The sequence below is a fragment of the Phragmitibacter flavus genome, assembly GCF_005780165.1.
Lineage (GTDB): Bacteria > Verrucomicrobiota > Verrucomicrobiia > Verrucomicrobiales > Verrucomicrobiaceae > Phragmitibacter > Phragmitibacter flavus.
In genome coordinates, this window is sequence record NZ_VAUV01000016.1 from 57,672 (window position 1) to 115,342 (window position 57,671).

A 57,671-nucleotide genomic window follows, 5' to 3' on the forward strand; every position below is an offset into this window, starting at 1 on the left:
AGGCCGGTGGCGGCGCTCATGTGGGGGCTGAGGGCGATCTGGAGGAAGTCGGCGGGACCGGTCATGGGAGCGCTGCCGCTGCGACCAGAGATGAGCAGGGTTTTGACTTCTTCGCGGACGGGGATGACGAGGGAGAAGGCGTTGTCTTCGGGGAAGGCGTCGCCTTCAAGTCGGAGGGTGAGGGCGTGGTCGCCGGGGGTGTCGAAGGTGTGGGTGAGGGTGAAGGTGGCTTCGGCTTGCGGGGCGATGGTGACGCGGGTGCTACGGATGCGGACGCCGTCGGCTTCGAGGTGGACGGGGATGTCCTGGTAGTCGCGCTGGCCGTGGTTTTGGATGCGGGCGCGCAGGGCGAGGGGCTGGTCGCGGGCGATGATGAAGGCGGAGGGGTCGACGTGGGTGAGGGCGAGGTTTTCGCTGAGTTGGCTGTTGCTGCGGTAGAGGGTGAGGGCGGGGGCGGGTTCGATTTTTTTGATGGGGTCGAGTTCCGGGAGGGAGCCTCCGTCGAGGACGGTTTGCCAGTCGGTTTGCTGGAAGTCGGAAAGGATGAGGAGTTCGCGGGCGGGGGTTTGGGTGCGTTTCAGTTCGGTAGTGGCGAGCTGGAGGGATTCGGCAATGGCGACGGGGCCGGCGAGGCTGGGGGTGGTGTTGAGTTTTTCGAAGATGAGGTCGTGCGAGGTGGTGGGTCCGTCGAGGAGAAGTCGGGGAGGGCTGCCGGCGAGGATGACGCTGACATCGGAGCCGCGCGGGAGCTGGTCGATGATGCGGCGCAGTTCGGCGGTGGCTTTGTCGCGGGTGCTGCCGCCTTCACCGGCGGCGCGCATGGAGGCGGAGTCGTCGAGGAGCACGACGAGTGAGCGTTTGTCCATGCCGGGGAATTGTCGGAGCAGGCTGAAGACGGGTCGCGCGAGGCAGAGGGCGAGAAAGATGGGGATGGCGATGCGGGTGGCGAGGAGCAGTTTTTGCTCAAGCTGGAGGTTGCGACGGCGGAGTTTGAGGGCTTTTTCGAGGAGGTGCATGGCTCCCCATTGGACGGTGTGGATGCGGCGTCGGTTGAGCAGGTGGATGAGCAGCGGGATGGTGAAGGCTGCGGCACCGGCGAGGAGGATGGCGTTTAAGAAAGACACTATGAAAGGATAAAGGCTAAGGGATAAAGGATAAAAGTCTGAAGTGGGAAGTCGGAAGTCGGAAGTCGGAAGTCGGAAGTCGGAGGTGGGCGGGGTTGGAAACGGATTACTGCCTACTGCTCACTGCCTACTGTTTCACCGGGCGCGGAGGGCGAGGTAGGCTTTGACGGCGGCGCTGACGGGTTCGTGGGTGAGGATGGGGACGAGGTCGACTTCGTGTTTGCGGAGGCCTTCGGTGAGGGTGGTGCGGAAGGTGGCGAGGACTTCGAGATATCGCTGCCGGATGGCGGCGGGGTCGAGGAGCTGGTGGTCTTCGGTGTTTTCGAGGTTTTCGAAGCGGGCCCAGCGGGTGAAGGGGAAGTCGAGTTCGTCTTGGTCCCAGAGTTGGAAGACGATGAGTTCGTGGCCTTGGCGGCGGAGGATGCCGATGGCTTGGAGGAGGGCTTCGGGATCGTCGAAGCCGTCCGTGAGGAGCATGAGGAGGCCGCGTTTTTTGAGGTTGTTGGCAATCGAGCGGAGGACGGTGGCAAGGGAGGTGTCGGCGCCGGGTTTGGTTTTTTGAAGGGTGTCGAGGATGTGGTGGAGGTGACTGGTTTTGGTGCGGCAGGGGATGTGTTCGCGCACTTTGCTGTCGAAGGTGACGAGGCCGACGGCGTCCTGCTGGCCGGTAAGGACATAAGCGAGGGCGGCGGCGAGTTTGCGGGCTTGGTCGAATTTGATATGGCCTTTGGTGCCGCGGTAGTTCATGGAACCGCTGGCGTCGACGAGGATGGTGGCGCGGAGGTTGGTTTCTTCGTCGAATTCGCGGATGAAGAAGCGGTCGCTGCGACCGAAGATTTTCCAGTCGAGGCGTTTGATTTCGTCGCCTTGAACGTAGGGGCGATGCTGGCGGAATTCGACGGAGAAACCTTTGTGGGGGGAGGCGTGCATGCCGGTGCTGAACCCTTCCATGACGCTGCGGGCAAACAGCGGGAGGCCGTTGAGCTGGGCGAGGTCTTCGGGTGTGAGGAGATCAGAAAGGCGGGCCATATCGAAAGGCTAAAGGATAAGGGCTAAAGGATAAAGATGAATAGCAGAGCGAGGATGGCGGGCGAACTTGATGGTTACGCAGGGGCGGGGCGGGGTTTCTCATGGGATGAGGGGAATATTGAGAATGACAGGCACAAAAATGCCCATCCCGCGCGGATTGGCGGGATGGGCAGTGAAGGGAAGGGGGTTTTGGAAGATGGTTCAATCGGTGCCGTCGTTGATTTTGACGCGGAAGAAGCGGAATTCGGGATCGACAGGGATGGACCATTCAACGGGTGGTCCGGCGTTTTGCCAGGACTCGGGCTGGAGGTTGGGGCTCTGTTTCAGTTGAAGGTTCAGCTCGACCATGTCGTCTTCGACTTTGATGAGGAGGCCGCCGGGGCGGAGTTCGCCGATTTCGTCTTCGGTGTAGAGGCCGAATTGTTCGCGGTTGTTGCGGACGAGATCGATGTAGGCTCGCTCGTTGGAGAGGGGGTTGCTGCCGGCGGTGGATTCGAAGAGGTCGCTGAGGCCGTCTGCGTCGGTGTCGGCAGTGCTGGAGGAGGTGCCGTGGATGACAAATTCGTTGAAGTTGTCGAGGCCGTCGAGGTCGTCGTCGAAATCGGCATCGAAGTAGTCGAGGATGCCGTCATTGTCCTGATCGGCGGCACCGAGGGGGAGGTCGAAGCTGAAGTCCTGATCGGTGGTGAGCAGGTAGTTGTTGAGGATGGGGGAGTAGGATTTGACGACGACGGTTTGTCCATCGGGTTGGAACTCGAGGGTGCGCAGGTAGCCTTCGCCGCCGAGGTTGCGGAACTGGTAGTTGATAAGCATTTGGTGGACGGGATTTCCAGCGTCGTTGTTGTCGACGCGATAGCCGGTGCCGTCGCCGAGCACATGGCCATTGACGGTGAGGACGAAGTTGTGTTTGCGGACGAGTTTTTGCCAGAGTTCCTCGCCGTCGTTGACGCCGCCGGGGGTGGTGTAGTTGTGTGGGTTGTAGGCTTGGGGTCGGGTGGAGTCGCTGATGTCGTAGCGGAAATCGTTGTTGTTCATGTAGGCGTGGGTCACGAGGATCGCCTTGTGCTGGGGGTATTGCTGAAGGATGCCATCGGCCCAGGCGATGGTGCTGTCGCGTGGGCCCCATTCGAAGCACATGACGATGAAGTTAACGCCGCCGGCGTTGAAGAAGTGGTAGCTGTTGTCCATCTTGCCGGTTTCCATGACGCCACCGAAAGCGGGGGTGAGGCGGTAGAGTTCTTCCTTGAAGTAGTCGTTCATAAAGGTGTCCCGCGTGGCGGCGTTGCCTCCCGGGCCGTAGTCGTGGTTGCCGGGGACGAAGGCATAGGGCACCTGGTTGTCGAGAATGCGGAAGGCACGGCGGGCGTTCTCCCATTCGGGACGGGAGTTGACGTTGACGATGTCGCCGAGGTGCAGGACGAAGCGGATGTTGCGGGCGCGGCGGTTGTGATAGATCCAGGAGGTTTGGGCTTCGAAGACGCCGGGGTAGTTTTGCGAATAGATCTGGGTGTCGGGAAGCAGGACGAGGGTCCATGCACCGTCTTCGATGAGGGAATCGCCGGGTTGGGGGGTGATGTTGATGGGCGGGGTTTGACGGTCACGCACGAGGGCGGTGTAGTCGTAGAGGTTGGTGAAGAAGGGTGTGTTGAAGGCGGCCTGACTTGTGGTGGATACATCGGCTCCGGTGGAGGCGTTGAGGATTTTATCGACCGCGAGGGAGGAGACGAAGAAGCGGCCCTGACCGTAGGCACCTTCCATGAGGGCGGGGAAACGGGCTTTGGGATCGCCGGAAAGGATGACTTCGAAGCCAGAGAACTGGTCGAAGGTTTCCCAGGAGGTGTTGGTGCGGTAGAAAACGCTGTCGTCGCTGAGGGTGAAGGAGAGGGATTTGCCGTCGGCTGCGGTAGGCACGTTGGCGAGGAGGGAGTGGTCGGGAACGAGGATGAAGGTGGAATCGAAGTCGGTGTCGACCCGGCTGGCTGCCTGGGTGTCGGGAAGGAAAGGAGGCGAGGGTTCGTGTTGATCAGCCTGTGAGAATTGGATCAGCAATCCTGCGCGATCGATGAAGTCGTCGAGGTCATCAGCGTAGGTCGCCATGTAGGCTTGATATTCGGGATTTTCAGAAGCGAAGGAGCCGATGGCGATGAGGTCGACGTCGGTTTCGGGATCGGAACCGGGGACATACGGTGGCTGATTGAGGGGCAGCGGCATGACGTGGAATCCGGCGCGGCGGAGGAGTTCGCCGAGGCCAAGCTTGCTGGTGAAGCTGTCAGGGGATTCATAGACGTAAGCGCGCAGCCCTTCGGGGTTGGCGGTGCTGACGGTGGAAGGAGGATTGGGGGTTTGACCGACGGCGGCATACCGGTTGGGTTGCGGATCGGGGGTGATGGGGTCGGTGGGCGCGCGGGCGATCAATTCCAGCACGCTAATGGCTCCGTAGGTGGTGGAGTTGGCGGCGAGTTCAACGCGCACGGTGATTTGTCCAGAGGCATTGGGGATGATGCCGGGAATGCTGGCGACGTTGGAAATGTTGTCGATGGCCTCAAGGGTGGCAGAGGCTGAGTTCGCTCCGGTGGCGGTGTAGAGGGTGTTGAAAACTTCGGGAGCGCTGCGATTGGAAGAGACGAAAGCTTTGATGTCGTAAACGGTGTTGCCGCTGGGATCGAGTCCGTCGATGCGGATCGCGCCGACAGCATTGTCAGCTTTTTGCACAAACCAGAAGTCCGATGTCGCAGCGGAGTTGTAGATCAGTTCACCGCCGTTGTTGTTGGTGGAGATGGTGCGGAAGGCGTCGGTGATGGTGAGGCTGACGCCGGTCCATGGGGAGCCGTCGACGCGGGTGGCGGGGTTGATGGGCGATTGGTTCAGTGCAGAGAAGAGGTTCCAATGGCGATTGAAGAGGTCCGGAGAAGGGGATTGTTCGGTGGCGTTGCCGAAGTCGATCAGAAGGCGGTCAGCGGCGAGGGTGGAAGTGGCGCAGAGGAAAAAGGCGAGGCCGTGAAGAGCGAGTGATTTCATGACGTTCAGACGATGAGGCATGAACGTTGGTCGATTCGAAGTGGTTGGCCATCATGCGGTTGTGACAGTCTTGTCAGTCACGGGGACGCTGCCCAATCCTTGGCTTGGTAGGGACATCATTGTGAACGCAATTGTAAGAACCTGCGGAGATGGGGACAATCCGAACACGATGAAGAGAAAGATATCTTGGGCGGGCGTTTTGTTCTTGTTGATGGGAACATTGGCAGGGTGCGTGTCAGTGAAGAAATTCGGGGAGGAAAGAAGTCGTGATTCCAATAAGACGCGGGCGGACTATGCGGGCAGGTATGAGGTGAATGATGCCAATGCTTATGGGTTGAGGTCGTTGATGGATTTGGACGGGGTTCATCGAGGAACAGGGAAGCGTTTGATGACGCTGCAATGGGTGGGAGCAAGCTTAAGGGGGGAATATTTTGAGAATGGCGAACGGGTTTCGTCAGCGATGATTACGGAGAGTAGGGATTTTTCGATGGAGAATGGGCGATTGGTGAGGAAGCGGAGTTTTGGTCGAGGGGAGGACAATCCCTACACGGTGGAGGTGGGAATTCATGAGGGGCGATCCATCGAGTGGTATCTGGATGGATATGGAGATCTGGTATATCGATCGACGGTTTCGGGCAGTGAATTGTTGTTTGGCGTTGCTCCTGTTTATGGGAAGCAGACGAGTTATCTGGTGTTCAAGCGGCTGAAGTAAGTTCGGGGAGGAGCCTGACCGGGTCATGGGGGCGGGACCATAGCGAGGAAGACATCCGAACCCTTCCTGCTATGAATACAAAAAAATCTCTAATTGCAGGAATCGGTGCCGCAGTATTGCTCGCGGCAGGTAGTGTGTCGGCTGAGCCGATGAAATCAGGTGGGGTCGTCTACCGCGAAGGCAAAGCCTATGTGGTGGTTGACGGCAAAACCACTCCCATCAATGAAACCACGGTGCCTGATGGCAAAATGATGACGTTCAGTGGTGAAATGGTGGATGCCCCAGAAGCCGTGTCGGGCACGCGTGAAGGTGGTCGTGCTTCAGAAGCGCAGAAGACCGAAAATAAAGCGGAACAGAAGTCGGGAACGGACGCTTCGAGTTCCACCAATAATCCATCAACGACCAGTGGTCGGGGTGCGGATGTGGTGACGCCTGATACGAAAAAGAACTAAGTTTGATGACTTAAGCCAGTTATCAATTTTTAAACAAAAACAGGCTGGTGGAACTTTCCACCAGCCTGTTTGTTTTGTTGGAGGGTGGATATTGTTGTCCACCTATCTTGGGCTAACAGCGGACAGGAATGTCCGTGCTCCCTTTACTAATCTTTCTTTTTGCGACGCTCGTCGTCTTCACCGCCTTTGCGCTCGGGTTTGTTCCCGGAACTTTTGGGGCGTTCCTGAGGTTGGCGTTGTTCGGGTTTAGGGGCCTCGGCTTTTTTACGCTCTGGTTCGCGACGTTCAGCTTGAGCTTGGGGTTTGGGCGATTCTTTACGGGAAGGTTCGGCGGACCGGGGACGTTCCTGACGTGCTTCAGATTTGTTCTCTTTGCGGGGCGTTGGGGTAGGTGTCGGTGGACGCTCACGAACCTTCTCCTGCGCGGGTTTTTCGCTGCGCTGCGTTGGCGGGGCAGAGGGACGAGGTTGTTCTCTGCGGGGTTGGGGTGCACGCTCTTCCATTTTGCGGGGCTCAGGGCGTTTGGGTTCGTTTTGGCTATTGCCGGGTCCAGCTCCTGGTGCTCTTCGGTTTTGTGGAGGAGCAACGGCTTCGGGTTTGTTGCGCGGTTCGTCCGGCTTGCGGTCGGGACGGGGCATGTTGGCGGGGGGAGTGCTACGTTGTGACGACTCCTCCGGTTTGGGCATCACGCGACCTGGGGGCAGCTGGTCTTCGGGTTTGCGGTCGGGACGGTTTCCTGGCGTTGGCATATCGCGACGACGTTGTTCGGCGTCTTCTTTTTCGCGGCCTTCTCTCGGCATGGTGGGGTTGGAGTCGGAACCTGGATTGCGGTCGGGGCCAGGGCGGGGCATGCGGGGATCGCGGTCGGCACTTTCGCGGTCGCGCTGACCAGGCATGGCACCGTCGGGTCCTTTGCGATCATTGTTATTGTCACCGCGGTCACCTCTAGGGCCTTTGTTTTCACCATCGCGGTCGCGATCACGTTGTCCGGGCATGTTTGGGATGGGGATGGCGCGATCAGGACCTTTATTGTCGCGATCATTGTTGTCTCTATTTCCACGTTCGCCGCGGGGACCATTGCCATCACGCTCTGGACGTTTTTCTTCGGCAATGCGTTGACGTAGCTGGCTGGCCTGTTCTTGGGCGACGCCACGCCAGCCGCGGTCGATTTTGTCGCGGTTGGTTTTCATTTTGACTTCGCGAGGAGCAATGTTGCGGTTTTCTTTGCGGGTGATCGAAGGAGCGAAGACGGAGAAGCGGTCGTTTTCGACGCGACTGCGGTGGTGCTGTCGATCGTTGCCACGGTCGCGATGCTGAATGAGTTTAAGACGGCGAATGTTTTGTTCGCTGCGGCGGCTGAGGTCATCGTAGCGCGGTCCGCCGATGTGGATGCGATTGAGGCGGATGTCGGACTGGTGATAGCTGATGCTGGTGATGTTGGTCGTTTCGCGAATGATGGTGATGTTGCGATCACGACCGATCAAGTGCGGGCGGTAGTTGGTGGCACCGAAGTGAATGATCGGGATGAAGTTGTAGTAGCGGGGTCCGATGTCGTAGACGACGTCGACGGAGGAGTCGAATCCGCGGTCATTGCTCCATTGAGCTTCGGGTGGGAGGGGTGCCCAGCCGACGTAATCGCCGCCAGTGCGCCAGCTGACCCAGGCGGGGGCCCATTCATACCCTGGAACCCAGGCCCAGAAGGTGTCGATGAAGACCCAGCGGCCGTAGTGGTAAGTGGCCCAGCCGAATTCTTCCTCGGAGACCCAGGTCCAGCCGCCTTCAGTTTCGGCCCATGAGCCTTCGGTGTAAGGTTGCCAGTCGGGATTTTCAGAAGCGACGAAGGGGCGGAAGCAATAGCCGTAACCTTCGACTTCGATCCAGTCGCCGTAGGAGGCAAGATTGTCGTAGAAGTAGTCGAAGTCGACGGGGTCGTCCTGCGCGTGGGTGGGTGGGGCGCTCGCGATCAGCAGGAAGCAGATGCTGGCGAGCAGGGTGGCTAAGGTGTTTTTCATGGCGGGTTGTCTGGGGTGATTTTTGATTTGATGATGAACGATCCGGGGGTAGTGGCTTGGACCACATGCGGACCGGGTCTATTCATGTGCTGATTCGTGAGGGCGGGGAATTTGGCCTTGGCAGGGTGTCAATTGGGGTGGTTTGTTGCGAGGTGGCGTTCGCAGGAAATTATTTTGAGGTGTGAGTTGTGTCATCAGGGAGGATCATGTTTGGTTTTTGCGAAGATGCCCATGGATGAACCGTTTCCTGCAGTGAAGGAGCCGTGTCGGACGACAGCGGAGGATTCGTTGACGGTTTCAGAGGAAGAGGTTTTTCTCAGGGCGATCAGCCTTCACGGAAAAGACCGGGATCGCTGGCTGGAGGCAGCTTGTGCGGGTGATCCGGAATGTCGGGAACGGGTGGAGGCGTTGCTGGCCGCCCATGATGAAACCGGTTTCATGATGCAGATGGCTACGGACAGTGTGGTGCAGCCTGCGGGGTCTGAAAGTCGGGAAGAGGAGGAGCGGGAGGGGGCGCGATACGGGGCTTATGAACTGGTTTCGCTGATTGGAGCTGGAGGATTTGGGACGGTGTGGAGGGCGCGGGAGATGGGTTCTGATGGGAAGATGGTGGCATTGAAGATCTTGAAGCTGGGCATGGACACCAGGGAGGTGGTGTCACGGTTCAATCGTGAGCAACAACTGCTGGCGAGGATGGATCATCCCAACATTGCACGGGTTTATGGAGGTGGGGCGACTCATGGCGGGCGTCTTTTTATTGCGATGGAATTGGTGGATGGTGTGAATCTTTCGGCGTATTGCGAGAGCCACCGGTTGTCGCTACTTCGAAGGCTCCATCTGTTTTTGCAACTGTGTGAGGCAATCAAACATGCGCATCAGAAGGGGATCATTCACCGGGATTTGAAGCCGTCGAATTTGCTGGTCAGTTTTGAGGATGGTCGGGCGGTTTTGAAGGTGATCGACTTTGGGGTGGCGAAGGCGGTTTATGCGGATCCCGAGGAGCATTCGCTGCACACGAGGATGGGGCAGGTGATGGGCACTTTGGTTTACATGAGTCCGGAACAGGCGGGACTGGTGGAGGCGGATGTGGATACACGGACGGACATCTATTCGATGGGGATCATCCTCTATGAGTTGCTGACCTCCATGACGCCGATGTCGACCCTGAATGGTTCGATGACCAGCCATGAGGAAGTGCGCCGTCGCATTCGTGATGTTACTCCGCCGCTGCCGTCGCAAATGATCCGGGGATTGGCGGTGGAAAAAGCGACGTTGATTGCCTTGGCGAGGATGACGGATGCCCATCGCCTTTCTTCCGTGCTCAAGGGAGATCTGGACTGGATTGTGATGCGCTGCATCGAGAAACAACCGTCTGCCCGCTACGAGTCGGCAGGGGAGTTGGGGGATGACGTATTAAGTTATCTTTGTGACAAGCCGGTGCGGGCGCGGGCACCCAGCAGGTGGTTGTTGTTGCGCAAGGCGGTCAGGCGCAACCCGGGCGTGTTTGCGGCTTCGGCGGCTGCGGTGGTTTGCCTGCTGGCGGGAACGGCGGTCAGTCTCTCATGGGCCTACCGATCCAATATTGCCGAGGAGGAGCAGCGGCGTCTGGCGGATGAAGCGGAAAGGCGGAGGGTTGAGGCGATGCATCTGGCGTATGAAGCGGACATGAGTGCGGCATCGCTTTTGTTGGCGAAGGGGAATACCGGTCAGGTGCGGCAGTTTTTGGAGCGGCAGGTGCCTCGCGATGGTGCTCCTGATTTTCGTGGATTCGAATGGCGCTATTTGAACCAGGAGGTTCGGGATGGCCATGTGGCGTTGTTGCGGGGGCATCGAATGGGTGTGGGGGCGGTTGCTTTTTCGAGAGATGGCAACCTGTTTGCCAGTGGCGACATGGGGGGGCGGGTGAATGTGTGGGAATTGGGGAAGATCCAGCTGCTCAAGACGATCGACGATGCGACCTCAAGGATCATCGGGGTTTCGTTTTCTCACGATGGCCGCTATTTTGCGGCGGGGGGTGAAACGCATTTGCGGGTCTGGACGGGGCCCGATTTCCGGCTGGGGCGCAAGCTGGCGCTGGACAAGGTCCGCCCGGGTTATTCGCCGACGGGACCGGTGCTGGCACTGGGGGTTGGCGATGCCCGTTGGAATGGGAATGCGGGGGAGACAAGGTTGTGGAGTTGGGATCGTGATCTGGAGGGCAAGGAAATGCGGGTTCTTCCCAATGCGGGGACGAGGATGGCGTTTACGGCGGATGGCGGGCTGCTGGCGACGGGCGCGGGGTTGAACCAGATTTACGTGTGGGACGTCGTCAGCGGCGAGCGCAGGGCCAGGTTCAACCAGCCGACGGCGATGGACATGGCGATCGCGCATGATGGGGCCTGGCTGGCGGCGACGACGCGTGTCCGTCGGAACAGTCCTTCCATCTGGTCGCTTCCTGGTGCCGGTCCGGTGGGGCCGCTCGAAGGCGTGGTGGAAGGTGCTTATGCACTGGCGGCTTCACCGGTGGCCAATGTTCTGGCCGCAGGTTCTGCCAATCATCGCGTCAGTCTTTGGGACATGAACACGTTCCGGGAATTGGAGAGCTTCATTGGTCACCGGCAGGAGGTGCAGGCTTTGGCTTTTTCGTCGGATGGCAAACGGCTGGCATCGGGAGGTGGCGACCGGACGGCACGCATTTGGAAGATCGGCGCGCGTCGAATGAAGGACGAGGTGACCTCCATGCATGCCGCACTGGGGATGGGCGGAGTGCGGATATCGCCGGATGGACGTTTGCTGGCGGCACAGTCTGCCGATCGTGTGCTCAAGCTGTTTCATGGAAGAGATATGTCCGAGGCGATGGTGATTGGATACCAGCGGTCGCCTTTGGGTTTCTCTTCAGATGGTCAACGGCTGGCCACTTTCAATTCGAAAGGATTGCTTGAATGGTGGGACACAAAGGACGGTGAATGCCTTGGTGGTCGCGATTTGAAACATCGGCCTCATCTGGAGGGTGCGACGGCGCTTTCGCCGGATGGCGCGATCCTCTCGATGGGGGTGGATGGCGATGTGCATTTTTATGACACGCAATCGGGAGACTGCCTGTTGTCGGCTGCAAAGGAACACCAGCAATCCATCGGGGCCGTGGCTTTTTCGCCTGATGGGAAGCTGCATGCGACGGTGGCACTGGACGGGACGGTGGTGCTGCGTTCGGTTCCTGACGGGATCAAGCGGTTGGATTTTAGGGGCCACAACATCGGGGCTAGGGGGCTTGCTTTTTCTCCAGACAGTCAATGGCTGGCGACTGGCGGTTACGACCATCTCATCAAGATTTGGGATGTGTCATCTGGTGATCAGGTGGCGGAGTTGAGAGGTCACAGTCGCCCGGTGTTGTTTCTGGCGTTCACCTCAGACGGCAAAACTTTGTTGTCATCGGGAGACGGGGATCAACTGTTTCTCTGGCGCACGGGGGTGTGGCGGTTTCTTGGTCAGCACCTGATCCCTGCGCCCGTGAGGTCGATGGCGTTGTCCAATGATAGCAGTTTGCTGGGGCTGATCGCTTTGCCAGGCGTGCTCAAGGTGATGCGGGCACCGGCGAGTTCACCCGAGCAACCGCTTCCTGCGTCGTTGTTGCCGGAGTTTGATTGGGATTTGAGGGAGCTTCCTCCGGTTGCATGGCCTGTGGTTGAGGATTTGCCACCTCGCGGTGAGGGTGTTCCGACCGCCTGCCTCGATCTGAGCGCTCATTACAACGCCCCGCTGGATGAATCGTGGACGACTGCGGCCGGGGCTACTCTGGGAGATCTTGAGCCGGGTGTTCATCGTTTCAACGGTGTGGACTGGGATGTGCGGGGAATCATGCAGGTGTATCCGCGGAAGATGGGATTTCAGCCGCCGGTGCCGGCTTTTCCTGACAAGGTGACCGGCATTAAGGTGCATCAAAAGGCCGCCAGTCTGAACTTCCTTGGCGCGGTGACCTGGGGCAAGGACTGGAAGACCGGGTATGAGGCGGGCCGGTTGGTGATTCGATATGAGGATGGTGTTTCTGTGGAACATAGGCTGAAGATGGGGAGGGACGTGCTCGGCTGGTTGCAGAATTCTCCGCCTCTTGGCGAGGGGAACTTTTCGGTCAGGGTTGCGTGGTCCGGGCCATCTCAGCGAGGTTCCAGCGATGCTGAAGGTGTTCGCTTGTTTCACTTTGTGTGGCATAATCCTCGCTTGAACGTTGCCATTCGGGAGATTGATTTTGTCGCGACCGAAGGCTGCCCATTCATCACTGCCATTACCGCCGTTCCATGAAGGTTGATATTTCCTTGCTACTTGAACGACTACAGACCGGGGAGGTGGATGCGGAGATGGAATTGATGAACTGCGTCTATTTTGAATTGAAGAAGATTGCGGCCAAGGCGCTGGCGGGTGAACAGCGCGAGGTTTCGCTGATGACCACGGATCTGGTGCATGAGGCATGGGTCCGGTTGCTGGATCAGGAGGGTCGGGTGCGGTTCAAGAACAACCTGCATTTTTTCGGAGCAGCGGCGGAAGCCATGCGGCGGATTTTGGTGGATCGTGCGCGTCGTCGGTCGCGGGAAAAACACGGAGGGAAGCTGGTGCGGATCGGGCTGGATGATGTGGAGATCGAGGAGCCGGCGGCCGCTTCGGAGATTCTCGACATCAATGATGCGCTGGAAAAGTTGGATGGGATTGACTCCCGCAAGGCGGGGATCGTCAGGTTGCGATACTTTGCCGGACTGGGTTTTGAGGAGATCGCGGCGGTGACGCAATATTCGCTGGCCACCGTTCAGAGGGATTGGGCGTATGCTCGTGCCTGGTTGAAAGTGGAGATTGATCGATCAAGAAAATGATAGGGAAATGGCGTGGCATTAATAAATCGGATCTCCCTTCGCAAACTAAATGACATGATTGAGCGCGCCAAGTCGCATGGATGAGGATGCGTCTACTTCTCGCCCTCTTTTTTATCAGCGCTGGCATGGCTTCAGGTGCGTTGAGGGATCAGGAAATCACGTTGGAGCCGGGATGGAATGCGGTGTGGTTGGAGGTTGAACCGCAAAAGGCGGATGGCACGCCGCAGAGTCCGGCTGAGGTTTTCCAGGGTGTTCCAGAAGTGGCCATTGTTGCCCGATACCTTCCGGCCAACGCGCGATTTGAGTTCATCGAAGACGTGTCGGTCGACTCGCTGGGAAATGATTTCTGGCTGAAATGGCGTCGCGATACCCAAGTCGGAGGCAATACCCTAGGCGGCATGGAGGGCAACACCGCGTATCTGATTTTCAATCGTTCGGAGGCAGCGGTGGAAATGACGCTCAACGGGGCGGTATCGTTTCATCGTTATGACTGGCAGCCGAACAGCTTTAATTTTGTTGGCGTCTCCGTTGGCACCCTTGCTCCGACATTCAGCGAGTATTTTTCTCCGTCAGGCACGCATCCGCTCAATCAAATTTACAAACTCGCGGCGGGGAAATGGGTGGCGGTCGCAGCGGGTGAGCGGATGCGCAAGAACACGGCCTACTGGACTTACTGCGGTGGAAGTTCTTCTTATCAAGGTCCGGTGCCGGTGCTGTTGCCGGATCTGACGGAGGGCGTTTTGGATCTGGGGGAGACGGTGAAGTTCACCAATGTCACGGCTGGCAACCTGGCACCGTCCGCCTCTGGATTGACGTTGCTTCGTTTAGTAAATGATGGCATCGTGGTGCGGGATGCGACCGGCGGCAGTGGCATTGTCGACTTCGACATCACCACGGACGGCACGGGTGCCGGGACGCTGGCTTCGCGCAGTTCGGCGACGGTGCGTTTGGAGATTGAGCGTGGATGGACCACGGCTCCACCGATGCGCGAGAATTTGTATCTGGTTCAGGCAAGTATCGCGGGAGGCAGCAGTTATCAGCAGTATCTGCCGCTTCGTGCGCGCAGCGATCTCGCCATGGTGGCTGCGGCGGGAGCGCCGTTGCCGGGTCTGTGGGTGGGGGATGTGGTGATGACGCATGCGACAAGCCTGGTGGCAGGAAAAGCCGGCAGCGGTCCGAGGTTGGAGTCGGTGCGGCGTCCGATGCGGTATCGGGTTATACTGCATGGCGATGCGGGCGGGCAGACCCGGTTGTTGGAGCATGCGACCTTGATGAAAAAGCAGCAGGCATCCGACCAGTTGCCGGATGAGTTTGTGGTGGTGGTGGACGACACCAAGATTCCCGATTTTATCGGCATCGAACAGCGTGGTGGAAAGCTGGTGGGCAAGCGTTTTGACACGGCGGGTTATGACCTTCCAAGAAGCGTGCTGCCGACGGTGCAGGACGAGGCCAATCCGAACTTCGCACCGGCCACGTTGAGCACGGAGTATCTGCTCAGTCTGCCGCTCAACGGGGCTCTTGCTCCGGGTGGCGTGATCACCACCCAGCCCAACTCGCTGGTGCTGGATGCCTGGCATCGCACGCATCCTTACCGGCATGTCTTCAACCCGGAACATGCCAAAGGATTTCGTATCATCCGCGAGATGCGTTTTGAGATGGATGCGGCGGGAAGTCCTGAAGCCGACCGCACTCCCGGGTTCGGTGCCAGCGCGTTGAGCGGCGTGTTCGAGGAGAGCGTTTATGGCTTGACCAAACCCGGCGACGTCCACCGCAGCCGTGGGCGCTTCGTCATCCAGCGCGTGTCGGAGGTAAGCAGCCTGCAATGAAACTTTTCCGTTCCCCTATTCTGATGAAGACTCCGTTGCGCCTTTTTCCTGCCTTCCTTTTACTGGCTTTTCTCGCCTTTCTGGGGTGGGTGCCAACCGATGCGACGGGGCAGATCCCGACGGTCGAAAGCACTTTTCGGGTTTTCCAGACGAAGGTGAACGAAAACGTCGGCATCATGTGGCCGGCGTCGAGCGGTCCATTCTTCAAATCCGATGACGGTCAATCTTACTCCATGGGTTTCTGGTTCAGGCGCACTGGCGACAATGGATCCGGCACGGAATCGACCATCGTCAGCGTCGGCAGAAGCTACATCATCGGGAACCTGACCTTTACGCGAAACTATGCGCTTAATATTCAAAACGGGATTACAGGCGGGCAGGCCCAGCTAAAGCTCACGGCATCACGGAGAAACACCGGCGACCCGACTGCGATCAGACAGGAGTTTTCCGCGAACATCAACAGTTCCATCGACAGCTGGCATTACGTGTTCCTGACTCACAATCAGAGCACTGGGGCCTTTAATTTGTGGGTGGATGGCAACCTTCGGATGAATGTCGGCCTTTTCGGAGGTGTCGATGGTCTCCCTGGCATCCCGAGCGATGCTCCAGTCTTTGTGATGCTGGGTGGGTTTGAATCTTCTGCGACGGCCAGCACCAACAATCTGGTGGCCAACTTCAACGGCGAGTTTCATACCTTCACCCTGTGGAAGGGCATCAACCAGATCGTGACCAACTTCAACAATGACAACGTCCGCAGGCAAGGGGCGCAGGCGTTGTTGAATGTCCTGGAAAATCGCAGTGAGGATGACAACATCACGCTGATCAACGCGTTGGATCATTACATCAGCTTTGATGGTGATCTGCGTTCCGACTATCCCGTCCCTCCCAACGAAAACTACTTTCTCTGGCAGAGTCGCATCGGCAATTTCCTTGCGGACCGGCCACCGGAATTTCCATTGCGGAAGCAGCTTTTCGAAGGGTCTCCTGTCGGGTTGGAAATTTTGGTTCAGCCGCTGGAGGCACTTCCCTTTGTGCGACCGCTCCTTCAGCCAAACATTGAAACCGTGGAGGTTCCCAAGGGAAAACGCGTCTCGTTCAAATCGCCGGAATACATCTATGTCGATCGCCACGGCAACACGCTCATTCCCGCGAATGGAGCCGAAGTGCCATCGCCTGATGTGATCCAGAATCATGCGGTGACCCGATGGAAAACGTTGGGCTACACAGTCGCCGGCACCAGCATTTCAGGCACTGAACGCGCGGTCGAACTGGTGGCGACTGAGGCCATCAAATTCGAATGGCAGTTTCAAAAAGAGGTGGCGCTCGTCATTGATTCTGCGGTGCCGACCGCGCTGCGCTCGCCGGCATCGGGCAATCCCAATCCACCGGTGAACAAACACTGGTTTGCCGAGGGCAGCGGTCCGGCTGAATCTCCCCGCATTGAGGGATCGGTTTTTGAGCCCGACAGTGCCAACGATGTTCGTTATCGGATTCGAGGTTATGAGTTGCAGGGTCCGGCGTCGCGACCTTTGGGAACCATCACTCCAGCGACGGATCGATATCTGAAAATGCCGGCAGGCAGCACCTTTAGCGGTAGCGGCAACGCATTGGCCTCAGCAACCGGGATCAGTGCTTCATTCTGGCTGCGAGCGCCGACCCTGAAATCCTTTGCCATTGGCATGGCCGGTTTTTTTAACATGAACGGCGCTGCCAACGGAGGTTTGACGATCAACATCGGCGGAGTCACCCTGTTCGAAACCTCGACGGATGAGGAGTCCCAGATTCTGTCCCGCTCAGATGCCTGGCAGCATTGGGCGGTGACTTACGATTCCGATAGCCAGCAGGGCGTGCTTTACCTAAATGGCGTGCCCATCAGGGTCGCCACGGTAGCCGGAGAGGTCAGCGCCAACTCGGTGTCCTTCAATGCACTTGGAGGTGCCACTGACCTTGATGGGTTGCGAATTTGGAGTCGGCCCCTCGAAGCAAGAGAGATTCAGGAGTCGATGGATAGTCCCACGCTCTCGCCAGCTTTGCTCAATGGCAACCGGATCAATCTGGCCTTTGATGACCCGCCGGGTCACAATGTAGCGAATGCCGCGAACGACTTTGGCCTTTCCTATTTTATCCCCGGAGGCCGGATGTTACTCTACTTCTACCCCGGTTCCGACCAGACCGTGGCAGCGACGGCCCAGCAAGTTTTCCGCGATGAAGCCAATCCTGTAACCGACCGTTTCTTCATTCCTTTGCAGATCGCCAACGATCAGCAGGTGCCGGCATTTGTGTTGAGCCAGCCTGCTGCGATCCGGTGGCACTGGCAAAAGGAATACCGCATCGAGAACCTTACGGTGAATGGACTTTTTGACCCGGCGTTGAGCACTTCAAGCGGCAAGAGCGGCATCTTGAACCGCGCAGGCATCCTATGGGTCAGGGAGGGGGACAGTCTTACCGTGTCGGCCTCGAAGGACACGGCTGGAAACTCCTCCGTGAATGGTTTTGTGGGTCTGCCGTCCGGTCTTTTTGAGAACGTCACCTTTGTCGGAACCAACCTGAGCGTCGCCGCATCGCCGCTGGGACTGACCTCGAACAGCATCGGAGATTTCTACACCATCAGCTCCACCAACGTCAGTCGACCGGGGAGAATCATTTGGAACTATGGCAGCACCATTTATGTGGTGGAGCTGGCGCTTGGCGGATCCGTCAACCCCACCAACATGCCGGTGCTGTCCCCTGGCGGAAATCTTAGCACTCGGGGTCTTTCCACGACCGCAGAGGTTCCCTACACCATCACCCAACTGGTGGGTGACAACCCCACGGATGCCACGGTGTCGAACGTGGCGCGTTGGGATGCGGTGGCGCGCCTGTTGTATCCGGTGCGACCCGGTCAGTTTTTGATGAGCTGGAAAGCGGCGGATGGTGGCAGCGACATCAATGTGCGTGTGATCGCCGGATTCCCTGGTGATACCTACACCTACGACAACGGAACAACACGGACGTTTCCGTCGGTCTCCACGGGTTTTCCGGGCTGGCCGGTTGCCCATTATGAAGTGCTCTACAATGATGATGATGAAGTTGACGTCATTGCGGATCGCTTGACGCCTCCCATTGCGTTGGATGCCGATGATCGGGACCGATGGTTTTTTGATGGCGAGAAGGGTCTGGCATATAGTGAAAGGATCACCCGCGACGACGAGACCAATGCGGCGGAAAATCGCGTCCTGAGTTCCACCAAGGTTGACGAGAACAAGCAGCTGCAAATTTCCGAAAAATGCCGCAATGTTCTCGTTTTCAGTGTTCGCCTTGACCCTGAAGAAGTGGCAACGGGAGACTCGTTGCGCGAGATCATGATGGTGCGGGTGGTGGAGTCCTATCCGATCGACGAAAGGAAAATTAGTCATGATAATGTGAGTATAGGCGATGGGGGGATGGGCCGTTTTGATGGGGGAACCTCATTCCGAGTTAACAACGCACCTTCGCTAACGGGTGGTCCGGTCACGGTTGATCTTTGGGCCAAACGGGAACCGAGCGAGGGTCATGGGGAACAGGTGCTTTTTACCACCGGCAACTCCCAAGTCCTGGGAGGATTTAAGATTGGATTTCGTAGTGCGGCGAGTGGCGGGGCATTCTTTTTCCGGAGTCAAAACACGGTTCGCGAACTGTTTCTGGGATTCACCGACACGCGCTGGCATCATTGGGCGGTGAGCACGGGAAGCGGATCGGTGCGCATTTATCGTGATGGGGTGGAAGTGATGACGTTCAGCCTTCCCGCCTTCAATGGAACGAGCACCTGGACTGTGGGAGCCGATGAGTCGGGAGCCTCGCGGTTTGAAGGGTTGATCGACCAGGTGCGTGTATGGGACACCGTCGTCGAAAGGCAGGAAATGTTTGCCGCCATGACGGTGGAATCACCCGTTGTCATCAGGAACAACCAGTTCGTGGGGCCGAGGGTCAATTTCACCTTCAACACATCCGACTTTAGGGAAAACGAGGAGACCTCAGAAATCACGGTCCTCCATTCTGGCGCGAGCTCGACCACCACTGGAAGCGTTGTCGGCACTGCTGCGGCAGATCCTGTGCCGCTCTTTCTCACTGCTGGTGAGGATTCCCATCCGGAGGTGGCCACCCGCATCACCAGCCGCCTTGATCTGGCAGGGCTGCGCACCGGATTTATCACGCGCCCGGTCTCCAACTATCATGCGGGTCTCTATGATCGCGGCGCAGCGGCGGGTGAGTGGGGGCCGATCTATCCGGTCAATGCCGCCACTACTTCATCGTTTGTGCCCGGCACTTCTTCGCCAGACACCGTTTGGTATCGCAATTCCTCGCATAGGAACTCGGTTGTCGATCCCAACGTTGCATGGCCCTACATTGCCGTGAGTTACAACACAGTCCGTTTTCCGCAAACGGGACCACTTAGAAATCAACGCCTCTACATCGCCAGTCGACTGGGCAGTGAGGGGGTGGATTTCACCGGTGCCGGGCAGCAGATTTTCGAGGCGAACCGTTTCAGCGGTCTGGCCATTTATCAGCAATCGGATCCGGAGGCCGCAGGCTACAATCCGAATGAAGAACACGCCTTGGTGGCACCTTCCGTGAGGCACTTGATCGGTGGTGCGCCAGCCACCAACAATCCGCCGCAAGCCGTGTTCGCGTTGCGCAATGATCTCAACCTCACCGACGCCCGCGGAGATTACACTTCGGAGCCTTGGGTGCTGGCCCAGTATGTCGACACCGAAACCGGCGAGGCAAAAATGTCTGCCTGGAAGGTGGAGAAGACCCGCAATGCCACGGTGGATTTCGGCGTGAACATCGAACGTCGCGGTTCTCTCTATCCGAAGCTTGGTTACGACAAAACGGACTTCGTCAATTTCCTCAAACCGCTCGTCACCCAGCCTGCTAATCCGATTTATGATTTTCACTATCCCACTTTTGCAGGCGATCCATTGGCTTTCCCCTATCCGCTGAATGTCGTGATCGGAGCCAGCGTGCCCGCTGAGACTTCCGTAACTCCATGGGACTTGCGACGGGTTTTCTGGAAGGATCACAAGGGCAATCCTTGGGTCGTTTCGGGTCGCGAACCTTCCGTGGCAGCGGCTCCGGTGTATGAAGCGCGATTCGATGGTCGGTTTTGGTATCCATTACAACCGGGCTTCTGGTTCGATCTCGACAACGACGGCAGCAACGACAGACCGGTTGGATTCAGCATTCCGTGGCTTCCAGAAAACGGGGTGCTGTATCCCGAACACGCCGGTTCCGACGTTCCTCCAGTTCCTCAGGCGGTTCGTTACGAGGCGTTCTGGAAGGACGATTATCCGGTCATCAAAACTGGTGAAACGCTGACCTATGCCGGGGGTGAATACAAAAAGGATCATCCCAAAGCCAACGGCCTTCCCGCCGTGGTGGGCTGGGCGGCGGGGCAGGTGGTGTTCGACACCGCCAATCCGCCGATGTTACCCATTGCGAAAGTTCCCGGTGCCACCGGCGACATCACCAAGAACCTCAGCTCAGCACGCATCATCCGACCGCTCGACCATCGGTCGGTGGCGATCGATGCGGACAATGATCTCCCCAAGGGATTAAATCCGGCCAACAACAACGTCCTAGTGCGCGGCACGCAGTGGTTCTTCACCGGTCTCTCGGCCTCGCTGCAAAAGCGGGTGGTGTATGACACGATCCAGCGCCGACTCACGGTGCGGGGACTGCTCAACGATTTGGATATCAGCGATCCCGCGCTCACCACCACGCCCATTTCGCTCTATGTTCTCGATCCCAATATTTTGAGCGAGAAGGATCGCGATGCCTTGAAGCAACTCGATGATGATGCCGGCACGCCGACGGCAGGATGGGACGCGAAAATCGATGCGTTGTATCAACTGACCCGTAACCCGGAGGCGCTTGATCTGGTGGGTTCTGGCAACGATCCAGACATCTCCAGCGGTCTCTACTACGCCGGGCTCATGCCGAGGATCGAACGCGATGCCAACGGAAATTTCATTTTCGACACCAACGTTCAAACCGGCATCCGCACCCTGCGCAGAAATCAGCAAAGCGCCGAACCTTTGATGTCGCTCGGTGCAGGCAGTGCGCTGGTGGTTTCGCCCCGCATGCTTGATTTCACGGCGGCCGATTTCCAGCGTCCGATCTATGTCACGCTGGCGGAAAACAACCATCCCGATTTGGGGGCGGCTCCCGTCAGCCTGCATGTGGTGCGAATCTCTCCACAACGTTTCCGGGGTGGACTTAAAGAAGTGCTGCCTGCCAATGCATTTGATGAAAAAATCACCTTCCGACACACGGCCGATTTTGGTGGGGCGGTGGAGGATGTGCATTTTGAATGGTATGCCCTCGAAGTGGATGGGGAGATCCCGCAGTCGACTCCGAGCGAAAATGCCGTGCTATGGAGGGCCCCGCTTTCTCAAGGGGGGAATGCGGTGACCACCCCGAGCCTCGACATGATCGGCCTGCCGGAGAGATTGTTGGCGGACCATTGGTTGTATGCTCGTTATCGCAAGGCCGGCGAGGGTGACTTCAAGCCTGAACCTGTGGCACTGCAAGGAGAGGAATCCACCGAAGCATTTTGGATCAAACCATCCATCGCAGAAGCTACTCCCTTCCAATGGGCGGGGGCGAACAACTCACCGCAGATTCAAGCCAACGGGTCGTTGCGCTATGTGCCTGCGCTGGCGACCGGATGGGTCAAGAGGGTGCTTGATCGTATCAATCCTTACGAGTCGCGCATCACTGATTTTTACAACAACACCAGTCCCGCGACTTACACCAGCATGATCCAGCAGGCGGGTGCGCGTCCGCTGGGTCCGGTAGCGTTGAACTCAGATAAAAATGTGGTGGAAAACGTCGGATTGATCGCACTTTACCAGACGGTATTGGATCGCGCATTCAACCTCGCCTCGGCCACCTTGACTGACACCAACGGCGTGCAACAGGCCATGTTGCTTGCTGCCACGCGCATCAGCGATTTTTACATGTTGTTGGGCAATGAGGCATATAGCGATGCGCTTGATCCAACCATCGGGTTGGGAACTGCCAGTATCGAATACGGCAAGTTTGCCCCAACCGTGTGGTCGTTTCAAAATCAGGAGGCCAATCTGCTGCAGGAAGAACTCGCCCTGTTGCGGGGCTCCGATTTTGCCAAGGCGTGGCCGGTGGACAACCGACTGTTCTGGAACTTTGTGAAGGGCGAGGGCGAGGCGGCTTACGTCAACAACTACCTGATCAGTGACAGCAACCATGACGGATTCATCAACGAGTTTGATGCCGCAGAGCTTTTTCCACAGGGACATGGGGACGCGTGGGGTCATTACACCAGTTCCCTGCGCGTTCACTATCGATTGTTGCAATCCACCTTTTTCCGCTGGTTGTCGCGCTCGGAGTTTTACAACCTAGCCGACAACGTGTTGGAGGTGGACTATCTCGATGAACAGAAATTCGCCGAGAAAGCCGCCGCCCGCGCCCGGGCCGGCACGGCCATTGTGCGCAACACTTATCGGGCGGCCTATACCGCCAATCCCGACGGTCAGTGGCAGGGTTACACCGACGTGGATTCCGCCCGCGCCTGGGGGGTTGCTGAATGGGGCAAGCGGGCGGGGCAGGGCGCTTATTTTGATTGGTTGACGGCCAATTCATTATTGCCTGCCGAGGCACCGGATCGCAGCAATGGACAGCCTGCCGAGAACCTTGAGAAACTGGATCGCAGCACCATCACGGCGGTGTCGGAAGTGGCCACCAGCTTTCAGGAAATTCAAACGGTGCTTGACGATGCGGCGTTGGGCGTGACTCCGGTGGGTGTGGGCGAAGATGCGGTGCCGTTTGATATTGACCCGACGTTTTTGGAGGTGGGTTCCGGCGTGCAGGGCGACACCCATTTTGAACAAATTTATCAACGCGCCATCGGCGCTTTGCAGAACGCGATCACGGCCTTCAACCATGCCAATGAAGCGGATCAACGACTGCGTCAGGTGGCGATCAACACCCAGCAACTGTCGGAACAGGCGGTGGACCAGGACATCGCTTATCGCAATGGTCTCAAGAAACTTCTGGGTTCGCCGTATTCGGGCACCATCGGCGCGGGCAAACTCTATCCAGAAGGTTACACCGGACCAGATTTGTTTCTCTTTCCTTATGTGGACCGGATCAATGCGTTTGAGTATCTGCCACCAGAGAGTGGGGCGTATCAGGATATCTTGATTCGTAAAAATCCGCAAGCGACAGGAAAGGACACCGACCCTCCTAATGTGGTAACAGAGGTGCCTGAAGGTTTCATTGAACTCTACAGCATTCCCGAGGCTTCGTATTCGCTGGCGGATTTTTTTAGGACTTATCTTCCTCGAACCTTTACCGATTTCTCTCCTGATGGAAGCAACCCGACCTTGGGGACGACATTTGCTTTGGGGCAAGATTACAATGCACTGTTTGCCAACTACCCGCTGCCTCTTTATGCCAACAGCACCTATGGTCTGCAGGCTCCTCCTGAGTGGGGGACGCGGTCGGTGACGGGTGAGATGCAATCATCCATCAATTCGCTGACGGGTGCTCAACTCGATGTATTGAAGGCGGTTGACGATTATCAAGCTTACCTACGGGAGTTGACCACAGACCTTGATGTGATGTTTCAGAAGCAAGAAATCATGCTTGAGCAAACCGATGCAGGCAATGCCTTGCTGGCGGCGCAGAAGGCGGTCAATGCGGCATTCATCGTGGCAGATGTTGCCAAGGCTGCAGTTGATACGGCCCAAAACACGGTGGAGGGGATTACGACGGCTGCGCTGGAGGCATTTCCCAAAGTGGTCGGGGTTGCCAATGACCTTACCTTCGCTGGGAGAGCGGGAACCATTATTGCAAAAACGGCTTCGGTGGAAGCTTTTGATGGAGCGGAAAAAGGAATCGAAATCGCGAAATCGGTGGCCGCATTCGCCTTTGAGGTGGTTGAGGGTAACTTCGAGATCTATGACGATGTGCTGTCCCGCCGTCAGGATCTTATTGCCAGCACCCAGGCATTGCAGCAGAAGGTCAACAATGAATCCACCCTGCGCTTTGCCATTGGTGCGGCTTTGAACAATCTTGTTGAGAAGGAACAGGAATTCAGCCGTCTCGTGGATGAATCTGCCGCGCTTCTTGAAGAAAGGATGACGGCCAACCAGCGCATCGCCGCCAACGTGCAGCGGGAACGATACAACGACATGACGCTTCGTGTGGCGCACAACGATGCTTTGCAGAAGTATCGCGATGCCTATGAGCTTGCCGCACGCTATGCCTATCTGGCGACCAAGGCTTTCGCTTATGAAACCAATCTGGCGGACAATCATCCGTCCAATCCCACCAGTCTTCTTACTGAGATAGTTGCGGCGCGCCTGCCCGGTCATATGGAAGGGAACGAGCCAACGATCAACGGCGGTGGACTCGCCTCGATTCTTGCCAAACTTTGGGCGAACTTCGGCAACCTGCGCGGTCAGCTCGGCATCAATCAGCCGCAGTTTGAGACCGGAAAGTTTTCGCTGCGGCATGAGCTGTTCCGCGTGAAAAAACCGGGCCTGGAGGATGGAAGTCTGCCTGCGATGGAGAGCGACCAACGCTGGCGTCAGGTGCTCAATGACTATATGGTGCCCAACCTTTGGAACATCCCGGAATTCAGAACCTTCTGTGTCCCGCCTTGGGCGGAATCGGAAGGGGCTCAACCGGGGTTGGTCATTCCGTTTGAATCGCATATTTTTGAAGGCAAAAACTTCTTTGGATGGCCGCTGGCGGCGCGTGACCAAAGTTATGATTCGACCCATTTCTCCACGAAAATCATCGGGGCGGGCATCTGGATGGAAGGTTATGACGGCACCAATCTGGCGGTGGCACCAAGAGTCTGGCTGGTGCCTGCAGGAGATGATGTGATGCGCATTCCGCGCAGCCCAACGCTGCAGAGCCGACGCTGGTCGGTGGTGGATCAGGCCATCCCGGTGCCTTATGTCATCAACCAGTCGAATCTGGTCGATCCACGTTACATTTCGGGGATCTCAAGCCTTACGGAACCAATGGGCGCGATTCGCCGCTACTCACGAATGCGGGCTTATCACGATGATGGCGGGGATGCTTTTGCGGAGGACGAGGTGGTGCCGGACATTCGACTGGTGGGGCGCTCGGTTTGGAACACCAAATGGGTGCTCATCATTCCAGGCAGCACGCTGAGTGCGGATGGGATGACAGGTCTGAGAAAACTGATCGGCAACAACGAGGCACCTGGCATTCGCGACATCCGCCTGATCTTCCACACCTATTCCGCTTCCGGTAATTGAATATGAACCGCTTCACTTACCTCGTTTCGTTCCTTGTTTTCGTGCTGACCACCGCCCGGGTTGCGGCGCAGGGTTTTACGGAACCTTCGCTGTTGCTCTACGGGCGTGTGTTGCAATCGGCGGGCGGTGCACCGCATTTGCTGACGCAGGGGGACATGACGCTGGTGCTGCGCAACGTGGCCAATCCGGCCAACCAGATCACGCTGGAGGTGCCGTTGCAGCCGGTGGGTTCGAGCATGCCTCGCGCTTACTCCTATGCAGTTTCGGTGCCCATGAAACTGGGGGTGGAGTCTTATGAACAGGATGCTTTCATTGAGGTAAAAGGTGTCGGTGCCCAGGTGGAGATTGTCTCGGTGAAAGTCAACGGTGTCCCGGCCTCGGTTGCCAGTCCTGAAGACCAGATCATCAGCGTCACCCAAGACCAGCGGGCCGATGAACGCCGGGTGAACATCTTTGCTTCAGGAACGGTGCTGGACTCAGATGGCGATGGCATCCCGGACTGGTGGGAGCAGCTCCATGGACTTAATGAAAATGACAAAACCGATGCGACGGGCGACCTGGATGATGATCTGATCAACAACCTCAATGAATTTTTGCTGGGCACCAATCCCAACAGCGCCAACAACAGTCCGCTGTTGCTCACGCAATCGGTATCTGTCACGCAAGAAGGCATTGCCGGGATGGCCCTGCGAATCGTGGATGGTAACAGCAGTCCCGCATCCATCCAATTGACCCTGCGGGAACTTTCGCCTGAGTTTGAGCTACAAAAAGATGGCGTCCCCGTGGCATTGAATGGGATTTTTTCGGCGGCGGATTTGGATGCCGGGAGGTTGACGTTGCATCATCTGGCCGCCGCATCCAATGGGGTGATGAGGCTGGAGATTTCTGATGGCAATCACGCTGCGGTCGTGGCGGAGTTGCAGATCGATGTCTTCCAGCCCAGCACCCTGTCAGCGGTGCAGGCGAATCTGTGGTTGGATGCCAATGAGTTGCCGTTGAGTGCTGATCAAAAAATTGCCAGCTGGACTGACCGCTCGGGCAAGCTGGGAAGCAACCAGTTGCCCCGGTCCTTTGTGCAAGGTGATGCGGCGAAGCAGCCTACATTGAAATTGGTTGAGGGACTTCCTGCGGTGGGGTTTGACGGGGTGGATGATCATCTTCTTGGACATGATGCGTCGATGTCGGTGGCCACCCGCGCGGTGTTTGTTTACCAGTCGACGCGTTCACAAGGTCTGGCGGCGCAGACGTCGATGCAGTCGAACAACCTGAATGTGACGTTCAAGGCGTTTGATGGTCCGGTGGGTTATCCGGGTGCGGCGGCGTTTTCGGTGGGGGCGATGGAGGTGCAGGGATTTCGGACACCAGGATTGGCTGCGACCTTGTTTGCGTGGCGGCTGACCGATGATCAAGGCTACGCGATTTCGCAGCGATTGTTTGATGGCAGTGGGTCGACGATTTCCTCCATTAGGCCGACGGTTTTGCCGGCGATGGGTGCGCGGGTGAGGTTGAATCCGCAGATGCCTTCCCAGCGCTTGATTGAAGCGCCGTTTCTTGGAGAGGTCCATGAGGTGCTGATGTATGATCGGGTGTTGACGCCGGAGTTCGCGCGGCGGGTGGAGCATTATCTACTTTCGCGCTGGGAGGGGGCGGTGATCTGGGATCATTCAGAATCACTGGTTGCAATGACCTTGAAGGGTGGTGCGTTGGCGGATGTGCTGGTGGGAGGTTTTGGAGATGACCTCATTCACGGCGGTGACGGAGCGGACATCATCTCCGGCGGATCGGGCAACAACCTGCTGACGGGCGGTCCAGGGGCGGATATTTTCCGCTATCGGGAGCAGGATGATGGAGACGACATCATCACGGATTTTGAGGTGAATGAAGATCGCCTGGATCTGACCGGAAGGTTTCTGGGGAAGAAGGGAAACGCGGAGCAGTTCGTGTCGTTAGAACCGCAGGTGGAGATTGAGGGCACGGACGTGGTGTTGAAGACGCTGGTGAAATTGGACTATGACGGAGACGGCGGCGTGCCGGACCAGGTCATCACGTTGGTGGGCATTGCGTTGGGGAGCGGGGACTTGGGGAGATTGATTGGGGAGGATGTCATCATTGCTGGAGACCTGGTGCTTCCAGAAGTCGTGTCGCTCGCATCGTTGTCGCTTGAGTTGAAGGAGCTGCCGGGTCGCAGTGTTGAGGCGATTGTCAGACGCACGGGAGATTTGGGACATCAGGAGGAGGTGCCCCTGAGTTTTGCTGGCACGGCGGGATATTTGCGGGATTTCACGCTGCAGGGCGTTCTCGGGACGGAGGGACGGCCAACGGCGAGATTTGAACGCGGCTCTGACACAGCGTCGTTTTTCATTCTGCCCGCACTGGATGCCTTGAATGAGGGAGTGGAGAGCATTCAAATGGCGGTGGTTCCACGGTTCAGGCATTATCAAGTGGCGAGCCCTGCGGCACCTCCGATCACGCTGGTTGAATCGACGCAGGTCACCTTGAGTGCGAGCAATCTGTTGCTGGCTCGCGAAGGGGCTTCAACCAGCGTGGTGACGGTCAGTCGGGTCGGAAGTCTGGATCAGTCGCTGCTGGTGCCGATCATGTTTTCGGGGGAAGCGGTGGCCGGGGTGGACTTCCAGGCGTTGCCGACGCAGGTGCAGATTCCTGCTGGAGCCGCCAATATGAGTTTCATCGTTTCGGCATTGCCATCGGGCAACATCGGAGTGCGGCGACTCGATATCAGCGTTGGCCATGGCTCGAATGATTTTGTCAGTGTGGCTCCCTGGTCGGTGTCGCTGTTGATCGTGCCGGGAGACGATGCTGACGCCAGCGGGTTTGCCAGCTGGCGGGCGCAGACTGATCCTTTTGCTGCGGCGGGTGGCAGTCCTTTGTCAGTTTATGGACTGGCGGATCGGAATGATGACGATGTCAGCAATTTCTCCGAGTATCTGGGCGGGTTGAAGAATCTGGCTTTTGACAAAACGACAACGCACAACCGCTTTGAAGTGGAAGTGGGCACGGACCGGCCGGATGTCGCCGTGCGGATTGAGCGTTCCACCGACCTGGTCAACTGGTCGCTGCTTCCCGACGCGAGACGCACCGGCATTCACTTTGAAACGGTGCGCGGATTTGTTCAGTCGTTTCAAAATCTGGCCGCCAATCCGTCGCCGACCCGAGAGTTTTACCGGGCGGTGGCCAAGTATGTTGATCCGCTGACGGGGCTTTCGCCGACGCTTGGGCTTTTTGGTTCGACGCCGTTGCCAATGGCCTCCTACGGGCAGTCAAGATGGATTCCCGCCGGAGAGGGAGATGGCGGGCTGCGCACCTCTGGACTTGCTCCAGGCCAGCGCACGGTGCTGACAACCTCCGTCAACGGGCCGGTGACTTTTGGGTTTGAATGGCGGGTCAGTGGTTCGGGCGGTGACCGGCTTCGGTTGTTGGTTGACGAAAGGGAGGTTCTGACGTTGTCGCCTGGAACGGACTGGCAGCCGGCCAGTGTGGTGTTGGGCGGTGGTGAGCACCGGATCTCATGGATTTATACGAAGGCATCAGGAAGCCCATCTGATGGCAGTTCGGCTGGAGTGCGGCAAATTTCAACCAGCGCTGGCCCATGAAAAAACATTCCCGCGTTTTCATTTTTTTGGTTTTGAGCGGGCTGCTGATGAGCTGTGGGGATGATGCGCCCGATGCGGGCCATGTGGCGGAGGTTGGAGGGCAGCCCATCAGCAAAGCAGAGTTGGAGTGGGAGATGCATCATGTCAGTCCCGGATCGGATCGCAGAGAAAGGGCGCTGAAACAATTGCTGGAGAGGAAGCAGATGGTCGCCAAGGCAAGGGAACGTGGACTTGATGGTGATCCGAAGACGCGGCGTTCACTTGATGGAGTATTGATCCGGCAACTTCAGACGGAGGATCTGCAGCCGAAACTCGATGCGGTGGCGGCGACCGCAGAGCAGATCCAACAGCGTTATGAAACGGCGACGGACCAATGGCAGCAGCCGGAATCGGTGATTCTCGCGGTATTGTTCTTGCCGTCATCACCTGAGGATACGGTCCGGCGGAAAGGCAATCGGCAGTTGCTTGAACAAGCGAAGGAGGAGGCCGGAAAACTGCCGGTCGCCACAGGATTTGGGCGGTTGGCGGTGACGCATTCGCAGCATCAGGAAACGCGTTATCAAGGTGGCATTCTGCCTCCATTCAGTCCGCTGGATCAGGTGGAAGGATGGAGAAAGGAAGTTCTGCAATCGAGCACCGGTTTGGAAGTTGGAGCGTTCACTTCGGTGGTTGAAACGAAGGAAGGGCACTATCTGGCCAGGGTCGTTGAGCGTGCGGAATCGCGACGGAAAAGTTTTGAGGAGGTGCGCCATGAGATCAAGCGCCAGTTGATGGAGGAGGGGCAGCAGGCGGTTCGGGATCAGTATGCGAAGCGGTTGAATGAGGCGTTTCCTTGGGTGGTCAATCAGCAGCAACTGGAGGCTGTCACTGAGCCAAATTCGGTTCCGCGAGAATCGCTGGCGGGTTTGCCTGATCCGGTGAAGTAGCCATTCGACGAGCAGCAGGTGAGGTGTGCCGCCTTTCCTTGGAGGGATGCATTTTGGGTGACAATACCCCGGGTTTCAGGCGTATCTAAACGTGTCCAAGCCCCATTGATTCGCACAAATTCGACCCATCTGTGAAACTGCTTCATTTAACTCCTGGCACCGGCTCGTTTCATTGCGGCAGTTGTTTGCGTGACAATGCGTTGATCAAGGCGCTGAGGGCGCGGGGGCATGAGGCTTTGATGTCGCCTTTGTATTTGCCCATGGTGACGGATGCGGAGGAGGCGGGCGAGGGGCAGCCGGTGCGGGTGGGCGGGATATCGCTTTATTTGCAGCAGAAGATGCCGCGCCTGGCAGGCATGTTGCCGGACGGGGCGAAACGGTGGCTGGATGATGAAAAGCGGTTGCGCTGGGCTTCGAAATTCATGGGAATGACGAGTCCGCATGACTTGGGGGAGATGACGGTGGGGAGTTTGCTGGGGGAGAAGGGGAAGCAGTGGCCGGAGTGGTCGGCATTGGTGGATTGGATGGAAAAGGAGGCGCGGCCGGAGGTGGTGTCGTTGTCGAATTCGTTGTTGATCGGGCTGGCTCCGGCGATCAGGAAACGGCTGGGCGTGCCTGTGGTGGTGTCGTTGCAGGGGGAGGATGCTTTTTTGGATACGCTGCCGGAACCGTGGAAAACGCAGGCCTGGGAGTTGATGCGGGAGAATGCGAAGTCGGTGACCAAGTTCATCGCGCCGAGCCGCTTTTATGCGGAGGAGATGATGCGCCGGTTGGAGGTCGGGACGGACAAAATGGAGGTGGTGTTCAACGGATTAAATTTTGATGGGTATGCGGGATCACGAATGGAGCCGGAGGTGCCGACGATTGGGTATCTGGCGCGCATGATTCATGGCAAGGGTCTGACGACGCTGGTCGATGCGTTTATTGAACTGGCGGGTGAGATTGAGGTGCCGGGGGTGAAGCTGCGTGTGGCGGGGGCAGTGACGAAAGGGGATGAGGCTTATTTGGACGGATTGCGGGCGAAGTTGCGGAACAAAGGATTGTTGGATCGGGTGACGTTCGAGCCAAATTTGTCATTTGAAGACAAGGTGAAGTTTTTGCATGAAATCACCGTGTTCTCGGTGCCGGCCACTTATGGGGAGGCGTTTGGATTGTATGTGGCGGAGGCGCAGGCATGTGGGGTGCCGGTGGTGCAGCCATGTCACGGGGCGTTTCCAGAGATTTTGCAGATGACGCAGGGCGGGGTGCTGTGTGAGCCGGACGATGTGGAGTCGCTGAGGCGTGGTTTGGTGCAGGTGTTGACGGATGCTTCGTTGCGCAGGCGTTTGAGCGAGGCGGGGAGTGCCGGAGCGAGGTTGCATTTTTCCTCGGGTCGGATGGCGGAGATGTTTGAGAAGGTTTGGGCGTAGCGGGAGAAGTTTTTCTTGCCACTTGTGAAGCGGCAAGGTATCACGGGCGGCTATGCACAGACACGGCGCGCTCATTTTGCTTTGGTTGACGATGGTGACGTTGACGGGGGTGCAGGCACGGACGTTTACGGACGCCGGTGGCCGGACGATGGAGGCTGAGCTGATTTCAAAGCAGGGGGATCAGGTGACGATCCGGCGTGCTGACGGAGTTTCATTCACAGTGCCTGCGAACAAGTTTTCGGCAGAAGATCAGGCATTCATCCAGCAGTGGCAGCCAGCCGGTGCGCCAGCTCCTGTCTCTGCTGCCATGGTGCCGACCGGGCCCGGCGATCCAAGGGTGAAGGCGGGTGAGGTGGTGGCGTTGGAGTTCCCTGCGTTGCCGAAAGATCACAATGGCAATGTGGCGACGTGCAATGTGCGCATTCCTGACAACTATGATGCAAAGAAGCCGGTGCCGTTGCTGGTGTGGATGGGTGGAGGGAAGGGCAGCAATTCACCGAACGGAGGATTTCCCTTGGTGGACAAGGCGGAGTATGCCATCGCGGCTTTGCCATTTCCTTCATCGGTGGGAACGCCGAGGGATGCGATGAGAACGGATGAGATGGACGAGATCTGGAAGTATCATCAGGTGATGCTTGCGGAATTGGTGAAGTTGTTGCCAAATCTTGACCCCAAGGTGCGCATCGTCGGTGGATTTAGCAATGGGGCGCATACCATCGGTGTTTATATCTCGAAGGCCGAGAAGGAGTTTGTTGAGTTGTTCAATGCCTTTGTGATCATTGAGGGCGGCTCTCCTGAACCGACGGCGAAGAAACGTTTGCGGAACAAGTATGCGTATCTGGCTTGGGGCGATGATCTGAGCAAACAGGGCGGAAAAAGTTACATGCAATCCATGGTGGCTTGTGCAGAAAATGCGAGGCTGGAGGTTACGGAAAGCAACATGGAGGGTATTGGCCACGCATTTCCTGATGAAGAAAAAGCAGCGGTGAAGAAGTGGATCGAATCCGTCGTCGTTCCGGGTCTGGCGGCGGCGGGGGATTGATGGATGGATGTCTGCTTTGCGGAGGTCGTCAGTCTGCAGGAGATTCGCTGATGCGGACTTTCGAGACGGCGTAGTTGCCGGATTTTTCGTCGCGGGTGAGTTCCATGAGGCCGCGGTCGCGGGCGGCTTCGAGCAGGGTATTGAAGGTGCGGAAGCCGTGGAAACGTTCGTTGAAGCCGGGGTGGCGTCGTTTGAGGGCTTGTTTGATCATTGAACCCCACAGGGTGTCTTCACCGTTGCGCTCTTCGAGCATGGCGTCGGCAGTGTCGAGGATCAGTTGCAGGGCTTTTTCGGGATCGCCGCTGCCTTTGTTTTCATCCCGGGGCTCGGGTTTGGGTTCCTTGATGTCTTTGCCGGCGGCAGCGGCAGGGCGGGCATCATCGGTCTTGGGTTTCGCGGGTGGATTGCGACGAGGGGTGATGACGGTTTTGCGGGTGCGGACGAGATCGTCGTAGAAAATGAACTCGTCGCAGTTGTCGATGAAGAGGTCGGAGGTGGAGTTTTTGACGCCGACGCCGATGACGATTTTGTTGTTTTCGCGGAGTTTGCTGACGAGCGGGGAGAAGTCGGAGTCGCCGCTGACGATGACGAAGATGTCGATGTGTTCCTTGGTGTAACAGAGGTCGAGGGCGTCGACGACCATGCGGATGTCGGCGGAGTTTTTCCCGGAAAGCCGGACGTGGGGGATTTCGATGAGTTCGAAGGCAGCCTCGTGCATGCCTCTTTTGAAGTCGCGGTAACGGTCCCAGTCGCAATAGGCTTTTTTGACGACGATGTGACCTTTGAGGAGAAGGCGTTCGAGAACTTTGGTGATGTCGAATTTGTCGAACTTCGCTTCTTTGGCACCGATGGCGACGTTTTCGAAATCGCAGAAAACGGCCATGATGTGGGTGCGCTCTTTAGGTTCGGGCATGGGGGAATGTAGTGGGGGGAGGGGGTTGGGACAAGGGGGAGTTGCTGGCTAGTAGATGAAGCGGGAGCGGCTCACTTTTTCGGACGTGATTTGCCGCCGATGGGCAGGAGGCCGAAGAGGCAATACATGGGTGAGCGAAGGAAAGCGCCAGTGTCGCGGAAGGCGACGTTGCGGAGGATCGGGGTGATGGCGTCGATGGTGTCGGGATGGCGTCGGAGTTTTCGTTCGAGCCAGGCGAGGGCGCGGTTGCTGGCGTTGAATTCGACGGGAAGGCTCATCACGTTCATGAGCATGATGAGGGCCAGGAGAACGGCGCAAAGGCGCAGGGCGATGCCGGGAGGGAGGCGTTTAAGGGCGATGAAGAGGATGGCGATGAGGCCGATAATGGTGGGGAGGTAACGGGTCATGCGGATGCTGGTGAGGCGCCATTTGAGGGCGGAGGCGGAGTCGCCGACTTGGGTGGCGTGGGCGGCCTCGTGGAGGGTGGCGGCCCAGGAGCCGAGGTCGGTGCCGTTGAGGGTGGTTCGGTTGAGGAACAGGGTGCGGCGGGCGGGATCGAAGTAGTCGGAGATCATGGCGGTGTGTTCGCGGATCTGGACGTCGGAGGCACCGTTTTCGTCGAGAAATTCGCGGGCGGCTTCAGCGGCGGTTTGGGCGCCGGGGACAAGTTTGCGGGAGCCGAGCTTGAGGGCGGTATCATGTTTGCCGGCGGCGAATTTGGCGGCCACAAGGGTGATGACGAGGAGGATGACGAAGAGGCCGAGCATTGAAAGGATAAAGGATAAGGGATAAAGGCGAAAATCCGAGAGGGAATGCGGAAATTCGGAGCTGAGAGTGGATAGCGGACTGATAGAAGGCATCTTTCCTTCGAAAGATGGTGAATCCATTGAAGGCGTGGGCGACTCAAATGATGTCGCATGGGTTGTGCCCAGCGTCTAGCGCTAGCGTTTGCGGCGACGTGGCAGCAGGGTGGCGACGAGTCCGGCGAGGAGGAGCAGGGCGCGGCTTGGTTCGGGGGTGATGGCGACGATGCCGCTGGTCGTGAACTGGCTGACATCCCACTGAAAGCCGCTGGCGCTGATGTCGGGGAGGTCGAAATCGGTGTCATTGTCTTCAGCACCGGTGCGGAGGAGGGGACCGAGGTTGGTGGAAAAGGTGGAGCCAGCGCCGAAAGTGAAGAGCTGGTAGGTCTGCCCGGCAATAGGGACAAAGCCGTTCGGATCGACGATGATTTTAGCGCCGTTGGCCTGGGTGAAGATGCCGGTGACATTGAGTTGGTCGGAGTCGGCTGGGGTGCCGAGATCCAGATAGGTGGATGAGCCGCTGTTGAGGGTGAGTCCGGCGGCGAAGGCGAGGCTTTGGGTGAGGTCGCCACCGACCGTGCCGATGGAAAGGTTGGCACCGCTGGCGATGGTGGTGTTGCCAAGGATCTGGCCGTCGCCTTCGAGGGTTTGGCCGCTGGCGAGGGTGTAACCGCCGGTGACGCTGGCGACGTCGTAGATGGCGGATGTGGCGACGATGATGCGGGGGGAGACGAGGGAGCCGTTGGCACCAAGACGCAGGGTGCCAGCATTGATGAGGGTATTACCGAGGTAGGTGTTGGCGGTGGTGAGGGCGAGGACGCCATTGCCGGTTTTGGTGATGCCGCCTGCGGTGGTGGTGGTGCCATCACCGCTGTCGGTGAGCGTGTTGCTGACGATGGCAAGGTTGCTGGTGGTGGTGCCGCTGATGACGTTGAATTCACGCTGGCCGCCGTTGAGGTTGACTTGGGCGACGCCAAAGGTGTTGCCACCATTGAGGTTGAAGTTGATGTTGCCGGTGCCGGTGTAGTTGCCGTTGAGGACGAGTTCGCTGCCCTTGCCAGCGGGTCCGTTGGGAAGGTTGGCAGCACCTTTGTTGAGGGAGATGTTTTGGTTGTTGTTGAGGATGAGGCCACCCGTTCCGACAATGAAACGGTTGATTAGCGTTCCGCTGTTGCCGTTGAGGGCGATCGCATTGCCAGTGTAGGTGTTGGTGAATTCCGCCGTGTTGGCGCTCCAGACGCCGCCGCTGTTAAGGTTGATGGAACTGCCGCCGGTGACGCGAAGGGTGCCGGTGATGGTGAGCCTGCCGCCGTTGGTGTCATTGTTGTTGTTGACGCTTCCTGCGCTCTGATAGAGGTTGGCGATGGTTTCCGTCAGGTTGTCGAACTTAAGGGAGCCGCCGTTGAGGTTGATGGTGGAGGTGTCGGCGATTTGATTGGCGGCGTCCCAGTCGAGGACGCCCGTGGTGATGGTGATGTCTCCTGCGATGGCGTTGACGCCCGCATTTTTGGAGAGCTTGATGCTGCCGCCGTTGAGGGTGGTCATTCCGGTATAGTTATTGGCGGTGGTGGCGTTGCCGCTGAATTGGAGGGTGCCGTTGCCAGTTTTGGTGAGGCCCGCGCTGCCGGTGCCGGTGATGGTGATGCCGACGTTGGTGGTGCCGGAGTCAATTTGCCAGGTGCGGGTGTCGGTGCCGTGGTGAATTTGGGCGACTCCAATCAAACTGGTGCCGCTTCTATTGAAAGTGTGGGTGCCGTTGGCCACGACGTTGCCATTGAGGTTGATCTGCGACCCCAGGGCGTCGGCAGCGGTGCCGTTGTTGAGGGTGATGGTGCGGGTGTCACTGAGGGAAAGACCGCCCGAGCCGATGGTAAAGCGCGAGAGCGTGGCGGCGCTGTTTCCGGTCATGGACAGGGCGGTGCTGTTGGTGGTGGTGCCGGTGATGACGAGACGATTGGCTGTCCAATTGGCCCCGCTGTTCGTTCCAAGACCGTGGGTGTTGTTGATGGTGAGGGTGTCGGTGACGGTAAAAGTGCCGCCATTGGAAGCGGTTCCTCCGTTGGAGTTGCCGGAATTGAGGGTGAGATTGGCGACGGTTTCTGAGTTGCCGCCGAGCCAGAGGGTGCCGCCATTGAGCGTGATGCTGGCACCATTGGCGATTTGGTTGGCTTTGTTAAGGCGCAGGGTGCCGGTGCCGGTGATGTCGATGTCGCCGTTGATGGCATTGAGCCCTGCGGTTTTATCAAGCAGGAGAATTCCAGCGGAGACGGTGGTGAGTCCGGTGTATTCGTTGGAAACGGTGCCTCCAACAACGAGGGTGCCGGTGCCGGTTTTTTCGAAACCCTGGGTGCCTGCGATGACGGCGGTGATGGTGGGGTTGGACAGGAGGGTGGCGTTTGCGGCGAGGTCGGTGTTGATGATAGGGGTGTCGAGCGCGGAGAGTCCGGAGAGAGTGAGTTTGTTGGTGGCGTTGCCGGTGATGGTGTAAATGGCCGCCCCGCTGTTATTGAAGGTGATGTCGTTGACGGTAATCGCTTCAGTAAGGGTAACGGTTTGGGTGCCGGTGGCTCCGCTGTTGACGCCGAAGATGGCGGAGTCCGGGGTGGCGTTGCTCCAGGTTTGATAGACGGTATCGGTGCTGTTGAACCAACGGTTGGCATCGATCGTGTTCCAATTGCCGCCGCCGTCTTGTTGACCATCCAATCCCGTGTTGCCGTCCCAAGTGAGAGTGGCTCCTTGCGATGACAGGGCGAGGCTCAAAAAGACAAGGATGCCAAGGCAGCATGGGAGGGTAAGCAAGGTCATTGTGAACACATGGTAATTTTTAGAGCGCGAAAAATCGAGCGATTTCGTATGAGCGAGTGAGATTTATGAGTGGCGGGGCGATCCTGGAAGGGGTTGGGATCAGCGCCATTCGTGCTTGGGGTAGCGGCCTTTGAGTTGGGTTTTGACGAGCTGATAGCTGTTCTTCCAAAAGCTGGCGAGGTCGTTGGTGGTTTGGGCGGGACGTCGGTTGGGGGCGAGGATGTTGACGGTGAGGGGGATTTTGCCTCCGGCAATGCGCGGGGTCTCGTGGGTGTCGTAGAGGTGCTGGAGGATGACGCTGATTTGAGGGCTGGCGTTGTCGCGGTATTCGATGGAAACGGTGCGACCGTTGGCGAGTTTGATTTGTTCGGGGGCGTAGCGTTCGAGGAGGTCGCGTTGGGAGGCGGAGAGCCAGGAGCGCAGGGCGGAGTCGGGAGTGCGTTCTTTGATCTGACGGACGGCGGTGCAGCCGAGGCACATTTGTTCGATGAGGAGGCGACGATCGTCGGGGCCGATGGGAGGAAGTTCAAGTTCGGGCATCCATGCGGCGAGGTTGTTGAGCCGGGTGATGTATTGTTCGTGTTTTTCGGTCCAGGTGGGGAGGTCGATGCGGTTGGCGAGGATTTCGTCGGCGAGCAGCGAAGCGGCGAGGCCGGGGTCGGGTTCGCCACGTTCGCGGGACTGGAGGGTGAGGTCGCGGAAGCGGGTTTCTTCGCGGTTGGTGACGCGTTTGTTGACGGGATCGAAGGCGACGCTGTGGGTGGTGGCGAGGTCGTCGGGGAACAGATCGCGCAACCATCCCTCCTCAATACGGGTGGTGAGGTTGAGTTTGACTTGAAGGGCCTTGCCCTGGATCTCGGCGATTTCTGCAGCGACGAGCAGGGGCGGGGGTTTGAGATGGGCGGATTTTTCGAGATGGCCTTTATAGCCGGCGGCGAGGTTATAGACGCGGGAGCCGCTGCCGGTTTCGATGCCGAGGTGATCGGAAAAGGCGGTGAGGAGGCATTGGGCGAGGGCTTCAGGGTTGTCGTTTTCGGTGTCGGGATTGGCGCGGGGAAGGAGGCGGAGGAGTTGTTGAAAGGTGCGGGCGGTTTCTTGCGCGGCGCGGGCGTGAATGGCGTATTGGGAGCAGGCTTGGGGATCGAAATTGAGGGACTGGGCTTTGTAGAAAGCGCGCATCAGCGGTTGGAATTCGGAGAGGTCGTGACGGTTGAGGAATTCTTCCTGTTTGCGTTCAACCTGAGGGGAATGGGGTTTGAGGAGGAGGTCGCGGCCTTGGGCAATGGCGGCGCAGAGGGCGGCGTCGTGGAGACATTGGAGGTCCACGGCGGTGAGCAGCATGCGGGAGAATCGGGGATGGAGGGGGAAAGTCGCCATCTTGCTGCCGATGGCAGTGATTTGTGATTTGAGATCTCGAATTTCAAATGCTCCTAGGGTTTGGAGGAGGGTTTGGGCGCGGGTTTGGGATTCTGGGGTGGGAGGCTCGAACCAGGTGAAGGGGAGGTTTGCCTTGTTGGAGACGGTGGCGAGGGTGAGGAGGGCTTCGCTGAGATCGAGTCGGTGGATTTCGGGCGGATCGTTTTCGGCGCGATGGGCGTGGTCGGATTGCGGCCAAAGTCGGATGGTGTATCCGGGGCCGAGTCGGCCGGCGCGACCGGAACGTTGGTCGGCGCTGGCGCGGCTGATTTTCTGGACGGTGAGGGTGTTGAGTCCGCGGCGTTGGTCGTAGGAGGCGACGCGGGCGAGTCCAGCATCAATGACGGCTCGGACGCCTTCAATAGTGAGGGAGGTTTCGGCGACGTTGGTGCTGACGATGATGCGTCGGCTGCCACCGGGTTGGAGAACTTCATCTTGTTGGGCGGGGGGGAGTTCGCCGTGGAGGGGGAGGATGCGGATGCCTTTGGTAAAGGCGCGTCCTGAGAGGGCGGTGATGGTCTTGCGGATTTCGTGTCCGCCGGGCATGAAGATGAGCAGGTCGCCGTCGATGTTTTGTTTGGTGATGAGGGTTTCGGCGGCGCGGGCGGCCTGGTCCCAGACGGGTTCGAGGTTGGAGGCTTTGTCGCGAAGAGGGGCTTGATAGGCGATGTCGACGGGGAAAGTGCGGCCGGGGGAGTCGAAGATTTCGCAGGGCTCGAGAAAATCCCGGAGAGGGCCGGGGGCGATGGTGGCGGACATGACGACGATGCGCAGGTCGGGCCGGTGATTTTGCTGGATGGCTTTCGCCCAGGCGAGGCAGAGGTCGCCGTCAAGATGGCGCTCGTGGAATTCGTCGATGACGAGGTGGCTGACTTTGGAGAGTTGCGGGTCGCCTAGCAGGTGGCGCAGCATGACACCTTCGGTGACGAAGAGGATGCGGGTGTTGGCCGAGGAGACGTTTTCGAAGCGGACCTGATAGCCAACGAGGTCGCCGAGTTTGGTGTTGAGTTCCTTGGCGACGCGGGCGGCGAGCATGCGGGCGGCAATGCGGCGCGGTTGGAGGACAATGATTTGTTTGGCTGGGGAGCTGTCGGCTTGGAGGGCGAGCAGCATTTGCGGCACCTGGGTGGACTTGCCGGAGCCAGTGGGGGAGCGGACGACGGCGTTGCGGATGCCGGGAGTGGTTGGGTCGAACCAGTGGGTGATGGGGCCGCGCAGGGCTTCGATGGGGAGGAGACTCAAGGAAAGGATGAAGGAATATAATTAAAGGCGAAAGGCGAAAGGATAAAGGCTAGAACTGATCGTCAAGGGGCGAGGCTGATGAGGAATTTGATGAAGAAATACCAGCCGATGATCCAGCCGATGAAGACGATGGCCCAGATGGTCAGGAAGACGGCCATGAAAACGCGGCTGCCACGACGGACGGCGGTGCGTTCGCCGGATTTCCAGCGGTTGAGGAGGGCGAGGTTGCGGACGTTGGATTTATACCAGATGGAGAAGGCGTCGCCGACGATGGGGATGGCACCGATGAGGTTGTTGAGGATGACGTTGGCGCCCATGCGAGTGAGCACGGAAACGGGAAGGCGGTGACGAAGGCCTTCGATGACGAGGACGAGACCGACGCTGGAGGCGAGGATGTCGCCGACGGCAGGAAAGAGTCCGATGATGGGATCGAGTCCAATGCGGATGTTGGTGCCGGGGATGCGGATGATGTCGTCCATCCAACGGGCGATGATGCGGGAGGTTTCGGAGGCGGCTTCAGTGTTGCGCCCGGGGGTGAACTTTTTGCCGTCGGGAGGAAGGATGGAGTCGGGTTCTTTGGGTGCAGGCAAGGGAGGTGGGGAGGGGTAAAGTGGAATTGGAAGACGGTGGTGGAACTAATGGGGTAGTTCTGGGCATTTGACAACCGGGGGTAGCGGTTGTTGGGAATGAGCTTCTATGAGTGTGATTTTGATTACTGGCGGGAATGGTGGTTTGGGGCTCGCGATGGGTCGGGCGTTCCTGACGGCGGATGAAGCAAATGTGGTGTGGTTGGGGGTGAGGTCGAGAAGGGACAAGGCGGAGGGTTTGTCCGGGGAGTTTGTCGGACGTTGTTTTTTGGTGGATTTGGATGTGGTGGACAAGGAGCAGTGGGAGGCGGCGGTGGAACGGGTGGTGAAGGAAAGCGGGAGGCTCGATGTGTTGGTGAACAATGCCGGGCATCATGAGGATGGATTGCTGGCGACGATGACGGATGAGTCGTGGTTTGAGGTGTTGCAGAGCAATTTGACGGGGACGTTTTTGGGATGTCGGGCGGTGGTGAAGGTAATGATGAGTCAGCGTTTTGGACGGATCGTGAACATGGCTTCGCTGAGTGCATTGCTGGCTCCGGCGGGTCAGGCGAACTATGCGGCGGCCAAGGCGGGGGTGGTGGGGCTGACCCAGAGTTTTGCGAAGGAGGCGGCGCGGGCGGGGGTGACGGTGAATGCGGTGTGTCCGGGGTATATCGAAACGGAGGCGCTGGCGGGGATGGATGCGGAGCAGAAGCGGGCGGCGGCGATGCGGGTGCCGATGCGGAGGCTGGGCAGGCCGGAGGAGGTGGCGGCGGTGGTGATGTTTCTGGCGTCGACTGGGGCGTCGTATGTGACGGGTTCGGTGCTGAAGGTGGATGGAGGAACGTTCTAAGTTGCGTTTGCGGGGCTTTGCTGAAAAGTAAATGTCACATTGATAAGCGCAACCACATCAAGCCCGCGAATCAGCAATCACCAGTAGCAGTATCACCAAAAACATGGCCGATTTGGAAAATCTAAAGCGCGAGATCAAGGAAATGATGGTGAGCGAGTTGATGCTGCCGATGTCGGTGGAGGAGATTGGCGATGAGGAGGTGATTTTTAGTCCGGACGGTTTGGGGTTGGACAGTGTGGATGCGTTGCAGCTGGCGGTGGCGGTGGAGAAACAGTTTGGGCTGAAGATTACCGATGCGGCCATGGCGCGTGAAGTGATGCAGACGGTTAACACGGTGGCGGATGCGATTGCGGCGAAGGAAGTGGAGAAGGTTTCTCAAGCGCAACCTAATGTGGTGTAACGTAATGATTTTTTAAATTATGGGAACGGCATGGGATGTGATCATCATTGGCGGAGGACCTGCGGGTTCAACTGCAGCGACGACGCTGGCGAAGGCGGGTCGGCGGGTGCTGGTGCTGGAGAAGGCGAAGTTCCCGAGGTTTCACATCGGCGAATCGTTGCTGACCTATAGCAAGCCGATTTTTGAGGAGCTGGGGGTGCTGGAGAAGGTGGAGTCGGCCGGATTTATGGTGAAGCGCGGGGCGCAGTTCTGGATGGGAGATGCGTCGCGGTTTGTGCAGTTTGTTTTTGCGGATGGGAGTTTTACCGAACATGTGCAGACATTTCAGGTGGAGCGTGCGAAGTTTGACGACATTTTGCTGAAGCATTCCCAGGAATGCGGCGCGGTGGTGCGTGAAGAGTGCACGGTGACGGAGCACGGGGTGGAAGGGGATGCTGCATGGGTGAAGTTCAGGACGGCGACTGGGGAGATGGAGGAGGCGCGCGCGGGCTTCATGATGGATGCGAGCGGGCTGTCGAATTTCACGGGAACGAGGGAGGGGTTGAGGGAGTATTATCCGGGGCACAAGAAGATGACGGTGTTCAGTCACTTCGGGAACGTGCAGATGCCTGATGGGAGCCGGACGGGCGATATTTTGATCATTCGTCGCAAGAATTCGTGGTTTTGGATGATTCCGTTGTCAGCAGAAAAGACGAGTGTGGGGCTGGTGATGGACAAGGATGAGTGGGTGGCGTCCGGGAAAAAGCCGAAGGAGGTTTTTGATGAGGCGGTGGCGTCGACGAAGGCGGTGAGGGATCGAATGATGCAGGCGGAGCCGCTGGAGGCGCTGCATGTATTGACGGATTTTTCATATCGGAATTCGCGGCTGGCGAGTCCGCGTCTGGTGCGGGTGGGCGATGCATCGGGGTTCATTGATCCGATCTTTTCGAGCGGGGTGTTGTTGGCGATGACGAGTGGTCAGCATGCGGCGCGGGAGGTGGACAAGGCATTGGCGAAGGGCAGAGAGATCACCTTCGGGTTGCGCTGGTATGGCTGGAAAACGCGGCGGCGGATCAGCCGGTATTGGGAGTTCATCGAGAATTTTTACAAGGTGCCTTTCAGCCAGTTGTTCTTTCAACCGCAGCCGCATTTCAGGATGGTATGCGCGATCAATTCGGTGCTGGCGGGTCGGGTTTCGATGCCGTTTGCGGCCTGGTGGAGGTTGCGGGCGTTTTTTGCGCTGGTGTGGTTGCAACAGCATGTGCCGGTGGTGCGCAAGATTGCGATTCGTTGAGCAAATTGATTATTACTGAAAAGAGAATTCCATGGACGATACCCAAACGCTAAAACTTGAGATCAAACAGGCCCTGATCGAGGAACTGATGCTGCCGCAAAGTGCGGATGAAATTGCGGATGAGACGCCGTTGTTTGGTCAGGACGGCCTGGGGCTGGACAGCGTCGATGCGTTGCAGTTGACCGTGGCGATTGAGAAACGCTTCGGATTGAAGCTGGCCGATGCCGAGGCGGCGCGCAAGGCGATGGGTTCGGTGAACGACCTCGCGGCGGCGATTGAGGAGTCGAGGTTGGGTTGAGGTGGGGAAATAACAAAACATGAGTGCGGCATTGAAGGGTTCTGGGGTTGAAGCGAAGTTGTTGCAGATGATCGGCAGTGATCTGCTGCAGACGTCAGCGGGGTTTGGTCGGGATACGGACCTGTTTCAAGTGGGGTTGGATTCGATGGCGATCATGCAGCTGCTGCTGCTGGTGGAAGAGGAGTTTGGAGTGGTGATTCCGGTGGAGAGTGTTTCGCGCGAGAATTTTAAGACGACGCGTGCAGTGGCGGCGTTGATTCGCGAGCGTGGTGGGATGGAGGCGGAGGACGAAGGGGAGGAGACTGTTTCCGTGGAGCCGATTGGCAGGGAAGAGGAGCAAAAGGAAGCATTGAAGGTGGAGGAGATGTCGGCGGCGTTTGATCGGTTGCCGTTGCGACCTGCGGATTTTTTTGTGGTGGGGTTTGATCAGTTGCTGCGCGGGCACGGGCAGATGGGTCACATTGCACATTCGTTTTTGGAATTGGAGTCGGTGCCGGACGTGGGGGCTTTGCGGCGTTTGATTGCGGAGTTGCCGAAAGTGTTCCCACTGTTGAATGCGCGTTTGAAGCGGTCGTGGCTGGTAGGGTTGCCGCGGTGGGTGCCGGCGGGTCGGTTGTTGGAGCTGGAACTGAAGTTATGGTCGCAAAAGGGCTCGGCAGGGAGGTTGAAGGCGGAAGGGGCGGTGGAGTTTGATGATTTGCAGCTCCTACTGGAAGATGCGGTGAACAAGACGCTGCGACGGGAGCGGGATGGATGGGTGAATGCGGGGTTTGAGTTGATTGAGAAAGCCGATGGTGGGGTGGTGCTGGTGTTTTCGTGGAGCCATTTGATTTTCGACGGCGTGGGAGCGGAGTTGTTTTTGCAGGAGATGGATAGGCTCTTGAAGGGCGAGGTGCAGCAGGCGATTCCGCCGTATGTGACTTCGGAACCCGTGAAGACTTTGCCGTGGGGCGAGCGCTTCAAAGCGGTGGAGCCGATGATCAAGCGGTTCTACGCGATCATGGAAAAACGTTTTGAGTGTTTGGGATCGCGCCAGTTCGTGCCGGGCCGGACGAGATTTGAGGTGTTGACGTTGACGAAGGAGCAGACGGCGGAGGTGCAGAAGCGGTCGACGGCGGTTTCGGGTCCGTTGATCAACATGCCGTTTCATCTGGCGTGCGCGATGCGGGCGCACTGGCGGGTGTTTGATCATCGTGGGGAGTCGCCCGGATCATTGATGTGTTGTGTGCCGGTGCAGGTCAGGCGCAAAGGCGCGCGCGGTCCGGTGTTTCAGAATCAGCTGACGATGTTTTTTGGGACCGTGGATGGAGAGGATTTGAAGACACTTGATGGCGCTGCGCGGGTGGTGCAGGACCAGCACGCGCAGTTTTTGAAGGATCGATTGGATGAGTCGTTTCAGCAGCTGATGAGCATGATGAAGCCGATGCCGCCGAAGCTGCACATGAAGTTCATCCAGTTTCAGATGAAGGGGCTGTTTACTTCTTTCTATCATTCCAACACGGGTCCGTTTGCGCCTTCGCTTGATGAGTTTCTAGGCGTGAAGGTGACCAATGCGTATCATGTGCCGGGCATTTCGACGCCGCCGGGAACGGGGATTTTCGCCAATGAGAAACATGGTCGTTTGGTGCTGACGCTGTGCTGGAAGGAAGGCGCGATGACGGAGGAGGAGCGGGGGATTTTTATGGAGCAGTTGTTGACCGATCTTGGCGCGAAGTAAGTCAATGCGATCGATCCAATCCATCTACTTATGCGGGTTGGGAGCAGTGGGGGCCACTTATGCCAAGGCGTTTCTGGAGTTTGCTTCAGGCAGCTTAAAGGTGGTTGCGGATGAAGGGCGTATCGAGCGCTATCGCAAAGGCGGTGTTTATCTCAATGGCGAACGGCTGGACGTGGAATATCTGGCCCCGTCGAATGAAGCGCCGCCAGCGGATTTGATCATTGTGGCGGTAAAGCAGCATCAGTTGGATGAGGCGGTGGAATTGATTGCACCATTGGTGGGAAAAGACACGATCATCCTGTCCTTTTTGAATGGGATTGAGAGCGAGGAGATCATTGGTCGCCGATGTGGAATGAAGCATTTGCTTTACTCCTTCGTGGTGGAGACCGATGCGGTGAAAGCGGGCAATCAAATCATATCTACCAAGACAGGTATCGTGGTATTTGGTGAGGAGGATTCGTCGGCGGGTTCTGAGCGAGTTACGGCGGTGCGCGAGTTATTTGAGCAATGTGGGATTCGTCATCGAGTGCCGGATGACATGATCCGTGAGATGTGGTGGAAGTTCATGCTGAACGTGGGGGCGAACCAGGTTTCCGCGGTGTTGAGATGTGGGTATGGAGGCTTTGTGCAGTCGCCTCACACGCAGGAAGCGATGCGGATGGCGTGTCGCGAAGTGGTGCATTTGGCCGCGACTCGCGGGGTGAGTCTTCGAGACGAGGATATCGAAAAGTGTTTTGAGATTTTTGGTCGGCTGGCGCCGGAAGGCAAAACATCCATGTTGCAGGATGTGGATGCGGGAAGACGGACGGAGGTGGAGTTGTTTGCAGGAACGGTGGGGAGGTTGGGTCGAGAGTTGGGAGTAGCGACGCCCGTTAATGATTTGTTGTATGAGTTGATCCTGTCGAATGAAGAGATGTGAATGCGTCCGGCCTCGTCCTTGAGCTCGACACAGAGTTGGTTACTGGCCGAGGTCTATTGAGGAGTTGTGCAAAACAGGACGAAGAGCCGCAATAACACGAGCGTGCAAGTCTCCATGCTTGATGCTGATTTGTTATCTGACAGAGCTCATGGCGGGGCTGATAGTTCTGACTGCGTCCCACAACCATAAATTATTTTTTCCGTTACGGTGCATAAATATTGATGAAAGAAGGGCAATAGCTTGTGAATAGACAGCTTAAGTTGGGAAAATGGAATCTGCAGCGTGTGCAAATGCGGGCCACCATGGCGAATAAGTGCCGCATGATCATCTATCCATGATCCCCCAAAGATTGTGTATGGAATTTCGGGAAAGAATTCGCCGAATCTTTGATCGCGAATGTCTGTATCCATGTCGATGTTAATATTTTGTGAAATCCGTCCACGCTGAAATCGCAATCTAATTTTAGGATATAGTCCATTTTTAAGAGGTGGACCATATTCATAGCCATTATCTGAGGCAAAATTGGAAACAATCGTATCGATCTCCCACAGATGCTGATTGAGACGAACATAGTCTTCTCTAGTTTCGAGCGGCATTTTTTTACGAAATGAAGTTAGCCTTTTAGATCACGCCACCTACATCGAAACCTCAAACTGCGCAGTTTTATCTCACGAATGAGGTGATATTGCAGATAGTGTTGTTGAAGATTCATTTCAATCCGTCGACGCCGAGCTGAATTTGGTAGAAACCGGTGCGGGCGGTGATGTAGAGGGTTTTGGTGCCTTGGGCGCCGAAGGTGCAGTTGGCAGGGCCTTCAGGGACGGCGATGGTGCCAAGGTGGGTGCCGGTGGGAGTGAAGATTTTAACGCCTTCCTTGGTGGTGACGAAGAGATTGCCGGAGGTGTCGACACACATGCCGTCGCAGCCGGGAACTTCGGGGCTGATGAGGCGGGCGTTGGTCAGGGTGCCGTCGGTGTCGTTGACATCGTAGGCGTGAAGGGAGCCGGCGCCGTTGTCGGCGACGTAGAGGGTTTTGCGGTCGGGAGAGAGGGCGATGCCGTTGGGTTTTTTGAGGTCGCTGACCACCTGGATGACCTCGCCGCCGTTGGGGGGAAGATAATAGACGGCTTCGATGTCGATCTCGCGGTTGTCGCCTTTGCCGTATCGGGGGTCGGTGAAATAGATGCCGCCTTTGAGGTCGATGTCGAGATCGTTGGGGCTGTTGAGTTTTTTGCCGTTCCAGGCGGTGGCGATGGGTTTGGGTTCTTCGCCGAAGACCTGACGAGTGACGATGCGGTTGCCGCCTTCGCAGGCGATGAGGGCTCCGGTGGAGTCGAACATGAGGCCGTTGGCGGCACCGGTGTTTTCGCGGTGGATCTCGAGTTTTTTGGAAACCGGATCGTAGACGTGGATGCGGTTGTTCGGGATGTCGGTGAAATAGATCTGGCCGGTGGGGGAGACGGCGGGGCCTTCGGTGAACTTGAAGCCGCCTTGGATGAGTTCGACCTTGGCGTCGGGAGTCGCGATGGTGGCGGGGAGTTGGGCGGCCAGGGGAAGGGTGGCGGCGAGCGCGGTGAGGGTGAGGAGGAAGGAGGTCGAAGGCATGAAGTTTAAGTTTTAAGGGTTAAGTTTTATGGGGGGTGGGAAGTTTCGGTTTTTGGTTCTCGGAGTTGTATGGGAAATCTCCTGTGGGCTGGGAAAGGGCCTTGAAAAACTACGTGAGTAAACGGGTGGTTTATTCGGGAGATGCTGAAAACTGAAAAGTTGAGACTTAAGACTCTTCACGCTCTCGGATGGGCGTCTTGATAGACTTCTTTCATCCGCTCGGTGGTGACGTGGGTGTAGATTTGAGTGGTGCTGAGGCTGGCGTGGCCGAGGAGGGATTGCACGCTGCGCAGGTCGGCGCCGTTGTTGAGGAGGTGGGTGGCGAAGCTGTGACGGAATTTGTGGGGGGTGACCTTGATGGGCAGGCCGCTGAGCCGCCAGTATTTTTTGACGACTTCACCGAGGGCCTGGATGGTGAGGCGTTTTTTGGTTTTGCCGAGGAAGAGAGGTCCATCGTGGACGCCGGCTTTGGATCGGTAGACCTGGATCGCGCGGAGGGCGGGCGAGCCGAGGGGACAGAGGCGTTCTTTGCGGCCCTTGCCGATGACACGCATGGTTTCGGCGAAGGTGTCGATGTCGTGGACGTTGAGGGAGGCGAGTTCGCTGAGCCGGACGCCGCTGCTGTAGAAAAGTTCAAGGATGGCGTGGTCGCGCTCGGGAGCCCAAAGGGGAGCTTGTTTTTCCTTGGGGACTGACAGGGGGAGGTCGAGCATGGTGACGACCTGGGTGACGGTGAGGACAATGGGGAGTTTTTTTTCGTTTTTGGGAAGCTGGACTTCAAGCAGGGGGTTTTTGGTCCAGCCCTGGCGGCGGGTGAGCCAGGTATGAAAGGAGCGAAGGGCGGCGAAGTGGAGTCGGATGGTGGCGCGGGCGATGCCGGACTTCATTTGCTCGAAGAGGTAGCGGCGGTAGTGGTCAGCTTCGAGGGTGTCCCAAGTGGTGAAGTGGGGGTGTTTGGCGCGGAAGGTGTCGAGGGCGTGACGATAGTTGATGAGGGTGCGCTCGGCGGCGTTTTTTTCGCCGTGCATGAAGTTGAGAAAGGCTTCCGAGAGGGGATCGGGCGGAAGGGGGACGGGTTCAGCGACCTCGGGTTGGGTGGGTGATCGCTTGGAGGTCGGCATGGGAGTCGATACTTTAGGTTTCCAAAATATCATGCAAGTGCGGCGTGGGACACTTTTCTCTTTTCTCTTTTCACTTTTCACTGAGGTTGCGATTCCATGCTGACCAAACGCATCATTCCATGTCTCGACGTTAAGGACGGTCGGGTTGTTAAAGGCACGAAGTTTCTCGAGCTGCGGGATGCGGGAGATCCGGTGGAGTCGGCGATTGCTTACAACAACCAGGGCGCGGATGAATTGGTGTTTTTGGACATCACGGCGTCTTCGGATGAGCGCAACACGATGATCGATGTGGTGGCGCGGACGGCAGAGCGTTGTTTTATGCCGTTGACGGTCGGTGGAGGGATTCGCACGGTGGCGGACATGCGCGAGATGTTGCTGGCGGGGGCGGACAAGGTGGGGATCAACACGGCGGCGGTAAAGACGCCCTGGGTAGTGAACGAGGGCGCGGACATGTTTGGGTGTCAGGCGCTGGTGGTGGCGATCGATGCGAAGCGCAATGAGCGGGGTTCATGGACGGTTTACACCCACGGGGGTCGCAACCCGACGGAGCTGGATGCGGTGGAGTGGGCAGTGGAGATGGCGGAGCGCGGGGCGGGAGAGATTTTGCTGACCAGCATGGACGCGGACGGGACGAAGGCGGGGTATGACCTGGCTTTGAACAAGGCAGTGAGCGAGGCGGTCGGAATTCCGGTGATCGCGAGCGGCGGGGCGGGCAATCTGGATCACATGGTGCAGGTGCTGCAGGAAGGAAAGGCGGACGCGGTGCTGGCGGCGAGCATTTTTCACTTTGGTCAATACACCGTGGGGGATGTGAAGCGGTATTTGGCGGAGCATGGGTTGCCGGTGCGGGAAGTGGCGGGGGTGTGAGGTGGCGGGGGTGTGAGTAGGACCAGTTTCAGGGAAGGGCCGTTGGGCGGTTTTGGTGACAGTGAAGTTTGAGCAGCGGTGAGAGGGCAGCACGAGACGGCGGCGCTCACAGGGCGGGCGGCAGCCCCGGCGACTTATTTGGAGGTCGTTTTGAGGTTGGCGTAGCCGGCGAGGAGCTGGGTGAGCATCTCTAATTTGGGGACGGGAACTCCGGCGGCTTGGGCCTGGCGGAGGGGTTCCTGCCAGATGGCGTTGATCTCAACTTCGCGGCCTTCGAGGTGGTCAATGAGGCTGCTGGTTTTGTAGGCGCTCATGTTGCGGGTGTTGGCGATCATTTCATCGGCGAGCGACTCGGGGAGGGGGTGGCCGAGGGCGTTGGCGGTGGCGATGACTTCCAGCATAAGGTCGTGGACGAGCTGGGTGAGGGTAGGGCTGGCGAGGATTTGCTCGGTGGTGAGGCTGCCAGCGGCGATGGAGAGGCCGTTGAAGGGGATGTTCCAGACGAGTTTGCGCCAGCGGGCAAGGGCGAGGCTGGGTTCGACTTTGCAGGGGATTTGAGCGGCGTTGAAGGCTTCGGCGATGGTTTGGGGGCGGGATTGGAGATCGTCGCTGGAGTCGTATTCGCCGAGGGTGATGAGGCCTTGGGCGCTGTGGTCGATGACGCCGGGGGAGAGTCGGTTGATGCAGACGAAACAGAGTCCGCCGAGGATGCGCTGGGCGCCAAAGTGGGTGGCGAGCAGGGCTTCGTTGCCCAGTCCGTTTTGAAGCGTGAGGATGGCGGTGTTTTCGTGGAGAAGGGGTGGGATGAGGTCGGGGAGAAGGTGGTTGGAGGTGGTTTTGAGGGCGATGATGACGAGGTCGCTGGGGCCGATGTCGGCGGTGGTGGTGTGGGAGTGGACCTGGTCGGCGGGGAGGTGGAAGTCGCCAATGTGGCTGCGAATGTCGAGTCCGTGCCGGGAGACATGGTCGTGGTCGCTGCGCATGAGGAAATGCACATCGTGACCGTGCTGGGCGAGGCGGGCTCCGTAGTAGCAGCCGATGGCGCCGCTGCCGACGATGGCGATGCGTGGGGAGGTGGGGAATGGGTTCATTTGGACAATGGGGCGGGAGGTCGAAAAGTTGCTAGTGTATTGCATGATACGGTCTTCGTGTCATGGTGGGTGTTGATGGCGCGTCGGCAGCAGCAGCAACGGGTTCAATCTCCGCGCAACCGGGAACTTTTTTCCCCGGAGGATGACGATGTTCTGGACGAGATGGTGCCGAATGAGTGGAGGAAGCGTCCGGGCGGATGGAGGCCGCCGCATTTGTTGACGTGGTTTCTGCTGTTGGTGCTGGTGGGATTGGTGATGACGCTGGCGTATTTGAAGGATGAGGCGCCGGTCTGGGACGAGGATTTACGGCATACGGCGGGAGAGGTTCAGGTCGAGTCTCAGGAAAATGCGGTGTTGTCGGCTCCGACGCGGATGAAAACGATGCTGGCTTCGGCGGGTCGGGTGGTGTTGGATCGTCCCGAAGGACCGGCGTGGCGCTGGGATACGCCGACTTTGGCGCGATGGCTGGAGGAGAAGGGGACGGTGTTGGACAATTTCAGGGATTTGCTGGAAGAGAAGGAGGAGGAGTGGCGCCCGCGCAACTTGCTCTGGCAGGTAGAGAATCTGGGGGCGGATCAGCAGGCGTGGAAAACAGTGATGGTGCTGAAGCAGGTGGAGGTGGAGTATTTGACGCGGCGCGGGAATGAGGAGATGGCGTTTCTTGCGGCGGTGGACATGGCGGTGATGGCGTGTCTTTTGGAGCGGCTGGACACGTGGCCATCGTTCATGGAACGGGCGCTGGATCTGCATGAGGCGGCGGCGCAGTCGCTGGCGGTGTTGCTGCAGAATACGCGGCTGCCGGAGCCGGTGTTGATGCAGTTGCAGTTGAATGAGTATGGTCCGTGGGAGGCTTCGAACGAGCATTTGGGCGCGGCGATGAAGGGGTATTATGGCTTTGAGCGCAAGTTGCTGCTGGGTCCGGACAAAGGGGAGCCGCCGTTGCCGCTGGAGTATCAAACGGCGCGGTCGGGGTGGATGCAGTTCAAGCCGAATGCGACGCTGAGGTTGTTTGCAGACAGTTTCCGGGAGCTGGCGGATGCGTCGAAGCCGGCGGCCTTTACGAAGACGAGTCAGTTGTCGCACCGCTTGTATCAGCAGGTGTCGGGAGTGCAGGGGATTGGGAATCCGAATTCGACGGGGGAGAAGTATTTTGCGTCGCGGATTGTGCAATACGCGGGATTGCCAGAGCGGCTCAACCTGGCGCGGGCCAAGCATACGATTTTGATGACGCTGTTTTCGGTGAGACGGAGTGTGGCGGCGGAGATGCGGGTGCCGATGTCGCTGGAGGAACTGGTGCCGAAGTATCTGGAGGCGGTGCCGAAGGATCCGTTTACCGGAGAGCCGATTGGATACAACGCGGCACATGGGTTGATTTATTCCGTGGGGCTAGATCTGAAGGACGATGGGGGCAGGCCGACGGAGGTGCCACTGAGTGACATTCTGGAGCCGACGGTGCAGACCGGGATTGGCGTGGCGAGGGCGAGGTAAGAAAGGCGGAAGGATGAAGGCTGAAGGATAAAGAGGAAGCGGTGGTGTCCGATTTGATATAAAAGGTGTCCGGGAAGTGGGAATGTGGTTTTCGTAGGTCTGATGGCTTCCTATTTCATTCTTTTATGTCTTTCCGTATCGCTTGCCCGGCTGTTGTTTTGTCATTGGTGCTCTCTTGTTTGGGTGGAGCGACAGCGGAATCGTTGATCCGTTTTGACAAGAAGGTTTTGGAGACGGCGTTTTATGCGGAGGGGGCTGCCATCGGGGATGTGAATGGCGATGGCAAGATGGATGTGGTTTATGGGCCATTCTGGTTTGAAGGGCCGGGGTTTGAGAAAAGGCACACAATTTACCCGGCGAAGGCTTTTAACATCAATGGGTATTCGGACAATTTTTTCAGTTTCGTCGAGGATTTGAACAAAGATGGGGCGGCGGATGTGCTGGTGTTGGGATTTCCGGGGAAGGAGGCGCGTTTGTATGTGAATCCGGGCAAGGACAAGGTGGCGGAGGTGAAGGAGTGGCCGGTGTTTGTGGTCGCAGAAGTGGTGGACAATGAGTCGCCAGATTTTGTGGATGTGGATGGGGATGGCGTGAAGGAGATCGTGTGTTCGAAGGAGGGGCAGTTTGGGTTTTACAAGCGGGGGGCAGATGTGACGAAGGCGTGGGATTGGGTGGCGATTTCAGACAATGTGGGGGTGCAAAAATTCACGCATGGTTTGGGTGTGGGGGATGTGGATGGGGATGGCAAGATGGACTTGTTGGAGGCAAAGCGCTGGTGGCAGGCTCCGGCGAAGGTGGGGGAGAAGTGGGTGCCGAGAACGTTTCAACTGGCAGGCAGTGGTGGGGCGCAGATGTTTGCTTATGATTTCAACGGGGATGGTCGCAATGACATCATGACGTCGCTGAATGCACATCAGTTTGGGGTGGCGATGTTCGAGAATCTGGGCGGTAAAGATGGGGCCAACTGGCGGAAGCAGTTGATTGTGGGGAAGGAGCCTTGGGAGAATGAATATGGGGTGAGGTTTAGTCAGCCGCATGCGTTGACGCTCGCCGATGTGGATGGCGATGGGGTGAAGGATTTGATCACCGGCAAAAGGTATTGGGCGCACAATGGCAAGGACCCGAATGAACTGGATCCGAAGGTGTTGTATTGGTTTCAGACGAAGCGGGGCAAAGATGGCGCGGTGGAATTTGTGCCGCACTTGATTGATGGCGATACGGGGGTGGGCACGCAAGTGGTGGCGGGGGATGTGAATGGCGATGGACTGGTCGATGTGGTGGTGGGCAACAAGCATGGGCTGCGGGTGTTGACGCAGCGTCGTGAAGAAGTGAGTGTGGAGAAACTGGCGCAGTTTCAGCCGAAGAAGTTTTATGGTGAAGGCAGCATCAAGACGGGGGATTATGTGCACGGTCAGACGGCGCAGGATTTGGTGAAAAACATGGTGTTGCCGGCGGGGTTCAAGGCGGAGTTGGTGGCGTCGGAACCAGACTTGGTCCAGCCGATTGCGTTTTGCTGGGATGAGCGTGGAAGGATCTGGGTGCTGGAGGGGAACACTTATCCAACGCGGGCTCCCGAGGGGCAGGGCAAGGATCGGATTTTGATTTTTGAAGATGCGGATGGCGATGGGAAGTTTGAGACGCGCAAGGTGTTTTTGGAGGGGTTGAATCTGACCTCCGGGATTGAAGTGGGATTTGGTGGCGTGTGGGTGGGGGCGGCTCCGAATTTTCTGTTCATTCCCGACAAGGACAAGGACGACAAGCCGGATGGTGAGCCGGTGGTGTTGTTGGATGGATGGGGTTATCAGGACACGCACGAAACGTTGAATTCGTTTATCTGGGGACCGGACGGTTGGTTGTATGGATGTCACGGGGTGTTTACGCATTCAAAAGTGGGCAAGCCGGGGACGCCTGAAGCTGAGCGGGAGCGGTTGAATGCGGCGGTGTGGCGGTATCATCCGACGCGTCATGTGTTTGAGGTGTTTGCCCATGGGACAAGCAATCCGTGGGGGTTGGATTTTAATGAGAAAGGGGAGTTCTTTACGACGGCGTGTGTGATTCCTCACTTATACCATATCGTGCCGGGCGGGAGATATCAGCGCCAGGCGGGTCAGCATTTTAATGAACACACTTATGATGATATCAAGACGATTGCGGGTCATGTGCATTATGCGGGCGGGTGGACGGAGGTAAGGAACCGGGAGAAGATGTCGGCATCAACCGCGGCGAACACGGATCAGGCTGGCGGTGGACATGCGCATTGCGGACTGGCGATTTACAACGGGGGAGCTTTTCCAGAGGTGTATGATGGGGCGTTGCTGTTTGGGAATTTGCATGGGCATCGGTTGGTGCATAATGCGGTGGAACCGAAAGGCAGTGGTTATGTCGGAGAGCGGCGTGCGGATTTTATGCGCAGCAATGACATGTGGTTCATTCCGGTGACGCAGAAGGTGGGGCCGGATGGGGCGTTGTATGTGAGTGACTGGGCGGACAAACAGGTTTGTCATCAGGTGGATCCATTGGTTTGGGATCGTGAAAACGGGCGGATTTTCCGGGTGGTTTATGATGAGGTGAAACCGTGGAAAGGGGACTTGGGCAAGTTGTCGGATGAGGAGTTGGTGAAGATGGCGATTGAGAGTGAGAATGAGTGGTTTGCGCGGATGGCGCGGCGGGTGTTGATGGAGCGGGCGGCGGAAGGGAAGTTGTCGGGGTTTAGTCAGGAGGATGAGTATCGATTGTTTCGAAGTGTCACTGAGGCAATGGTAGATGAGGATGTGGCTACGTCGGCAAGAGGGAATTTTGTGGTGCTGTCAATTGGAGGGCTGGGAACAGGCTCAGATTGGCGGGATCACTTCCATTCATCGAAAGATTGGGTGAGAGCTTGGGGAGTGCGTGCAGTTGGGAATACCCGAGGGGCAGGTGGTTTTGCATTGGAGACGGATGGGTTGAGTCATCTGATGTATGTAAATCGCATGGCAAAGGAGGAAAAGTCCCCCTGGGTTCGTCGGGAACTGGCATCCTTGTTACAACGCTTGCCATTGGATAAACGGGCGGAGATTGCGAAGGCGTTGTTGGTGCGTGAAGAAGACGGCGCAGATCACAACATTCCGCTGTTGGTCTGGTATGGAATTGAGCCGTTGGTGGGGCAGAATCCAGAGTTGGGGATGGAGCTGGCGAAGCTTTGTGTTTGGGACAAGGTGAAGGGTTTCATTTATCGGCGGATGGCGGCTTCGGAGAAGGGGCGGGCGGTGTTGCTGGCAGGGATTGCGGCGATGGAGGATGCGGGGCAGCGGGAGTCGATGTTGCAGTTGATGGTCAACAATGCGCGCGGAAGTGGCGACATCAAACAGCCGGATGGCTGGGCGGAGATGGTGGTGAAGTTGAGGGAAGGGGCGTCGCCGGTGATGACGGAATCTGTGGATGAATTGTCGGCTTATTTTGGAGATGAGGATTCGGTCGCGAAATTCCGCAAGGTGTTGGTGGATGCCAAGGTTGGAGTGGCTGCAAGGGAGATCGCATTGTCGATTTTAATCAAGGTTCGGGACAGACAGACGGCTCCTTTGTTGCAGGGGTTGATTGCGGACCAGGCGAAGGAGGCGTTGCCGTTGCGGCGCAAAGCGATTCAGGCATTGGCGTTCTTGCCGGATGCGGGGACGGCGAAGGCGCTGACGGAGGTTTATGCGAAACTCTCGGCGGAAGAGAAGGTGGATGCGGTCGCGACTTTGGCATCGAGTCCCGCCGGGGCAGTGGCGTTGCTGGAGGCGGTGGCGGCAGAGCGGATGGCGCGGACCACGTTGTCGCCGTTTTTGATGCGTCAGTTGCAGTCGTTGAATGATGTTAAAGTGAACGAGGCGATGTCGGCGGTGGTGGGGACGATGAATCAACCCAAGGCGGGGCTGGCGGAGCAAAAAGCGAAGTGGACGACGTTGCTGATGCCTGACAAGCTGACGACGGCGGATCTGAAGGCGGGTAGGTTGATTTATGCGGCGGCGTGCGGAACCTGCCATGTGCTGAACGGTGAGGGGGCGATGGTGGGACCGGATTTGACGGGGTCGAATCGGGGCAACCTCGAGTATCTTTTGGAAAATGTGCTGGACCCGAATGCGTTGATTGGTCGGGATTATCAGCTGAACATTTTTACCATGAAGGATGGCCGGGTGTTGAGCGGGATCGTGAAGTCGGATGCGGGGGAGATCTTCAAGGTGGTGATGCCGGGCGGGGCGGAGTTCACGCTGAACAAAAGCGAAGTGAAATCGAGGGAGGTGAGCAAGATGTCGACGATGCCGGAGGGTTTGTTTGATGCGTTGGGTGACGACAATGTGCGCAACCTGGTGGCGTATCTGCAGAGCGGTGCGGCGGGTGGGGATGTGGTCTCGAAAGAAGGGCTTTTGGAGGCTGAAGGGTTGAAGTCGTCCGTGACCAAGGGAGGAGTGGGCGTGCAAAAAATGGGCGGCTTTAAGTCGGGCAAATGGAGCGGAGATGCGCAGCTTTGGTGGACGGGTGGCAAGGTGGGTGAGGTGTTGACGATTGAGGTCCCGGTGAAGGAGGCGGGTCGGCATGAGGTGAAGGGGGTGCTCACACGGGCGAAGGACTATGCGATTTTCGAGGTGTCGGTGAATGGCAAGGTGTCGGGTGATCCGTTGGATTTGTTTGATCCGCAGGTGCTGAACACGGCGGAGTTGACCTTCGGGGTGCATGAGTTGAAGGCGGGGTTGAACCGGGTGGAGTTCAAGATCATTGGGGTGAATCCGCAGGCGAAACCGTCGATGATGCTGGGAGTGGATTTTCTGAGGTTGGTCAAGGTCGACGTGAAGGAATAGTGGAAGTGTGATTCATGGCGGGTTAAGGGAGCGTGACCATGACGATGGAAGCTCTCACTGTTTCGCAACTGACCCGCCGGATTCGCACGCTCTTGGAGGAATCGTTTGGTGAAGTGTGGGTGGAGGGGGAGATCAGCAACCTGCGGGTGCAGAGCTCGGGTCACCAGTATTTCACGTTGAAGGATGAGTCGGCGCAGGTGTCCTGTGTGTTGTTTAGGGGCAGTGCGGCGAAGCTGCCGATGCCGTTGCGTGATGGCATGCAGGTGCGGGTGTTTGGGGAGGTGACGGTGTATGAGCAGCGGGGAAATTACCAGATCATTGTGCGGGAGGTGCAGCCGAAGGGATTGGGTTCTTTGCAGGCGAGGTTCGAGGCGCTGAAGCTGAAGCTGAAGGAGGAGGGGTTGTTTGATTCGGAGTGGAAGAAGGCGATTCCGCGGCACCCGAGGTGCGTGGCATTGGTGACATCTCCGACGGGTGCTGCGGTTCGTGACATGCTGAACATTCTGGAGCGCCGTTCGCCGTGGCTGCATGTGCTGGTGTTCCCGGTGCGGGTGCAGGGTCAGGGATCGGAATTGGAAATCGTGCGGGCGCTTGAGGTGTTGAATCGGGCGGAGGAGTATGGATTGCCGCAGCCGGATACGATTGTAGTGGGACGTGGAGGCGGGAGCTTGGAGGATCTTTGGTGTTTCAACGAGGAGGTTTTGGCGCGGGCGATTTTTGCTTCGGAAGTTCCGGTGGTGTCGGCGGTGGGGCACGAGATTGATTTCACCATTGCGGATTTTGTGGCGGATCTGAGGGCACCGACTCCGAGTGCGGCGGCCGAGTTGCTGGCACCGGATGGAGCAGAGATGCAGCGGCATTTTGAAGCGTTGGGCAATCGGATGCGCACTCGAATGGAGACGGTGCTGGAGCGGCAGGAGCGGGAGATCGAATTGCTGGGACGCGGGGCGTTGATGCGTGAGCCGGAGCGACTTTTGCGGGAAGCGGTGCAGCAGGTGGATGACCAGGAGGAATCGCTGAGGACGGCGATGGAGATGTCTTGGCGCGGATTCTCGGAGAAATTAATGGAGCGCCGCATGGTGCTGGAGCGGCATCGGCCAGAGCAATTGCTGGCACAGGCAGAGCACCGGCTGGCATTTCTCAGACAGAGGGCGGAGTCGGCCATGCGGCAGCGCGTCGA

Annotated in this window: 33 protein-coding genes (2 of these 33 cut by a window edge); 20 read left to right on the plus strand and 13 right to left on the minus strand. The window is 57.9% G+C overall.

Translation table 11 applies throughout. The features are described 5' to 3' along the window. The 3 genes from FEM03_RS19500 to FEM03_RS19510 all read right to left on the minus strand — a co-directional run. A protein-coding gene (locus tag FEM03_RS19500) for a BatA domain-containing protein (RefSeq protein ID WP_138087982.1) crosses the window boundary here: on the minus strand, positions 1-1,124 show its 5' portion. 1,045 nt of this gene lie to the left of the window's left edge; the window shows 1,124 of its 2,169 coding nt (coding positions 1-1,124); its start codon is at positions 1,122-1,124; its stop codon lies off the left edge, out of view. Positions 1,125-1,259: 135 nt separating this feature from the next. Next, on the minus strand, positions 1,260-2,153 hold the full coding sequence (locus FEM03_RS19505) for a DUF58 domain-containing protein (RefSeq protein WP_138087983.1): 894 nt from the start codon (positions 2,151-2,153) through the stop codon (positions 1,260-1,262). Between the two features lie 201 nt (positions 2,154-2,354). Continuing rightward, positions 2,355-5,171, minus strand: coding sequence for a metallophosphoesterase (locus FEM03_RS19510; protein ID WP_166443007.1), 2,817 nt, complete (start codon positions 5,169-5,171; stop codon positions 2,355-2,357). Positions 5,172-5,340: 169 nt separating this feature from the next. Between FEM03_RS19510 and FEM03_RS19515 the strand changes: the two genes are divergently transcribed. Both FEM03_RS19515 and FEM03_RS19520 read left to right on the plus strand, forming a co-directional pair. Continuing rightward, positions 5,341-5,883, plus strand: coding sequence for a hypothetical protein (locus FEM03_RS19515; protein WP_138087985.1), 543 nt, complete (start codon positions 5,341-5,343; stop codon positions 5,881-5,883). A 71-nt stretch (positions 5,884-5,954) separates the two neighbouring features. Continuing rightward, the gene (locus FEM03_RS19520) at positions 5,955-6,335 is read left to right on the plus strand and encodes a hypothetical protein (protein WP_138087986.1); all 381 of its coding nucleotides are present in this window, start codon (positions 5,955-5,957) and stop codon (positions 6,333-6,335) included. 146 nt (positions 6,336-6,481) lie between these two features. Here the strand turns inward: FEM03_RS19520 and FEM03_RS19525 are convergent, their stop codons facing one another. Next, on the minus strand, positions 6,482-8,347 hold the full coding sequence (locus tag FEM03_RS19525; protein WP_138087987.1) for a DUF6600 domain-containing protein: 1,866 nt from the start codon (positions 8,345-8,347) through the stop codon (positions 6,482-6,484). Positions 8,348-8,572: 225 nt separating this feature from the next. Between FEM03_RS19525 and FEM03_RS19530 the strand changes: the two genes are divergently transcribed. The 8 genes from FEM03_RS19530 (at position 8,573) to FEM03_RS19565 (ending at position 32,294) form a co-directional block, all read left to right on the plus strand. Then, the gene (locus tag FEM03_RS19530; protein WP_138087988.1) at positions 8,573-12,622 is read left to right on the plus strand and encodes a serine/threonine-protein kinase; all 4,050 of its coding nucleotides are present in this window, start codon (positions 8,573-8,575) and stop codon (positions 12,620-12,622) included. Continuing rightward, positions 12,619-13,185: an ECF-type sigma factor gene (locus tag FEM03_RS19535; protein WP_138087989.1), complete on the plus strand. Its 567-nt coding sequence runs from the start codon at positions 12,619-12,621 to the stop codon at positions 13,183-13,185. The genes FEM03_RS19530 and FEM03_RS19535 overlap by 4 nt, the downstream gene beginning before the upstream one ends. 86 nt (positions 13,186-13,271) lie before the next feature. Further along, positions 13,272-15,011 (plus strand): hypothetical protein, encoded by a 1,740-nt coding sequence (locus tag FEM03_RS19540; RefSeq protein WP_138087990.1) that lies wholly within the window; start codon positions 13,272-13,274, stop codon positions 15,009-15,011. 23 nt (positions 15,012-15,034) lie between these two features. Then, positions 15,035-25,306 (plus strand): LamG domain-containing protein, encoded by a 10,272-nt coding sequence (locus FEM03_RS19545; protein WP_166443009.1) that lies wholly within the window; start codon positions 15,035-15,037, stop codon positions 25,304-25,306. 2 nt (positions 25,307-25,308) lie between these two features. Beyond that, complete coding sequence (locus tag FEM03_RS19550) at positions 25,309-28,917, plus strand: type I secretion C-terminal target domain-containing protein (protein WP_138087992.1); 3,609 nt, start codon at positions 25,309-25,311, stop codon at positions 28,915-28,917. Beyond that, positions 28,914-29,843, plus strand: coding sequence for a peptidylprolyl isomerase (locus FEM03_RS19555; RefSeq protein WP_138087993.1), 930 nt, complete (start codon positions 28,914-28,916; stop codon positions 29,841-29,843). The genes FEM03_RS19550 and FEM03_RS19555 overlap by 4 nt, the downstream gene beginning before the upstream one ends. A gap of 131 nt (positions 29,844-29,974) precedes the next feature. Further along, on the plus strand, positions 29,975-31,252 hold the full coding sequence (locus FEM03_RS19560; RefSeq protein ID WP_138087994.1) for a glycosyltransferase family 4 protein: 1,278 nt from the start codon (positions 29,975-29,977) through the stop codon (positions 31,250-31,252). A gap of 52 nt (positions 31,253-31,304) precedes the next feature. Continuing rightward, positions 31,305-32,294 (plus strand): SHD1 domain-containing protein, encoded by a 990-nt coding sequence (locus FEM03_RS19565; protein WP_138087995.1) that lies wholly within the window; start codon positions 31,305-31,307, stop codon positions 32,292-32,294. A gap of 28 nt (positions 32,295-32,322) precedes the next feature. Here FEM03_RS19565 and FEM03_RS19570 read toward each other — a convergent pair whose 3' ends face one another. From FEM03_RS19570 to FEM03_RS19590, 5 genes are all read right to left on the minus strand, one after another. Next, positions 32,323-33,207 carry an NYN domain-containing protein gene (locus FEM03_RS19570; RefSeq protein ID WP_240772846.1) on the minus strand — a complete coding sequence of 295 codons (885 nt, stop codon included), beginning with the start codon at positions 33,205-33,207 and terminating at the stop codon, positions 32,323-32,325. Between the two features lie 71 nt (positions 33,208-33,278). Beyond that, on the minus strand, positions 33,279-33,974 hold the full coding sequence (locus tag FEM03_RS19575) for a zinc metallopeptidase (protein WP_166443010.1): 696 nt from the start codon (positions 33,972-33,974) through the stop codon (positions 33,279-33,281). Between the two features lie 174 nt (positions 33,975-34,148). Continuing rightward, entirely contained in the window at positions 34,149-36,815 is a 2,667-nt protein-coding gene (locus FEM03_RS19580; RefSeq protein WP_138087997.1) for a beta strand repeat-containing protein, read from the minus strand. A 99-nt stretch (positions 36,816-36,914) separates the two neighbouring features. Further along, positions 36,915-39,473 carry an ATP-dependent helicase HrpB gene (gene hrpB / locus FEM03_RS19585; protein WP_166443011.1) on the minus strand — a complete coding sequence of 853 codons (2,559 nt, stop codon included), beginning with the start codon at positions 39,471-39,473 and terminating at the stop codon, positions 36,915-36,917. Positions 39,474-39,535: 62 nt separating this feature from the next. Next, the gene (locus tag FEM03_RS19590) at positions 39,536-40,063 is read right to left on the minus strand and encodes a DUF4112 domain-containing protein (protein ID WP_206171083.1); all 528 of its coding nucleotides are present in this window, start codon (positions 40,061-40,063) and stop codon (positions 39,536-39,538) included. A 106-nt stretch (positions 40,064-40,169) separates the two neighbouring features. Between FEM03_RS19590 and FEM03_RS19595 the strand changes: the two genes are divergently transcribed. From FEM03_RS19595 to FEM03_RS19620, 6 genes are all read left to right on the plus strand, one after another. Further along, positions 40,170-40,895, plus strand: a complete 726-nt coding sequence (locus FEM03_RS19595) for an SDR family oxidoreductase (RefSeq protein WP_138087999.1) — start codon at positions 40,170-40,172, stop codon at positions 40,893-40,895. A 103-nt stretch (positions 40,896-40,998) separates the two neighbouring features. Further along, positions 40,999-41,295, plus strand: coding sequence for an acyl carrier protein (locus FEM03_RS19600; RefSeq protein ID WP_138088000.1), 297 nt, complete (start codon positions 40,999-41,001; stop codon positions 41,293-41,295). 19 nt (positions 41,296-41,314) lie between these two features. Then, positions 41,315-42,568, plus strand: a complete 1,254-nt coding sequence (locus FEM03_RS19605) for an NAD(P)/FAD-dependent oxidoreductase (RefSeq protein ID WP_138088001.1) — start codon at positions 41,315-41,317, stop codon at positions 42,566-42,568. A gap of 31 nt (positions 42,569-42,599) precedes the next feature. Next, entirely contained in the window at positions 42,600-42,866 is a 267-nt protein-coding gene (locus FEM03_RS19610) for a phosphopantetheine-binding protein (RefSeq protein WP_138088002.1), read from the plus strand. Between the two features lie 19 nt (positions 42,867-42,885). Then, complete coding sequence (locus tag FEM03_RS19615) at positions 42,886-44,583, plus strand: acyl carrier protein (protein WP_138088003.1); 1,698 nt, start codon at positions 42,886-42,888, stop codon at positions 44,581-44,583. Between the two features lie 4 nt (positions 44,584-44,587). Further along, a complete protein-coding gene (locus FEM03_RS19620; RefSeq protein ID WP_138088004.1) occupies positions 44,588-45,502 on the plus strand; it encodes a ketopantoate reductase family protein in 915 nt (304 codons plus the stop codon). A gap of 146 nt (positions 45,503-45,648) precedes the next feature. Here the strand turns inward: FEM03_RS19620 and FEM03_RS19625 are convergent, their stop codons facing one another. The 3 genes from FEM03_RS19625 to FEM03_RS19635 form a co-directional block, all read right to left on the minus strand. Next, the gene (locus tag FEM03_RS19625; RefSeq protein ID WP_138088005.1) at positions 45,649-46,098 is read right to left on the minus strand and encodes a hypothetical protein; all 450 of its coding nucleotides are present in this window, start codon (positions 46,096-46,098) and stop codon (positions 45,649-45,651) included. A 112-nt stretch (positions 46,099-46,210) separates the two neighbouring features. Beyond that, on the minus strand, positions 46,211-47,107 hold the full coding sequence (locus FEM03_RS19630; RefSeq protein ID WP_138088006.1) for an SMP-30/gluconolactonase/LRE family protein: 897 nt from the start codon (positions 47,105-47,107) through the stop codon (positions 46,211-46,213). Positions 47,108-47,283: 176 nt separating this feature from the next. Next, positions 47,284-48,228: a tyrosine recombinase XerC gene (locus FEM03_RS19635; protein ID WP_138088007.1), complete on the minus strand. Its 945-nt coding sequence runs from the start codon at positions 48,226-48,228 to the stop codon at positions 47,284-47,286. A 96-nt stretch (positions 48,229-48,324) separates the two neighbouring features. Here FEM03_RS19635 and hisF point away from each other — a divergent pair, with 96 nt between their 5' ends. Then, complete coding sequence (hisF, locus tag FEM03_RS19640; RefSeq protein ID WP_138088008.1) at positions 48,325-49,095, plus strand: imidazole glycerol phosphate synthase subunit HisF; 771 nt, start codon at positions 48,325-48,327, stop codon at positions 49,093-49,095. 134 nt (positions 49,096-49,229) lie between these two features. On the opposite strand, the gene FEM03_RS19645 is transcribed toward hisF, so the two are convergent. Beyond that, positions 49,230-50,186 (minus strand): 2-dehydropantoate 2-reductase, encoded by a 957-nt coding sequence (locus FEM03_RS19645; protein WP_138088009.1) that lies wholly within the window; start codon positions 50,184-50,186, stop codon positions 49,230-49,232. Between the two features lie 39 nt (positions 50,187-50,225). On the opposite strand from FEM03_RS19645, the gene FEM03_RS19650 reads away from it, so the two are divergent. The 3 genes from FEM03_RS19650 to xseA form a co-directional block, all read left to right on the plus strand. Then, on the plus strand, positions 50,226-51,674 hold the full coding sequence (locus FEM03_RS19650; RefSeq protein WP_206171084.1) for a hypothetical protein: 1,449 nt from the start codon (positions 50,226-50,228) through the stop codon (positions 51,672-51,674). A gap of 125 nt (positions 51,675-51,799) precedes the next feature. Next, complete coding sequence (locus FEM03_RS19655; protein WP_138088011.1) at positions 51,800-56,491, plus strand: PVC-type heme-binding CxxCH protein; 4,692 nt, start codon at positions 51,800-51,802, stop codon at positions 56,489-56,491. A 38-nt stretch (positions 56,492-56,529) separates the two neighbouring features. Then, on the plus strand, positions 56,530-57,671 hold the 5' portion of the coding sequence (gene xseA / locus FEM03_RS19660) for an exodeoxyribonuclease VII large subunit (protein WP_138088012.1). It continues 202 nt past the right edge of the window; the window shows 1,142 of its 1,344 coding nt (coding positions 1-1,142); the start codon lies at positions 56,530-56,532; its stop codon lies off the right edge, out of view.

Excerpts from the sequence above, each read along its gene's own strand:
- FEM03_RS19635 (WP_138088007.1), bottom strand. The coding sequence starts at position 48,228 with ATGCCGACCTCCAAGCGATCACCCACCCAACCCGAGGTCGCTGAACCC.
- FEM03_RS19605 (WP_138088001.1), top strand. The coding sequence starts at position 41,315 with ATGGGAACGGCATGGGATGTGATCATCATTGGCGGAGGACCTGCGGGT.
- hisF (WP_138088008.1), top strand. The coding sequence starts at position 48,325 with ATGCTGACCAAACGCATCATTCCATGTCTCGACGTTAAGGACGGTCGG.
- FEM03_RS19510 (WP_166443007.1), bottom strand. The coding sequence starts at position 5,171 with ATGAAATCACTCGCTCTTCACGGCCTCGCCTTTTTCCTCTGCGCCACT.
- FEM03_RS19630 (WP_138088006.1), bottom strand. The coding sequence starts at position 47,107 with ATGCCTTCGACCTCCTTCCTCCTCACCCTCACCGCGCTCGCCGCCACC.
- FEM03_RS19545 (WP_166443009.1), top strand. The coding sequence starts at position 15,035 with ATGAAGACTCCGTTGCGCCTTTTTCCTGCCTTCCTTTTACTGGCTTTT.
- FEM03_RS19525 (WP_138087987.1), bottom strand. The coding sequence starts at position 8,347 with ATGAAAAACACCTTAGCCACCCTGCTCGCCAGCATCTGCTTCCTGCTG.
- FEM03_RS19600 (WP_138088000.1), top strand. The coding sequence starts at position 40,999 with ATGGCCGATTTGGAAAATCTAAAGCGCGAGATCAAGGAAATGATGGTG.
- FEM03_RS19515 (WP_138087985.1), top strand. The coding sequence starts at position 5,341 with ATGAAGAGAAAGATATCTTGGGCGGGCGTTTTGTTCTTGTTGATGGGA.
- FEM03_RS19570 (WP_240772846.1), bottom strand. The coding sequence starts at position 33,207 with ATGCCCGAACCTAAAGAGCGCACCCACATCATGGCCGTTTTCTGCGAT.
- FEM03_RS19625 (WP_138088005.1), bottom strand. The coding sequence starts at position 46,098 with ATGCCGCTCGAAACTAGAGAAGACTATGTTCGTCTCAATCAGCATCTG.
- FEM03_RS19520 (WP_138087986.1), top strand. The coding sequence starts at position 5,955 with ATGAATACAAAAAAATCTCTAATTGCAGGAATCGGTGCCGCAGTATTG.
- FEM03_RS19620 (WP_138088004.1), top strand. The coding sequence starts at position 44,588 with ATGCGATCGATCCAATCCATCTACTTATGCGGGTTGGGAGCAGTGGGG.
- FEM03_RS19655 (WP_138088011.1), top strand. The coding sequence starts at position 51,800 with ATGTCTTTCCGTATCGCTTGCCCGGCTGTTGTTTTGTCATTGGTGCTC.
- FEM03_RS19535 (WP_138087989.1), top strand. The coding sequence starts at position 12,619 with ATGAAGGTTGATATTTCCTTGCTACTTGAACGACTACAGACCGGGGAG.
- FEM03_RS19615 (WP_138088003.1), top strand. The coding sequence starts at position 42,886 with ATGAGTGCGGCATTGAAGGGTTCTGGGGTTGAAGCGAAGTTGTTGCAG.
- FEM03_RS19505 (WP_138087983.1), bottom strand. The coding sequence starts at position 2,153 with ATGGCCCGCCTTTCTGATCTCCTCACACCCGAAGACCTCGCCCAGCTC.
- FEM03_RS19530 (WP_138087988.1), top strand. The coding sequence starts at position 8,573 with ATGCCCATGGATGAACCGTTTCCTGCAGTGAAGGAGCCGTGTCGGACG.
- FEM03_RS19580 (WP_138087997.1), bottom strand. The coding sequence starts at position 36,815 with ATGACCTTGCTTACCCTCCCATGCTGCCTTGGCATCCTTGTCTTTTTG.
- FEM03_RS19565 (WP_138087995.1), top strand. The coding sequence starts at position 31,305 with ATGCACAGACACGGCGCGCTCATTTTGCTTTGGTTGACGATGGTGACG.
- FEM03_RS19540 (WP_138087990.1), top strand. The coding sequence starts at position 13,272 with ATGCGTCTACTTCTCGCCCTCTTTTTTATCAGCGCTGGCATGGCTTCA.
- FEM03_RS19550 (WP_138087992.1), top strand. The coding sequence starts at position 25,309 with ATGAACCGCTTCACTTACCTCGTTTCGTTCCTTGTTTTCGTGCTGACC.
- FEM03_RS19555 (WP_138087993.1), top strand. The coding sequence starts at position 28,914 with ATGAAAAAACATTCCCGCGTTTTCATTTTTTTGGTTTTGAGCGGGCTG.
- FEM03_RS19645 (WP_138088009.1), bottom strand. The coding sequence starts at position 50,186 with ATGAACCCATTCCCCACCTCCCCACGCATCGCCATCGTCGGCAGCGGC.
- FEM03_RS19595 (WP_138087999.1), top strand. The coding sequence starts at position 40,170 with ATGAGTGTGATTTTGATTACTGGCGGGAATGGTGGTTTGGGGCTCGCG.
- FEM03_RS19575 (WP_166443010.1), bottom strand. The coding sequence starts at position 33,974 with ATGCTCGGCCTCTTCGTCATCCTCCTCGTCATCACCCTTGTGGCCGCC.
- FEM03_RS19610 (WP_138088002.1), top strand. The coding sequence starts at position 42,600 with ATGGACGATACCCAAACGCTAAAACTTGAGATCAAACAGGCCCTGATC.